The sequence below is a fragment of the Prauserella flavalba genome, from assembly GCF_003202235.1.
Lineage (GTDB): Bacteria > Actinomycetota > Actinomycetes > Mycobacteriales > Pseudonocardiaceae > Prauserella_A > Prauserella_A flavalba.
The window spans coordinates 1680632-1738302 of the sequence record NZ_MASU01000005.1; the positions used below are offsets into that span (position 1 = coordinate 1680632).

Below are 57671 nucleotides of genomic sequence, written 5' to 3' on the forward strand. Positions count from 1 at the left end.
CCTCCTTGATCGCCGTCGCGACCTGTTGCGGAGCCGTTTGGACCTTCTTGAACAGCCGAGCGTCCACCTTGCCCACGAGCACTCCCGACTGGTTCACCGCTGTGTGCGCTTCAGCGGGAGTATAGGGCCCTTACCCGAGGACCCGGCGCAGCTCGTCGAGCAGTGCGCGCGCCCGGTCCAGGTCCGCGCCCGCAGGAGTGGCCGTGGGCGTGGGCGTGTCCATGCGCACCGTCTCGGTGGCCGTCTCGGTGACGTCGATGTCGAACACCACCCGGTCAGCCCGGTGCCAGGCGGCGAACCACTCCAGCGGGCGTTCGTGCTGATCGGTCGTCTCTCCCTCGAGCAGCAGCAACGGGTCGCCGGGGCCGATCTGCAGCGTGCCGGCGAGCGCGTCGTCCGCGGCGACCGCGCGCACCTGCCTGCGGCCCCGCACCGGCCGCAGCCCGTACACGTCGGTGAGCAGCCGGTGCAGGGACGCGTCGGTGAGCTGCTCCGCCCTCAGCCCCGGCACCCGCTCGGCGGGCAGCCACGTGCGGACGTAGGACAGCACCTCACCGTCCACGAGCCGGACGCGTTCCAGGCGGAGCGACTCGCTCGTGCGCAGGAACGCCCGCGCGGCCGGAGGCGGCTCGTCGGCACGCAGGCCGAGCACGGTGGTGCGCAGGTCCTGCCCCCGGCCCGCGAACTGGTCGAACAGGCCGGTCGCGCGCTGCACCAGCCTGCGGTACTCGGCGGGCTGGGCCACCAGGGTCGGCCTGCCCTGGCTGCGGATCACGAGGCCGTCGGTGGCGAGCGCGGCCATCGCCTGACGCACCACGCTGCGCGCGACCCCGAACCGCGCGCTCAGCTCCGCCTCGCTGGGCAGGGGCGCGCCAGGGGGCAGGTCGTGGTCCAGGATCTGCGTGCGCAGCGCCTGGGCCACCTGCTGATGCAGGGGCCGCGAGTCGGAACGGTCGACGAGCACGATCCTGGATTCTACGAACCGGCCGTCGCGCGTGCGGCCTCCCACACCTGACCCCAGCCCGGTGCGAGCTCCGCCGCGCGACGTGTGGCGAGCACCAGGCTCGCCTCCCTGGCCACGCCCTTGCCCGCGATGTCGAACGCGGTGCCGTGGTCCACGGACACGCGCACCACGGGCAGCCCGGCGGTGATGTTGACGCCGTCGTCGCCGTAGACGGCCTTGAACGGGGCGTGCCCCTGGTCGTGGTAGCAGACGACGACCAGCTGCCACTTTCCGCGCACGGCCGCGGGGATGAGCGCATCCGCGGGCAGCGGGCCGACGGCGTTGACGCCAGCGGCCTTCGCCCGCTCGATCGCGGGCGCGAGCACGTCGGCGTCCTCGTCACCGAACAAGCGGTTCTCCCCCGCGTGCGGGTTCAGTCCCGCGACGCCGACGGGGGTGTCCGGCCTGCCGAGCGCGTCGGCGAAGGACCCGACGAGGCGCAGGACCTCGTCGACCCTGCCGGGGGTGATGCCCTCGATGGCGTTGCGCAGCGAGACGTGGGTCGTGAGGTGGAAGAGGTACAGCTCGCCCGCCGAGAGGACGAGGCTGAAGTTGCGCACGCCGAACTCGTGGGCGAGCAGCTCGGTGTGCCCTGGCCAGTTGTGCCCGCCCGCGTGCATGGCCGCCTTGTTGAGCGGGGCGGTGACGATGCCGTCGATGAGCCCGTCCCTGGCCAGCGCGCACGCGGCGATCACGAAGCGGGCCGCCGCGTCGCCGGCCACGGCACTGAGCTCGCCGTAGGGCACGGGCTCCAGCTCGGGCCCCACCTGGATCAGCTCGATCGTGCCCGGCTCGTTCGTGGCCTCGGCCGGTGAGCCGATCACCCGCACCGCGCCGGGGTCGGCACCGACGAGCTCGGCGGCCCGGCGCACGGCCCCGGCGTCACCGAGCACGACGGGCCTGCACACCTCGCGCAGGTCGTCGTGGAACAGCAGGGTGCGGGCCGTGATCTCGGGCCCGATCCCCGCCACGTCGCCCACGGTCAGCGCGAGGGTGGGTACTCGCGGTTGGTTCACCGCATGCTCCTTCTCTCTCGGACCGCCTCCGCGGCCTTGATCAACACGTCGGGGGCGCCGAACCCGCCCGCCTTGGTGGAGATGGGCAGCCCGGCGGCCCAGCCTCCGACGACGCTGCCCAGCGGCACACCCGGCGCGACGTGGCCGTGCAGCCGGATGCCGGCTCCGTCGAGCCGGTCGAGCACGGCGCGCGCGCCGTCGCCGCCGGTCACCACCAGCCCGGCGACATCGCGTGTGCGCAGGACGCGGGAGGCCACGTCCGCGAGCCGGGCGCTGACCAGCGGGGCGGAGAGCCCGGCGGTGTCCGGCGCGGTGAGCAGGAGCACGGGCGGCCGGGCGGCGGCCGACTCCAGCACGGCCGCGGCGAAGGACTCCCAGGCCACGTCGTCGGTCAGCTCGCCCCCGGCGGGTTCGTGCCAGTCGGCGGAATGCTCCGCGAGCGCCCGCACCTGCTCCCGCGCGGTGTCGTGCTGGCTGGTCACCACGACGAGCACCGTGGTGGGCCTCGCCGTGGGCTGCCACAATCTGGCGAGCGGACCCGCCAGGCCCGCCGAGCCGACGGGCAGCGCATGCGGCCCGAGCTCGACGGCGGTGCGCGCGATCCGCACCAGGTCGTCGTCATCGGCGGCGTCGAGAACGACGACCGGCCCGGCCGTGCGGACCTGCTCCGCCCAGGTGGCGGGCGAGCCGTGCGGATCGAGCGGCACCAGTGGGGCGCCGAGCAGCGTGGGCACGTGGCTCTCGGTCACCGGCGTGACCGGGTCTCGCCCGGCGGAGGTCTCGGCGACGGGCCGCCCGTTCACCAGCAGCACGCCGTCCTCGACCGTACGGCCGAGTGCCGGGAACGCGGGGCAGACGAGGGCCGTGGTGCCGGGCGCGAGCGCGCCGAGCACGGCGTCGAGCTCGGCCCGGATCGGCCCGCGCAGGGTGGAGTCGACCTTCTTGAACAGGCGCGTCACGCCCGCGCCGAGCAGGTCCCCGACCGCGTCGCGCACCAGGGCCGCCGCCTGCTCCGGCGCGCAGGCGCGGGAGTCGGTGGTGACCGCGACCACCTGCGCGCTGCTGTGCCCCGGCCGCAGCCTCAGTTCGGCGGCCCAGCCCTCATCGCTGAACTGCACCGCCGTGTCGCCGGCCCCCGTGAGGTCGTCGGCGACGATCGCGATGTCGTGGCTCATGCGGGGGCCGCCGTGGAGTTCTCGGGTTTGAGCGCTCCGGCCCGTTTCAAAGCGAAGGAGGCCAGTAGCGGCGCCACGATCGCCGTCACGAGCACCGAGGCGGCGACCTGTGCGGTGGCCGTGCCGACGTACTGCTGGAAGCTGGGGTCGGCGGCGGCGACCACGGCGGGGGTGGCGATCGCGTTGCCCGCGGTGGTCCCGGCGGCGAAGCCGATGCCCGACATGGCCCCGCGGCGCAGGAGGAAGCGGTAGCCGAGGTAGACCAGCCCGCCGGTGATCGGCGCGATCAGGAGCCCGAGCACGAGGCCGGTGAGCCCGCCGGTGACGACGTCGCCGAGGTCGATGCCGGTGCCCAGCGCGAAGGCGAAGAACGGGATCACGATGTTGGGCACGGGCTCCACCACGCGGCGCCACTGTGCGTCGATGTTGCCGACCACGATGCCGAGCAGGAACGGCACGATCGCGGCGACGAGCGCGAGCAGCGGGATGTCGCCGAACCCGGAGGCGCCGAGGAACAGCAGCGTGAGGAACGGTCCGTCGTTCACGGCGCTCGCCACGTAGGCGCCCCGGTCGCGTTCGTCGCCGTACTGCCCGGTGAACGCCAGCCACAGGCCGCCGTTGCTGTTGTCGATCGCCGCGAGCAGGCCCAGCAGCGAGACACCGAGCAGCCCGTCGACGCCGACGAAGACGCCGAGCAGCACCACCAAGCCTGCCGGGATGAGGCTCTTGGTCAGCAGGACGGTGCCCGCGGTGGCCAGTACCTGGCCGCCGGTGCGGGCGGTGACCTGCGTGCCCGTGGCGAAGATGAGCAGGGCGATGAACGGCAGGGCGCTCTCCTGGAACAGCGCCGTGGTGAAGCTGCCGATCTCCAGCGCCCCGGGCGCGAACGTGCCGACGAGGGCACCGAGCACGAGGGGCACGAGCATGAGCCCGCCCGGGATGCGCTGCATGGTGGCGAACAGGGGAACTCGCGAGGCGTCCGGACTGCCCACACCGGCCTCCTTGTCAACTCTGACACTTATACGTACATGTTGTACGTACAAGATGGCACACGTGGAGCGAAGGCGAAAGCGTGACCTCGATCTCCGAATTCCGCCAGGGCGCGCACAGTTGCTCCATATGGTCTAATCCCCCGCATGCTCATCGCGGAGGGGTACCCGAGCCTGACCAAGACCGTGACCCGTCGTTGGCTGGTCGTCGCCGCGGTGAGCGTGCTGGTGGCCGTGGTCGTATATCTGCTCGCCGTGCACACCACGACCGGCCAGCTGCTGGAGAACGCGGCGCTGCGCGGCGCCGACCAGGCAGGAACCGGTGACCAGAACGCGGCCGACGAGGCGCTCGGCGAGATCACGGTGTACTCACTGGCCGTCGCGGTCGTGGCGGTCGCGGCGATCGGCCTGGCACGCCGCCGGGTCGACCTGGCGATCGCAGCCGCCGGGCTGATCGTCGCCGGGCAGCTGATCACCCAGGCGCTCAAGCGGTTCGTGCTGCCCCGGCCCTCGCTGGTTCCGGTGGACGGTCCGTACGTGGAGAACAGCCTGCCCAGCGGGCACACCACGATCGCGTTGACGGTGCTCTTCGCCGCGCTGCTCGTCGTGCCCTACCGCTGGCGCGGGGTGGCGATCTTCTTCGTGCTGTCGTGGGCGGTCGGCATCGGCGCGTACACGGTCACCGCCAAGTGGCACCGCCTCTCCGACACTCTGGCCGCCGACGCGATCTCACTCGCCGTGGCCTGCGTCGCGTCGTGGTGGCTCGCGCGCCGGGGCATGGTGCGTCACCACGATGGGCCTCGCCGGATTCCGCGGGTGATCATCGTGGTGTTCACGGTCCTCGCCGGTCTGTCCTTCCTCGCGCTGGGCGTGGTCCTCAGCGGTGCGCCGCTCGCCCAGCAGGGACTGGAGGCGACGGTGCGCGACGACGCCTACGTGATCTACCTTGCCGCGGGCTCGTTCGCGTCGTTCGGGTCGATCGCGACGGCACTGGTGTTCCTGGCGACGTGGCGAAGGCTGGAGATCGCGTGAGGCCGTGGCTGATCCCGTTCGCCGTCGCCGCGCTGTTCGTCGTGGTGTTCCTGATCAGCTTCCTGCGCGACCGGCGCAAGCTGCGCAACGGGTTCTACCTGTTCTTCGCGTTGTTCTTCTTCGCGCTGGGGACGCTGTTCCTGGTGGCCTCGATCTCCGAGCGCGCGGCCACCGTGCTGCTGTCCGCCGTGGTCGTCCTCGTGCCGCTGTCCGTGCTGGCGCTCGGGGTGTTCCTGATCGGCAACGGCGTCACCATGCTCCGCCGCGAAGGACGGCGGCCCGCGAATTTGTTGTCGCTGCTGGCCGGAACCGGCATCGTCGCGTTCGTCCCGGTGCACGCACTGATCGGGCAGCTCGACTGGACGCCGTTGACGGTGGCGGCGAGCACCGTCAACGGTGTGCTCGGCTACGCGTCGTTCCTGTTCGTCTGCTTCCTGCTGTACGCGGTCGTCTACGGCCGTATCCGCAGCCGCCGCGGCGTCGACTTCGTGTTGGTGCTCGGCGCCGGGCTGCTGGACGGCCACCGGGTCCCGCCGCTGCTGGCCGGCAGGCTGGACCGCGCGCATCGCGTGTTCCAGGCCGAGCGCGCTGGCGGCGGCGATCCGGTGCTCGTCACCTCGGGCGGGCGGGGGCCGGACGAGGACCTGCCCGAAGCACGGGCCATGGCCGAACACCTGGTGGCCCAGGGCATGCCCGCCGACCGGATCCTGCTGGAGGACAGGTCGCGTACGACGTGGGAGAACCTGACGTTCAGCGACGCGCTCATGCGGGAACGCCGGGCGGGCTACCGGTGCGTGATCGTCACCAACAACTTCCACGTCCTGCGTGCCGCGCTGCTCGCCCGCAAGGCGAAGGTCAACGGACAGGTCGTCGGCGCGCCCACGGCGTGGTACTTCTGGCCGAGCGCCACGATCCGCGAGTTCGTCGCGGTGTTCCTGGCACACCGCGGTCTCAACTTCACGTTATGCGGGCTGATCGCCGCCTCGCAGGTCTCGCAGGCGCTGTGACCGGAGCGGCCGCTCAGCGGGACCGCAGCAGCCGCAGACCGAAACCGGTGACCGCCGACATCGCGGCGGCCATCAGCAGCCCGCTGCCCAGTCCTATCGCGACGATCAGCGCTGTCGGCTGCCCTGGCTGCCACAGCGGGGTCGCGACCGCGAGGAACACGGCGAGCCCCGCCAGCCAGGCGAGGGCGGTCACGCCGATCCACCGGCCGGCCCGCGGGACGTGCCCGCGCAGCACCAGCCACTGCGCGGTGCCGATCGAGGCGAGCACCCCGGATCCCAGCAACACCAGGACCGGGATCGGCGCGTCCTCCGCCCACGTGAACGGACCCAGCGCGAGTACGTACGCCACCACCGCGGCGAGGGCCGTGGCCACGGTCCAGCGGGCCCGCGAGAGAGCGAGCAACGCCCGCCGCAACACGGTCGCCTGACCGAGACCCAGCAACGTTCCCTCGATCGCACCCGCGGCCAGCAGAAGCGGCAGCGCAACGGTGCTCGCGCTGTCCGCGGTGAGCGCACCGGCCAGCACGGGCGGTCCGAAGCCCACGAACTCGCAGCCGGTCACCACGACGAACCACGGCCACGCGAGCGCGCGCAGAGCGGGCGGTGCCGACCAGCCCGGCGGCAGCTCCAGCCCCAGGACCGGGAGCTCCGGTCGCACCTCGGTCCGAGGGAAGACGGCGACGTAGGCGGCCAGCGCGGCTTCGCGGTCCGTCCCCGACAGCACGCGCCCGCGACCACCGGACCAGCGCCCGCGCAGCCGCACGTCCACGGGCCGGGGGCTCGTGAAATGCCGCCACCACCGTTTGCGCCACGGCTGTCCGGCCACGACCACGAGCCGGTCATCGTCCCGCGCGTACTGCACGGGCAGCAGGACGGCGCGGTCGTCCCGGGCGTGGTACCGGAGTGCGCAGAGCGTTCCGTCGGCGAGCAGCCCCAGCGGGGATGTCAGCCACCACAGCAGGAACCGGTTGTACCACGGCACCCGATGTGCGGCGCTGGGGATACCGGTCTCGGTCGCGCGCATGGGCCCGCCCCTGATCACGCGTAGATGACCCGGGTGGTTCCGGTGGCGGCGGTCCAGATGATCGCACCGCCCTGGAAGTCGCTCCGCCGGCCGCCGCTGACCGCGTACTCGTCAGAGACCGGGTAGCCCAGCCTGCTGCGCTCCCAGCCCAGTGACGCCCACCTGGTCAGGATCGCGCCATGCACCTCGTGCGCGCCCGTGGACGGGCTCCAGTAGGCCGAGCCGCCCTGGAACTGGCCGTACCGGCCGATGCCGTCGGGGCACCGGCGCTCGTCGGTGCGAGGGAATCCGAGGAAGCCGTTCACCGTGCCCAGCCCGGCGTACTTGCTCATGATCGCCCCGTGCACCTCCCGGGCGCCGATGGCGCTGTTCCAGTAGATCCGGCCGTGCTGGAACCACTGCACCGCACCGGCACCGCCCGCCGTTGCCGAGGTCTCCCCCGTCCTCGGCGCGCCGAGCACCGAGTTGCGGGCTCCGAGCGCGGCGTATTTGGCACCGATCGCCCCGCGCGTCACCGAGCGATACGGGCTGGTGAAACCGTAGCCCATGCCGCGCAGCGTGGAGATGATCTGCGGCAGCGCGGCCGTGTCGGTCGACTCGTTGCTCAGGTGCATGACGATCGTCGCACCGGGCACCGTGTACTGGCGCACGCGGGACAGGATCGTCGCCGTACTCGCGCCCTGGTAGCCGGTCGTGTCGAACGTCCAGTCGTAGCTGAGGTAGTAGCCGCGCAGGGCCAGGTCCCGGTTCACGCCGGCGTTCAGGTAGCCGTCCCGGTAGGGCGCGCGGAACCACCCTGCCGACGTGTACCCGATGCGGTTGTACACCGCCTCGGCCCTGTCGAGCTGCGACCAGCGCTGCGCCTGCGTCAGATCGGTGAAATACGGGTGGTCGTAACTGTGGTTGATCAGCTTGTGGCCCGCGGCCAGCAGTTGCCGGGCCCGGTCGGGATACCGGTCTACGTACCGGCCGGTCAGCCCGAACCCCGCAGTGATCCCGTTGTCCCGCAGGATCCGCAACACCGTCGCCGGGTCACCCGGGCTCCACCAGTCCGCGTCGAAGGTCAGCGTCACCACTTTCGTGCTGGTGTCGTAGGCCCGCGTGAACACCCTCGCCGACGCGGGTGCCACGTCGTTGGCCGCCGCGCCGGGAGCCAGAGTGCCGACGAGCAACGCCACTGCCGCGAGCACACCGCCGGCTCCCCAGATCCGCTGTCGCGCCATGGCCGTCCACCTTCCCGTTTCCCCGTAGCAGGACAACCAAGCCTCCGCTCGCGACGCGGGCGGTCGGCAGGGCCGTTAGGCCCGAACGGCGCGGGCCTTCGGCACCTGCCCGTCGTTCCACCGGTAGCCGAGCCGGTTGCGGACCTCCACCACCCCAGGGATCCGCCCGGTCAGGCTCACGGCCAGCTCGACGTCGCTCTTGCGGTCGAGCTGCCCGAGCAGCAGCACCACCCCGTGCTCGACGGCGACGCCGACCGACGTTCGCGGCACGCCCAGTGCCGCGCCGAACACCTCGGAGACCACCTCCCGGTGGATGTCCCTGTCCGGGCGGAGGTAGCCCAGAATCAGGTCCCGCCGGGACAGGACGCCCACCAGCTTGCCACCGTCCACAACGCACAGCCGGCGGACACCGGACCGGCCCAGCATGCGCGCCGCCGCGGCCAGCGACGTGTCCGCGTCGACGGACAGGACGGGTGCGCTCATCAGCTCGCGCGCCTTCGGGGCCGCCGCCGAATGGTGATCCGCAGGCTGCCGGCGACGCAGCCGGAGTCCGCGTCCGTGCCCCGCGTGGGGATGCAGGCGGGCGCTGATGAGGTCGGCCTCGGTCACTACACCCAGTACCGCGTCGCGGTCGTCCACCACCGGTACGCCGCTGATGCCCTGTTCGGTCAGCAACGCGGCGATGTCGGCGAGCTCGGTCCCGGGCCCCACCGTGTACGGCCGCGGCGTCATGACCGAGCGGACGGTCCGCTGGTCAGGTGTGCGTACCTCCACCCCGGCGGTGCTGTCCATGGGCGCCTCCTCCGGCTCTGCCACAACAGTGCAGGACCGGACGCGGAGAGACCAGGGACCTTGGGCCTCGACCGCGGTGACCACACGCCCTGCCGGGGGGGACGGTCGTCCGCGCGTTAGTGATCCGTGGAAAGGCGCTCGAAGGGGTCTGTTTCGCGCATGCGGTCGCAGTACGCCTCGGCGGCCCGGTAGAAGCGGTCCCGCACGATCGGCATGGTCGCCTCCGCGTTCATCGCCGCGTTGTCGTACTTCACGACCTCGGCGTCCGTGATGGCGCCCCTGGCCACCAACTCCTCGGCTCGGCGCTCTGGAACTGCACGCAGACGACGGCGGCCTTGCGGTACTCGCTTGCCGTGTCGCTGTGTCCCAGTGCCGCGACCGCCGCGGCCAGGATGGTCGCGGCCAGGCTGACGCCCGCGGCGATCCACTTCCACACGCTGCCCACCTCGCCGACGTTCAGGCTGGTGAAGATCGCGCTGGAGACGAGGGCGCTCAGGCTGGCCGTGACGACGGTCAGGATCCGGTGGGTACCGTTGATCACGGACGCACCATGGTCGTACGCGCGGGCCTTCGTGTGGTAGCTGTGGCGGCGGGTGCGCAGGACGTCATCGTTGGTCACGTGCGCCGACAGGTCGGTTGTCATGACGAACCTCCAGTAGGCCGGACGCCGAGACGGACCGGCGCTGTCCACCGGTTTACCTCCGTCGCCGGCCAGCAGACCATGGCCGGAGGTCACCGTTCGCCACGGTCCTTGTACTCCCGCACGCGAAGACCTCACGATGTTCCACAGTGGACCTCCGAGTTCGGCGGTCCAGGGACTCAGCCGCCGAGCGCCTGGCTGATCTTGTGCGCTGCCGCCTGCGCCTCGGGCAGGATGCGGTCCATCTCCGGCTCACTCATCCGGGCGCTCGGTCCGGACACGGACAGCGCCGCCGCGATCCGGGACGTCGCGTCGCGCACCGGGACGGCGATCGCACTGACGCCGTTGATCGTCTCGTCGAACGCGCGATCGTGCCCCGCGCGGCGGATCTCGGCGAGCCGCTCGAGGAAGGCATCGCGATCGGCCAGTCCGATCGCCCGCCAGGGCCGCTCCCCCGCGTCCCGCAGTGCGGCGTCGGTGTCCGCGGAAGGCAGGTGCGCCAGGAGCACCCTCCCCGGCGCGCCCGTCCACAGTGGATACGGGTAGCCGAGCTCGGAGTGCGCCCGCAGTTCCGACTGGCTCTGCACCTCCTCGATGAACATGCGTTCCGCGCCGACCACCACGGACAGCCCGATCGTCTCGTCGGTGGCGTCCCGCAGCGTCCGCATGTGGGGCAGTGCCGTGTTGCGCAGGTCCAGCCGCTCGCGGTAGGCCATGCCGAGCGTCAGCGTCCTCGGGCCGAGCCGGTACTTGCGGCTCGCCGGATCCTGCACCGTCATCTGCGACTCCTCCAGCGACTGCAACAGCCGCTGCGCGGTGCTCTTCGGCACGTCGAGCCGGGCGGCGAGCTCGCGAGCGCTGAGGTCGTCCGTGCTCTCCCTGAGCGCATCGAGAATCAACATCGCCTTGCGCAGCGCCTCGCTCACACCGACCCCTTCCACACCGTGGCCTTGACGACCACCACACCGATGAGAGACAGTACCACTGTCCCGCCAGATGGTCCACTGTCCCATTTTTGGACTCCGATGTCAGAAGGGTGTCCGATGAGGTACTCCCTCTCCCCAGGCGAACCCGCCTCGATCAAGCAGGTCACCACCGCGAGCGTGATCGGCGCCGTCATCGAGTGGTACGACTTCTTCCTCTACGCCACGATGGCCGCGCTGGTCTTCAACTCCGAGTTCTTCCCCAGCTTCGACGCGCTCACCGGCACACTGGTGGCCTTCGGCACGTTCGCCGCGGGATTCGTCACCCGGCCCATCGGCGGGGTGATCTTCGGCCACTACGGCGACCGGCTGGGCCGCAAGAAGATGCTCGTGATCACCATGATGATCATGGGCGGGTCGACCTTCGCGATGGGCCTGCTGCCCACCTACGAGACCATCGGGATCTGGGCGCCGATCCTCCTGCTCGTGCTGCGCATGCTGCAGGGCATCGGCCTCGGCGGCGAATGGGGCGGCGCCGCGATCCTCACGTTCGAGCACGCGCCGAAGCACCGCCGGGGCCTGTTCAGCAGCTGGCCGCAGACCGGTGTCCCCATTGGACTTTTGCTGTCGACGCTCGCGGTCAACGGCGCGGGCGCGTTCGGCGACGACGCGCTCGTGTCGTGGGCCTGGCGGCTGCCCTTCCTGTTCAGCATCGTGCTCGTCGCCGTCGGGTTCTTCGTTCGTCTCAAGGTGTCCGAGCCGCCGGCGTTCGAGCGGGTGGTGGAGTCTGGCGAGCGGGCCAAGGTTCCGTTCGTCGAGGTGTTCCGCACCTACCCCAAGCTGACGGTTCTCGCGATGGGCACCCGGTTCTGCGAGAGCCTCGTCTTCAACATCTACAACGCGTTCATCCTGACCTACACCACGATCGTGCTGGGCCTGCCCAAGAGCGTCGCGCTCAACGGCCTGCTCATCGCCGCCGTCGTCGGCTTTCTCGTCATCCCGCTCACCGGCGGGCTCTCCGACCGCATCGGCCGCAGGCCCGTGCTCGCCATCGGCGCGCTGATCTCGGGAGTGTCCGCGTTCCCCGTGTTCGCCATGATCGACACCGGGAACACGCCACTCATCTGGGCCGGGATCATCATCGGCTGGGCGTTCGGCGCGTGCACCATGTTCGGCCCCGAGGCCGCGTTCTTCGCCGAGCTGTACCCGGCCAGGGTCCGCTACACCGGCATGTCGATCGTCTACCAGCTCGGCGTGCTGCCCTCCGGCGCGATCGGCCCCGCCGTGGCGACCGCACTGGTGGATCGTTCGGGCGGTGACTCCTGGCCCGTGGCGACCTACCTCGTGCTGTTCGCCGTGCTCGCACTCGTCGCGCTCGCGTTCACCCCGGAGACCTCCCGGCTCAACCGTGACGACGCACCGCTCACCGACACCGCCGTCGGCAAGTGAACAACCCTGCCCATCCTGGAAAAGCTGGAGAAACACTGTGCCCCGTAAGCCTGACATCGTCCTCGTGCTCGCCGACGACATGGGCTTCTCCGACATCGGCTGCTACGGCGGCGAGGTGCGGACCCCCAACCTCGACCGCCTCGCCGCGTCCGGCGCGCGGCTGACGCAGTTCTACAACACCGCGCGCTGCAGCCCCTCCCGCGCGTCGCTGCTGACGGGCCTGCACCCGCACCAGACCGGCATCGGCATCCTCAACTACGACGACTCACCCGACGGCTACTCGGGCACGCTCAACGACTCCTGCGTGACCCTCGCTGAGGTGCTGCGGCCCGCCGGCTACGGCACGTACCTGTCCGGCAAATGGCACATGTCGAACGACCTGCGCAACCCCAGCGACGCGTGGCCGACCCGCAGGGGCTTCGACCACTTCTACGGCACGCTCGCCGGGGCGGGCAGCTACTTCCAGCCCGCCACCCTCACGCGCGGCGAGGAGAACATCGAGCACGAGGCGCTCGAGGACGGCTTCTACTACACCGACGCGATCTCCGACAACGCGGTGTCGTTCGTGCGGAGGCACCACGACGAACGCGCGGACGACCCGATGTTCCTCTACGTCGCCTACACCGCCCCGCACTGGCCGCTGCACGCGCTGGAGGAGGACGTCGCGAAGTACGCGGGCCGCTTCTCCGCCGGCTGGGACGAGCTCCGCCGGGAGCGGCTGCGGCGGCTCGTCGAGATGGGCATCATCGACGAGAACTGGGACCTGACCGACCGCGACCCGGACGTCCCCGCGTGGGAGGACGCCGGCAACAAGGAGTGGGAGGCGTTGCGGATGGCGGTCTACGCGGCGCAGATCGACCGCATGGACCAGGGCATCGGCCGGATCCTGGACGAGCTGGAGGCCACCGGCAGGCTGGCGGACACGCTGTTCGTCTTCCTCTCCGACAACGGAGGCTGCGCGGAGGAGATGCCACCCGACACCGCGAAGGACTTCGTCACGGCGTTCGTCGACTTCGCACCGACCACACGGGACGGTCGCGAGGTCGTTCCCGGCAACGTGCCGGACCTCGCGCCCGGCCCGGAGAGCACGTATGCCACGTACGGAACCGCGTGGGCGAACCTGTCGAACACGCCGTTCCGGGAGTACAAGCACTGGATCCACGAGGGCGGGATCTCGACGCCGTTCATCGTGCACTGGCCGCAGGGCCTCGGCACCACTCCGGCGGTGCGGACCACCCCACACCAGCTGACCGACGTCATGGCCACCGTGCTCGACGTGTCCGGCGCGGACTATCCCGAGCGGTTCGAGGGCCGGGCCGTCCTGCCGCTGGAGGGCCACAGCATGCTGCCCACGTTGCGCGGCGAACCGGGCGACCCCGCGCGGACGCTGTTCTGGGAGCACGAGGGCAACGCCGGTGCACGCCGCGGCGACTGGAAGCTCGTCCGCAAGTACGGCCTGGACTGGGAGCTCTACGACATGGGGCGCGACCGCACCGAGCTGCACGACCTCGCCGCCGAGCACCCCGACATCGTCGCCGAGCTCGCCGGGGCCTACGAGGCGTGGGCGACGCGGTGCGGGGTCCTGCCCCGCGAGCAGGTGCTCAAGCTGTACGCCGAGCGCGGCCACGGGCTGCCGACGTGAGCGGACCGGTCTTGAACCCCGCGACGCAGGAGCGGGCCTGGGAGGAGCTGTCCTCGGCGTCGTTCGACGTGCTCGTCGTCGGCGGCGGGGTCACCGGCGCCGGTGCGGCGCTGGACGCGGCGACCCGCGGCCTGCGCACCGCGGTGGTGGAGCAACGGGACTGGGCGGCGGGCACGTCGTCGCGGTCGAGCAAGCTGTTCCACGGCGGCCTGCGGTACCTGGAGCAGCTGAACTTCTCGCTGGTGCGGGAGGCGCTGCGGGAACGCGAGCTGATGCTCACCAGGCTCGCGCCGCACCTCGTGCGCCCGGTGTCGTTCCTGTACCCGCTGCGTCATCGCGGCTGGGAACGGCCCTACGTCGGCGCCGGGATGCTGCTCTACGACAACCTCGGCGGTGCGCGCTCCGTGCCCGGCCACCGGCACTACACGCGGCGCGGCGCGCTCGGGCTCGCGCCGGGCCTCGACCCTGCCGCGCTCACCGGGGCGCTGCGGTACTACGACGCCGAGGTGGACGACGCGAGGCACACCCTCGGCCTCGTGCGGACGGCCGCCCGGCACGGCGCCGTGGCCCGCTCGTCCACCGAGGTCGTGGGCCTCACGCGCGACGGCGACCGCGTCACGGGCGCGCGGCTGCGGGACGTCGAGACCGGCCGCACCACGTCCGTGCGTGCGCGCGTGGTGCTGAACTGCACGGGCGTGTGGTCGGACCGGCTGCACGACCTGGCGGGCGGGGACAGCCCCTTCACCGTCCGGGCCTCCAAGGGTGTGCACATCACCGTGCCGAGGGAACGGTTCCGCAGCGAGACGGGACTCATCCTGCGCGCGGGGAAGTCGGTGCTGTTCTTCATCCCGTGGGGCACCCGCTGGATCATCGGCACCACCGACACCGGCTGGGACCTCGACGTGGCGCACCCCGCGGCCACGAGCGCCGACCTCGGCCACATCCTGCGGCACGCCAACTCGGTGCTGGCCGAGCCGTTGACCACCCGCGACATCCTGGGCGTGTACGCGGGGCTGCGGCCGCTGCTGGCGAAGGGCACCGGTGCCGGCGGCACGACGGCGCTGTCGCGGGAGCACGCGGTGGCGAGGCCGAGGCCGGGGCTCGTGTCGGTGGCGGGCGGCAAGTACACCACCTACCGCGTCATGGCCGCCGACGCGGTCGACGCCGCCGCGCCGGACCTGCCCGGGCTCGTCCCCTCGGTCACGGCCGAGGTGCCGCTGCTCGGCGCCGACGGCTACCGGGCACTGTGCAACCGCGTGGGCGCGCTGGCCGCCGGGCACGGCGTCACGGAGCGCCGGATGCGGTCGCTGCTGGACCGGTACGGTTCGCTGACCGGCGAGGTGCTCGCCCCGGCCCGGGACGAGACCTCGCTCCTGGAGCCGGTCGACGGCGCCGAGGAGCACCTGCGCGCCGAGATCCGGTACGCGGTGACCCACGAGGGCGCCCTGCACCTCGACGACGTGCTCACCCGCCGCACCCGGATCTCCTTCGAACGCGCCGACCGAGGTACCGACGCGGCCGAGGCCGTTGCCGGGATCATGGGTGAGGTGCTCGGCTGGGACGCCCGCACCAGGGCGTCCGAAGTGGACAACTACCTCGGCAGGGTGGAGGCCGAGCGGGCCGCGCAGCGGTTGCCGGACGACGCGTCGGCCGCCGCCGCGCGGTCGCGGGTGCCGGACTCGCGGACAGTGAGCTGAGAAGGGCGGGACACGACGATGACCTTTGTGGCGGCCATCGACCAGGGCACCACCAGCACGCGCTGCATCCTGTTCGACGACTCGGGCACTCCGGTGGCCAGTGCGCAGCGGGAACACGCGCAGTTGCTGCCGCGGCCGGGGTGGGTCGAGCACGATCCGCGGGAGATCTGGGCGAACACCCGGGAGGTCGTCGGCGAGGCGCTGGCGCGCGCCGGCGTCTCGTCCACGGACATCGCGGCCGTGGGCATCACCAACCAGCGCGAGACCACCGTCGTGTGGGACCGTCGCACCGGCGAGCCGGTGTACAACGCGATCGTCTGGCAGGACACCCGCACTGACCGGCTCGTGCGGGAGCTGGGCGGGCGCGGCGGTGGGGCCGACCGCTACCGCGACGTCACCGGGCTGCCGCTGGCGACCTACTTCTCCGGGCCGAAGGCCGCGTGGATCCTGGACAACGTCGACGGTGCGAGGGCTCGGGCCGAGCGCGGAGACCTGCTGCTGGGCACCATCGACTCGTGGTTGCTGTGGAACCTGACCGGCGGGCCCGAGGGCGGGGTGCACCTGACCGACGTCACCAACGCCTCCCGCACGATGCTCATGGACCTGCACAGCCTCTCGTGGGATCCCGCGATCGCCGGGGACCTGGGCATTCCCCTGGCCATGCTGCCGGAGATCCGCTCCAGTTCCGAGGTCTACGGCACGGTGCGGACCCTCGGAGAACTGTCCGGGGTGCCGATCACCGCCGCGCTCGGTGACCAGCAGGCCGCCACGTTCGGCCAGGTGTGCTTCGAGCCCGGCATGGCCAAGAACACCTACGGCACGGGCAACTTCGTGCTGCTCAACACCGGGGAGAAGGCGGCGGGCTCGGCGAACGGCCTGCTCACCACCGTGGCCTACCAGCTCGGCGGGCAGCGGCCCGCCTACGCGCTGGAGGGCTCCATCGCGGTCACCGGGTCACTGGTGCAGTGGCTGCGCGACAATCTCGGCCTGATCGAAACGGCGCCCGAGATCGAGACGCTCGCCCGCACGGTCGAGGACAACGGCGGCGCGTACTTCGTGCCCGCCTTCTCCGGGCTGTTCGCGCCGCACTGGCGGTCCGACGCCCGTGGCGCGCTCGTCGGGCTCACGCGCTACGTCGGCAAGGGCCATCTCGCCAGGGCGGTGCTGGAGGCGACGGCGTTCCAGGTGCGTGAGGTGGTGGACGCGATGAACGCCGACGCCGGGCTCGCCCTGACCGAACTGCGCGCCGACGGCGGCATGGTGGGCAACGAACTGCTGATGCAGTTCCAGGCCGACCTGCTCGACGTGCCGGTGCTGCGCCCGCGGGTCACCGAGACCACGGCACTCGGCGCGGCCTACGCCGCGGGGCTCGCCGTCGGGTTCTGGGCAGGCCAGGACGAGCTGGCCGCGCTCTGGGCCGAGGACAAGCGCTGGCTGCCCGGGATGGCACCCGACGTGCGCGAGCGCGAGCTGCGGCAGTGGAGCAAGGCCGTGCGGCGGACCCTGGAGTGGGTGGATGGCGAGTGACACGCCGGGCAGGGTCAGTGTCCTCGGGCGATCCACTCCTCCAGGTGCGGTGCTTCGGCGCCGATGGTGGTGTGGTCGCCGTGGCCGGTGTGCACGCGCGTGTCCTCGGGCAGCGCGAACAGGCGGTCCCGGATCGAGCCGATGATCGTCGGGAAGTCGGAGAACGAGCGCCCGGTGGCACCGGGCCCGCCCGAGAACAGCGTGTCGCCGGAGAAGAGGGCCCCGGCCTCGGGCAGGTGCAGGCAGATCGACCCGGGTGAGTGCCCCGGCGTGTGGATCACCTCCAGTTCCGTTCCCGCCACCGCGATCCGCTCGCCGTCGCCCGTCCGCCAGAACGTCTCGCCGGGGTGGGTCAGCTCCCACAGTTCCCGGTCGCCGGGGTGCAGCAGCACCGGCGCGTAGAGCTCCTTGCCCAGCTGCGGGGCGAAGGTGACGTGGTCGTTGTGCCCGTGCGTGCAGACCACGGCCACGACGTTGCGCCCCGCCACGGCCTCGGTGATCGCCGTGTCGTCATGGGCGGCGTCCACGATCACGACCTCGCGGTCGTCGCCGATCAGCCAGACGTTGTTGTCCACCTCCCATGTGCCGCCGTCCAATGCGAAGACGCCGGAGGTGACGACCCGCTCGATCCGCAGGCTCACAGGATCACCACCGAGCGCAGCACCTCGCCGGCGTGCATCGTGTGGAAGGCCTTCTCCACGTCCTCGAGCGCGATCCGCTCGGTGACGAACCTCTCCAGCGGCAGCCTGCCCTGCAGGTACAGGTCCACCAGCATCGGGAAGTCCCGCTCCGGCAGGCAGTCGCCGTACCAGGAGGACTTGAGTGCGCCGCCGCGGGAGAAGAAGTCGAGCAGCGGCATCTCCAGGCGCATGTCCGGCGTGGGCACCCCGACGAGCACGACCGTGCCCGCCAGATCGCGGGCGTAGAACGCCTGCTTCCACGTCTCCGGGCGGCCGACGGCGTCGATCACGACGTCGGCGCCGAATCCGCCGGTCAGGCCCTGGATCGCCTCGACGGCGTCGGCCTCGGTCGCGTCGACGGTGTGCGTCGCGCCCAGCTCGACCGCCCAGCCGAGCTTCCTCGCGTCGCGGTCCACGGCGATGATCGTGGACGCACCCGCCAGCCGGGCACCGACGATCGCCGCGTCGCCCACGCCGCCGCAGCCGATCACGGCGACGGAGTCACCCCGGCCCACCGCGCCGGTGTTCACCGCCGCACCGAGCCCGGCCATCACGCCACAGCCGAGCAGCCCGGCGACCGCGGGATCGGCGGCCGGGTCGACCTTCGTGCACTGCCCGGCGTGCACGAGCGTCTTGTCCGCGAACGCGCCGATGCCCAGCGCGGGGGTCAGCTCGGTGCCGTCCGTGAGCGTCATCTTCTGGTTCGCGTTGAACGTGTCGAAGCAGTACTGCGGCCGCCCCCGTTTGCAGGCCCGGCACTGCCCGCACACGGCCCGCCAGTTCAGGACCACGAAGTCGCCGGGCCGGACCGAGTCCACGCCCTCGCCGACGCTCTCGACGGTGCCCGCGGCCTCGTGCCCGAGCAGGAACGGGAACTCGTCGTTGATCCCGCCCTCCCGGTAGGTCAGGTCGGTGTGGCAGACGCCGCACGCGGCGATCGCGACCACGACCTCACCGGGCCCCGGGTCGGGCACCACGATGTCCGTCAGCTCCACCGGAGCCTGCTTCGACCGGGCGATCACACCGCGCACCTGCTGTGGCATCTCGACTGCTTCCTTCACCGCTCGACGAAAAGGCATGCGCGACAGCGCATATCCTGGGCGACACTAGCCCCGGCCTGCCGCGCCCGCGACCTGATCGTCAGGCCAGGAAAACCTCGACTTCCGGCCAGGTTGCCGTGCGGCTACGCTGACCCGGATGCCCGAGCACCCGACACCACCCGCGCAGGACTGCCTCCTCGCGCTGCGGGATGTGATCGACGGCCCGCTGCACGAGATCGCGGGCCGGTTCTCCCGGTTCCTGTCCGACCGGTGGCCGCACACCGCGCTGGTCGTCTTCACCAGGGAGTGCACCGGCCGTCCGCGCAAGGTCGCCGGGGACACCGAGACGATCAACAAGGTCACGATCGGCGAGCTCGAACAGCTCAAGGCTCTCGTCGAGCCCGGGCACGCACTCGGCATCACGGCGACCATCGCCGGCGCACCCCGGACCGTGTGGGCCGTGCAGGACCCGATCGGCACGCTGCTCGTCCTCATCCCCCGCGCGTCACGGAAACGCCTTCCCGAGCCCGCCGCGCTCGCCGACCTCTTCGGCATCGTCGCCACCTCGATCCGGCAGCAGGTCGCCCAGGCGAGTCCCGACTACCTCGCCGAGTCCAGGGCGGCCTCCACCGAGCGCGCCCGCACCATCGCGGAAATGGCCGCCGCACAGGAGACCGCGCTCGTCGCCATCCTCACGACGCTGCGCTCCACCCGGCTCGACGACCACCGCGCCCGGGTCGCCGCCACCGAGTCGGCCTCCGCGGCACTCGTGGCGCTGCGCTCGGCGCAGAAGACCGACCTGGCACTGTCGGAGGAGCCCGCCTCGGCGGCGTTCACCAAGCTGCGCAAGAAGATCCGGCAGACGCTGCGCCACCACGACGCGCAGCTCGACCTCGTGCCCCCCGCCCCGGCAGCGCGACCGCTGCCGGGCGACATCGCCCACGCCGCCCGTGCCATGACCCTGACCGCCGTGCTGGCCTTCACCGCCCAAAAAGGACTCGGACGGCTGAGGGTCGCGTGGGAGTCCGACGACACCTCACTCCGGATCGACGTGCGGGACCAGGAGTCCGGCAGCCTCGACGTCAACGACCTGCGCCACCAGCTCGACGGCCGCGCCAGGACGCTCGGCGCCACGGTCGAGCTCGAAGCGGTGCCCGGCTGGGGCAGCCGGATGACCATCCACCTGCCGTTCGAACCCACCCACGACCACGCGGGCGAAACCCGGCTGGAGAGCCTCAACCGACGGGAGCTGGAGGTGCTGCGGTCGCTCACCCAGGGCAAACGCAACAAGGCCATCGCCGCGGAACTCGGGGTCACCGAGAGCACCGTCAAGTTCCACGTCGCCGGGGTCCTCAAGAAACTGGAGGTCTCCTCGCGCGGCGAGGCGGCCGCGCTGGCGATCAACGCCGGGTTCGCGCCCCACCCGCTCTGACCTCACCCGGTGGCCAGGTCCCCCCGTTCCCGTTCTCGCTGCTCGAGTTCCGCGATGGCGGTGGCGGTGAGGCTGCGTTCGATGTGGGCGCGCATCAGCTCGCTCGCCGCGGTGGCGTCACCGGCCTCGATGAGACCGACGAGCTCGTGGTGCTCGCGGTGGTCCCGGGTGCGCGGTTCGTCCCCGGGCGGGAGCTCGAGCCCGAGCCTGCGGTAGCGGTCCGACTTGTCCCACAGGTCGTCGAGCATCCTGATGAGCACGTCGTTGCGCGAGGCCACGTACAGCGCACGGTGGAAGGCCCGGTGCGCGGTGAGCGCCTCCTCCCCCCACGCCCTCGTGACGGGCAGGAGCCGGGCGGCGGCACCGCGCAGCGCGACGACGTCGGCGTCCGTGCGGCGCTGGGCGGCCAGCATCGCGGCGGTCGGGTCGAGCGACAGCCGCACCTCGAAGAGCTGGCGGGCCTCGGTCGCGTTGATGGCCGCGACCCGGGCGTCGCGCTGGGTGTCGAGGTCGATCAGCCCCTCGCTGCTGAGGCGCCGGATCGCCTCGCGCAGCGGGGTGAGACTCATGCCGAGTGCCTGGGCGAGGTCGCGCTGAGCGAGCTTCGACCCGGGCGGCAGCTCTCCGCTGAGGATCCGGGTCCGTAGCTCCACGTAAGCCGCATCGCCCTTGCTCGAGAACACGTTCGCGCTCGTCACCCGTCACTCCCTCACGGAAACCGGTGCTTGTGCATCGGCCGGGCCTCACCGTACCATCCCGTTGCAATTTATAAATTACAACGAGAGTGAGACCGTGAAGATCGTCGATGTGTACGAGGGCGTCGTCCCCATCAGCTCCTCAATCCGCAATGCCTGGATCGACTTCAGCTCGATGGACTGCTCGATCGTGGCGGTCGTGTCGGACGTCGTGCGAGACGGGAAACCGGTGGTCGGCTACGGCTTCAACTCCAACGGGCGCTACAGCGCGGGTGAGATCCTGCGCCGCAGAGTGATCCCCCGCCTGCTCGACGCCGATCCCGGGTCGCTGCTCGCCGAGGACGGCCAGCTCGACCCCGCCCGCGCGTGGGACGCGGTGATGACTAACGAGAAGCCGGGCGGGCACGGCGAACGCTCGGTCGCGGTCGGCGTCGTCGACATGGCGCTGTTCGACCTCGCCGCCAAGCTGGCCGGGCAGCCGCTGTACCGCTGGCTGTCGGACCGCTATGGCGACGGCGCCCCCGACGACAAGGTCTTCGTCTATGCGGCGGGCGGCTACTACGCGCCCGGCAAGACGCTGCGCGACCTCCAGGACGAGATGAAGGGCTTCCTCGACCAGGGCTACCGCGTCGTCAAGATGAAGATCGGCGGCGCCGACCTGGCCGAGGACCTCAAGCGCATCGAGGCCGTACTGGAGGTGCTGGACGGCGACGGCTCCAGGCTCGCGGTCGACGTCAACGGCCGGTTCGACCTCGCGACCGCACTGGAGTACGGCCGGGCCATCGAGCCGTACGGGCTGTTCTGGTACGAAGAGATCGGCGACCCGCTCGACTACCGGCTCAACGCCGTCGTATCCGAGCACTACCACGGCCCGATCGCGACCGGCGAGAACCTGTTCTCCCTCCAGGACTCCCGCAACCTCATCCGCTACGGCGGCATGCGCTCCGACCGCGACTACATCCAGGTCGACCCCGCGCTGAGCTACGGACTGACGGAGTACCTGCGAATCCAGGACATGCTCGCCCGCCACGGCTGGTCGTCGCGCCGGTGCATCCCCCACGGCGGCCACCAGTTCTCCCTGCACATCGCCGCCGCACTCAAGCTGGGCGGCAACGAGTCGTACCCCGGCGAGTTCCAGCCCACCGGCGGGTTCGCCGACGGCGCCGTCGTCGAGGACAGCCACGTCGGCCTGACCGAGACGCCGGGCATCGGCTTCGAGGAGAAGGCCGAGTTCTACCGGGTTCTGCGCGCCCTGCACCCCTGACCGGCACGCCGCCAGGCGTGTCCGCATCGCCCTCCACACACCGTCGTGCCAAGGAGCAACAACGATGTCGTCCCTCTCCAGCCCCGCCCGCGCGCCGCGCTCCCGCTTCCGCAGGCTGCTCGGCGAGCTCTGGTTCCAGGTGATCGTCGCAGCCGTACTCGGAGTCGCCGTCGGACTGGCCCTCCCCGCCGTCGGATCGAGCCTGAAGCCGCTCAACGACTGGTTCATCGCGCTGGTCAAGATGATCGTCATCCCCGTGGTGTTCTGCGTCGTCACCACCGGTATCGCGTCGATGGACAACCTGCGCAAGGCAGGCCGGATCGGCGCGAAGGCGCTGGGCTATTTCCTGGTCCTGTCGCTGTTGTCAATGCTGATCGGCCTGCTCGTGGCCAACGCGTTCCAGCCCGGCGCTGGCATGAACGTCGATCCCGCGACGCTCGACGCGAGCGCCATCCCCGACGAGGCCACCCAGCAGCACGCCACCTTCACCGACTTCGTGTCCGGGCTGATCCCGGAGTCGCTGTTCGGCGCGCTCACCGGTGACGCCATCCTCGCCGCCCTGCTGGTCTCGATCGTGTTCGGCGTCGCGCTCAACATGGCGGGCCCAGCGGGCGCCCCGCTCACCCGGGGAATCTCAGCTCTGTCCACAGTGGTCTTCCGGATCGTCGGCTGGGTGATGCGGCTTGCCCCGATCGGCACGTTCGGCGCGCTCGCGACCGTCGTCGCCACATACGGCGCGAGCAGCCTCCAGCAGCTCGGCTACCTCATCCTGCTGTTCACCGGCACGTGCGTCGTCTACGTGGCGGTGATCCTCGGAGCGATCATGAAGACGTGCAAGCTGAGCCTGCTGGGCCTGATGCGCTTCCTCAAGGCAGAGCTGCTCGTGGCGCTGTCCACGTGCTCCAGCGAAGCAGTCCTCCCCCAGCTCGTGCGCAAGCTGGAAATCATGGGAATCGGCCGCCCGGTCGTCGGGATCGTCATCCCGTCGGGCTTCTCGTTCAACCTTGACGGCTCCGCGGTCTACCTCACGATGGCCTCGCTGTTCCTCGCTCAGGCACTGGGAATCGACCTGAGCTGGCAACAGCAGCTGGTGATGGTCGGCGTGATGATGCTGACCAGCAAGGGCACCGCCGGAATCGCGGGTGGCGCGTTCATCGTCCTGGCCAGCACCATCACCGCGGTGGGGCACATGCCGCTGGCCGCGCTCGCCCTGATCGTCGGCATCGACCGCATCCTCAACGAAGGCAGGGTGTTCATCAACGTCCTCGGCAACGCCGTGGCCGCGATCGTGATCGGCAAATGGGAGAAGGACTTCGACCACGACCGCGCCACCACGGTCCTGAACGCACGGGCCGCCGAACTGGACGCCATCGAAGCCGACTACGACGCCGCCCAGCACACGCGGGAGCACGATCCGGATGCCGCACTCGCACGGGACACCCGACGCTGAGCGTTATCGACTCTCTGACCGAACGGCCCGGCCTGGTTCGCTGACGTCGTGCCGCCTTCGGTCGGGGGCCGGCGGGACCTCCGCGAGCCGGTTGCCCACGAACTCCAGCTGGACCGCGCCGCTCGGCAGGTCCGTCGCCTCGATCGCCACGGTGCGGCGCTCGCTCACCCACACCGGCACCCGCCTGGTCTCCGCCAGCAGCGCGGTGTACGGGCCGGGCGCGGGCAACGCCGTGCCGCGCGCGACCATCAGCTCGCGGTCACGCAACACCCCGTCCACCCGGTGCGGGCGGCCGAGTGCCCGCGTGGCGGCCCGGACGTCGCCCCGGCGCAGGCAGTCGCGGATGTGCGTCGAGGAGAAGCGGACGTCGCCCTCCCGCAGCAGCACCGCGCTGAAGGTGGTGAAGCCGTGCCGGCGGCCCAGCCGGCGCAGCGTGTCGACGGTGCCGGCGCCCCGGTGGCCGAAGGTGAAGTTCTCGCCCACCACGACGGCATCGGCCCGCAGCTTCCGGGCGAGCACCGTGGCCGCGAACTTCTCCGGGGACAGCTGCGCGAACTCTCGGGTGAAGGGCAGGACGCAGATCGCGTCGACCCCGAGTGCCGCGGCCAGTTCCGCGCGGCGGCCCAGGCTGCACAACGCCGCCGTGTCCTTCCGCGCGCCGACCACGCTCGCCGGATGCGGGGTGAAGGTCACCAGCACGACAGGCAGCCCACGGGACTCGCCAAGCCGCACGGCTTCGCCGATGAGCCTGGCGTGCCCGCGGTGCACACCGTCGAACACGCCCAGGGTGAGTACGCAACGCCCGTGCCCGGCGGGCACTTCCTCCAGGCCGTGCCATACCGGCACGCGACTCGGGACGACCGCTGCGGGGTCCGCGATGGCCACGGCGCTCACCTCGTTCCCCGTGGACTGATCGACATCTTTGTCACCTCCACTGTACGCTTTGCGTACATCTTGACCGCATTGCGTTCAGCTGATGCTCCCCCACGTCCCGCCGCACGTCAAGAGGAGGCGCTCGCCGCGCACCGGCAGAGCCGCCCGCGGCCGACACCCGAGGAGCCAGCCAGCGATAATCGCGGGCGTGGACACGACTGAGGGGCTGACCGCCGCGGCGACCGGCCCGGCCGGGGGAGCAAAAAAACGGCGGTCCAACGCCGAGCGGAGCGCCACCACCCGGTCGGCCGTACTGGACGCGACCATCACGGCGATCGTCCGGTACGGCTACCGCGGCGCCACGTCCGAGCGGATCGCGGAGCTCTCGGGACTGACCAGGGGAGCACAGAAGCACCACTGGTCCAACAAGGCCGAGATGGTCGCCGAGGCCCTGCTCCACCTGCACGACAAGCTGATGGCCGTGACCATCGCCGAACTTGAGCGGGCCGCGGACCAAGGTGTCGGCCCCGCGCTCGAGGCGCTCTGGCGGTCCTTCAAGTCCGACCTGTTCACGGCCGCCGACGAGCTGCACATCGCGGCACGCAGCGACGAGGAACTGCGCACGCTGCTGATCGACGTCGAGCGGGAGATCGGCCGCCGGATCCGCGACATCACGATGTCCATGCTCGACGACGGACGCCAGTCCCGGCAGCGGCTCGCCGACATCGGGGCCCACGCCATCAACGTCATGCGCGGCATGGCCTTCCAGTCCGCACTGCTGCCCAGCCCCGAACGCGAGCGCCGCCAGCTCGCGGTGCTCGAGGAGTCCGTGCGCGACCTCCTGCGCCCCGGCTCCGACTGACCCTCGCTGACCACCCGACCGGGTACAGTTCGCTCGATTGACATCCAGCCCGGGATGTTTGTATGTTTGCCCGCATCGGCCGACGACGAGCGGACGGCCTTGGTCACGAGCACCCGGCCGTTGCCGGACGGGGCTTCCATTCACGGCACCACGACGTAAAGAAAAGCGAGGCGTTCGCCATGACGACGACGAGTCCCGTCCAGTTGCTCGCGAGCGGTGGTCACTACTTCGAGGGTGCCCGCTGGCACGACGGCCGGTGGTGGGTGTCGGACATCTACGCCCAGACGGTCTGCACCTATGACACCGCCGGCAACCGCACCGATGTCATGCACGTCCCGAACAACCCGTCCGGACTCGGCTGGCTGCCCGACGGTTCGCTGCTGGTGGTGTCGATGCACGACCGCAAGCTGCTGCGCCGCTCCCCCGGCGGCGAGGTGAGCGTGCACTCCGACCTCTCCCACCTGTGCGCTCACGAGCTCAACGACATGGTCGTCACCGCGAGCGGGCACGCCTACGTGGGCACGATCGGCTTCGCCATCGCCGAGGGTGACGAGCTGCGCCCCGGCGCCGTGTACCGCGTGGACCCCGACGGGACTCCGAGCGTGGCCGCCGACGACCTCATCTGTCCGAACGGGATGGTGATCACCAACGACGGGCGCACCCTGATCGTCGCGGAGTCGTTCTCCTCCCGGCTCACGGCCTTCACGATCGGCGACGATGGCACGCTCTCCGGCCAGCGGGTCTGGGCGCAGGTCGGTGAGGACCCCGGCCTGGTCCCGTTGCCGGAGGCGATGGCCAAGGCCGAGCTATGGCCCGACGGGTGTGCCATCGACGCGGAGGACCACGTGTGGGTGGCGGACGCGGGACACAAGCGCGTCGTGCGCATCGACCCCTCGGGTGCCATCGTCGACGAGATCCGCGACGGCGACGAGCTGGGCATCTACGCGTGCGCGCTCGGCGGCGAGGACGGGCGGACACTGCTGCTGTGCTCCGTGCCCGACTTCTTCGCCGCGGCGACGGGTGCCGACACCGACAAGGCCGTGCTCAAGACCACCACGGTCAGTGTGCCGCACGGCGGCAGGCCGTAGCGATCATGTCCACAATGGATCCGGCGAACCTGCTGCGCAAAAGCGCCCGTCTGTTCGGGACCAACCTCGCCGTCGTCTGCGAGGGACGTCGGCAGACCTATGGTGAGCTGTTCGACCGCGCGATCCGGCTCGCGAACGCGTTGCGGGACGCGGGTGTCCGGCCGGGCGAGCGCGTCGCGATGCTGGGCGACAACGCGTTCGAAAGCCTCGAGCAGATCGCGGGACTGGCCGTGGGCGGGTACGTGCGGTGCGCGCTCTACGCGCACGACTCACCGGAGCGGCACCACTACCTGCTCGACCTCGTGGGCGCGCGGGCGCTGATCGTGCAGGACAGGTACTACGACGCGGTGGCGCCGCTACTGGCCGAACTCCCCGGGCTGAACACGGTCCTGGTGCTCGGGAAGAGCCCGGCGGGAGCGCGCTCCTACGCCGACGCGCTGGCGGCCGCGTCGCCGGACGACCCCGGGGTACCGGTGGCCGAGGACGACCCGCACATCATCCGGTTCTCGGCAGGCACCACGGGTAAGCCGAAGGGCATCCTGCACACGGTGGGCGGCTGGATGGACATGGGCAACGAGATCGCGCTCGTCGTCCCGAGGTTCACCGAGCGGGACCGGTACCTGGTCCCGGCTCCCCTCGGCCACGCCGCGGGCATGTTCGTCTGGCCGCTGCTCGCCGCCGGCGCGGCGTGCGTGGTGATGCCCGCCTACGACACCGCGCGCTTCCTGGAGCTGATCGAGACCGAACAGGCGACCCTCGCGCTGGTCGTGCCGACGATCATGCGGATGGTCATCGACCACCCCGACGCGCGGACGCGCGATCTCCGCAGCCTGCGCGCGGTGCTCTACGGGACGGCCCCGGCTCCCGCGGCGACGCTCACGGAGGCGATCGCCTTGTGGGGCAACATCATGTACCAGGTCTACGGGCAGAGTGAAGGGCTGCCCATGACCGTGCTGGCCCCCGAGCACCACGTGGTGGACGGCACCGAGCAGCAGCGCCGCCGGCTGCGCTCGGCGGGGCGGCCGACACCGAACTCCGACATCGTCATCCTCGACGACGACGGCAACCGCCTGCCGCCGGGCGAGATCGGCGAGATCGCGGGCCTCACGCCCGGCCGCATGCGCGAGCTGTGGGGCAGCCCCGAGGCCACCGCGGAGCGGTTCACGCCCGACGGGTACCTGCGCACCAGGGACATGGGTTTCCTGTCCGAGGACGGGTTCCTCTTCCTGAGTGACCGCAAGGAGGACACCATCATCTCCGGCGGTTACAACATCTGGCCCACGGAGCTGGAGGACGCACTCACCGGACATCCCGCGGTGTCCGAGGCGGCCGTGGTCGGGGTCCCGCACGACAAATGGGGCGAGACACCGCACGCCGTGGTGGTCCTGCGCGACGGCGCGCACGCGTCCGAGGACGAACTCGTCGCCTGGACGCGGGAAAGGCTCGGCGCGGTGAAGAAGGTGACGGCGGTGCACTTCGCGCAGTCCCTGCCGCGCTCGCCGATCGGCAAGATCCTGCGCCGGGTGCTGCGCGAGCAGCTCGCATCCGAAACCGGCACGAAGACTGAAGGGTAGCGATGTTCCCCCGACTCAGAGACAAGGTCGCGATCGTGACCGGTGCCGCCCACGGTATCGGCGAGGCGGCCGCCCGCCGGTTCGTCGCCGAGGGGGCGAAGGTGGTGCTGGCCGATGTCTCGGAACGGGGGCTTCGCGCACTGAGCGCCGAACTCGGCGACGCCGCGCTGGCCGTCCGGTGCGACGTGGCGGACGAGGCGGACGTCTCCGCGGCCGTCCTCCGCGCCGTCGGTGAGTTCGGCGGCCTCGACATCCTGTTCAACAACGCGGCCATCGGCTCCCGTGGGCACATCGTCGAACTGGACCTGGCCGACTGGGACCGGGTGTTCGCGGTGAACGTCGGCGGGGTGCTGCACGGCATCCGTGCCGCGGTGCCCGCGATGCGCGAGCGCGGAGGCGGCGCGATCCTCAACACGTCCTCGCTCGTCGGCCGCCGAGGGGGTCCGGGGATCGCCGCCTACGCGGCGTCGAAGGCCGCCGTCGAGTCCGTCACCAGGTCGGCGGCACTGGAGCTGCGGCCGGACGGTATCCGCGTCAACGCGCTCGTGCCCGCGATGATCAGGACCCGCGCCGCCGACGCGAGCGCCCCGTTTCTCGGTGAGGCGCTCGGCACCGACGTCGCGGGCTACCTCGAGCAGCGGCAGGGCCGGTGGGGCGAGCCTGCGGAGGTCGCCGCCGTCGCCGCCCACCTCGTCAGCGACGAGGCCTCCTTCGTCACCGGTCAGGCCTACGTGCTCGACAACGGCGCGACCGCGCACGCCTGAGCCGGACCGGCCGGCGAGGGCTCAGGCCGGACGGCGTCCTTCGTCCTGCGCAGCACGACCATGCCGGCCACCGCGAAGACCACGACCACGGTGGCGCCGATGACCGCGACGGTGGCCAGGCCGCTGGTGAAGGCGTCCCGCGCCGAGGCCAGGAGCGTCCCGGCGGCCTGGTGGTCGAGCGTGCCCGCCGCGTTGACCGCGCCAGCCAGGCTCTCGGAGGCCTCGGCGGCCGCGCCGGCCGGGACATGGCCGGGAACGCTCACATCGTGCCGGTAGACGGCCGTGCCCACGCTCCCGAACACCGCGATCCCCATCGCGATGCCGAACTCGGCGCTGGTCTCCGACATCGCCGAGGCGGCCCCGGCCTTGCGCGGCGGCACCGAGCCGACCACCATCTCGGTGCAGAGCACCCCCTGCGGCCCCATCCCGAAGCCGGCCACCGACAGGCCGAGCACCACCAGCACGACGCCGTTGCCGCCGCCGGCCTGGGTGAACAGCAGGATCCCCGCCGCGGCCACGAGCATCCCGAAGCCGAGCACGAACTCCGGGCGGATCCGCTTGGCCAGCCGCGGCGCGACGAGCGACCCGATCACCACGGCGATCGCCTGCGGCACCAGCGCGACACCGGCCTGCGCCGCCGACAGGCCCTCGACCAGCTGAAGGTACTGACTGACCAGCAGGAAGACGCCACCCATCGTGATCGCCCCGACGAGCATGATGCTCAGTGCGGCCGTGAACGTCCGGTTGCGGAACAGGCCGAGATCCAGCATCGGGTCGGCGAGCCGCCGCTGACGCCGCGCGAACAGCACGCCGAGGCCGAGCCCGGCCGCGAGCACGACCAGGCTGCGCGTGTCCGGCCCGCCCTTCGCGATCTCCTTCAGCGCGAACACCACGGGCAGGATCGCGCCGAGCGAGAGGAGCACGCTCGCGAGGTCGAGCCTGCCCGCGTGCTCGTCGCGGTACTCCGGCAACAACCTGGGCGCCGTGGCCAGCAGGAGCACCATGACCGGCACGGCGAGCAGGAAGACCGCGCCCCACCACGCGACCTCCAGCAGCAGGCCACCGACGAGCGGCCCGACCACCATGCCACCCATGAAGCAGCTCATCCACACGGCGATCGCGGTGCCGCGCTGCCTCGGGTCCGGGAACATGTTGCTGATCAACGCCAAGGTGGAGGGCATCAGCGTCGCTCCGGCGATGCCCAGCAGGGCCCTCGCCCCGATGAGCATCGCCGGGCTGACCGCGAACGCCGCCGCCACCGACGCCATCCCGAACGCGGCGCCACCGATCATGAGCAGCTTCCGGCGCCCGATCCGGTCGCCCAGCGTGCCCATCGTGACCAGGAACCCCGCGACCAGGAACCCGTAGCTGTCGATGATCCAGAGCAGCTCGGTGCTGCTGGGCCGCAGGTCGGCGGCCAGCTGTGGCACCGCGAGGTGCAGCACGCTCATGTCCAACGACAGCAGCAGGGTCGGCAGGGCCAGCACCGCCAGCCCCGTCCACTCGCGGCGCCCCGCCAGCGCGTTCGTCTGCACCGTCATCACCCGTCTCCGTGGTCTAGATCCTTACCTCTCACCACTACGTCGAACGGGTTCGCGCGATTTCGACAGCCACGGGCGACTGTTTCGACGGGTTATGGCCGCCTCATGCGTGATGCAGGGAGCGGTAGGCCGCCTCCGGGAACGCGGTCGTCGTGTCGCCGAGACACAGCGCACGGTAGGTCGCGATCGCCGCTTCCTCCAGATTCATGGCCCGCCGGAACGCCATGCCGACGTCCTCCCCCAGCGCCGAGCAGCCGTGGTTGCCCATGATCACGCAGTTGTGGACCCTGGCCTCCTCGGCCGCCGTGTCGGCCAGCTCGTCCGAGCCGTTGGGATAGTAGTCGGTGCGCCCCACCGACTTCACGTACACGGCATGGTCCAAAGTGAACAGCCGGACCGGATGACCGAGTGCGTCGACGAGCACCGCGTGCTGCGGGTGGATGTGGATCACGGAGTTCACGTCGTCACGAACCCGGTAGGTGCGCTGGTGCAGCTTCCATTCGCTCGACGGCGACGGGTGGCCGCCGACCACCTCGCCGTCGAGGTTCATCGTGCTGAAGTCCGCGGGTTCGAGCCGGTCGAGCCAGGTGCCCGACGCGGTGACCACGAACTCGGCCGTACCGGGCAGCCGGGCCGACAGGTTGCCTCCGCTGGCGAGCACGAGACCACGTTCGACCGCCATCCGGCCGACGTCGATCAGCTGCTCGACGAGCTCGCCGACGGTGGTTGCCTTCTTCATTACCCACTCTTTCTCTTGTCGGATGCCGCCTTGGTGAGAGCCTTCGCGGTGTCGACGTCGGTGACCACCATGTTCATCAGCCCAGTCCGCAGCGCGGTCTCGAGCGCGTGCACCTTGTGCGGGCCGAACGACACCGCGACGCGATGCGGAATCGCCGTCAGTTCCTCCAGGGAGAGCCCGACCACGCGCTCGTCCACCTCCCCGCCGACGCTGCGTCCGGTGGTGTCGAAGAACCGGGCGGAGATGTCGCCCACCGCGCCGTTCGCGACCAGCTGCCGCTGCTCGGACCGGCCGAGCACATCGATGAGGATGCCGGACCTGGGGTCCATGCCGCCGACGCCGGCGATCAACAGGTCGGCGCCCGCCGCCAGCTGCATGGTCTCCCGCACGCCGGGGTCGGCACGGAAGGCCGCGGCGGTCTCGGGCGTCGAGGCGAGGATCGGCGCGGGCAGGTGGTAGGTCCGTGCTCCGAACGCGGTGCCGAGCCGCAGCGCCAGCTCGTGCGGGTTCATGCCCCGGGAGATGCCACCCCAGCTGCCGGCCAGCGGCACGAACCCGAGGTCCGGCGTGGGTTCGGCGTGGACGTGCGGCACGATCGCGGCGACGCTGGACGACAGCCCCACCGCGACGGTGCCCGACGTGGGCACGAGCGCACGCAGGCACTGCGCCCCGGTCATGCCCACCGAATCGGCGGTGCGCCGCTCGTCGGCGAAGCTCGGCGCGATCCAGACCTGCTGCAGGCCGAACCGGCCGACCAGCGCGGCTTCCAGGTCGTCGAACGGGCTGGCCGAGCTGTGGATCCTGATCTCGACGATGCCGGAGCGGCGCGCGTCGGCGAGCAGCCGGGTCACCTTCACCCGGGAGAGCCCGAGCAGCTCGCCGATCTCCTGGTGGGTCATGCCGTGCTGGTAGTGCAGGCGCGCGACGCGGCCCTGCAGCTCTCGCGACTCCATGAGCTGAACATCCGTTCTTGTGACCGAGCGTAGGTTCACGCTCATCTTGCCTCGTCCGCGACGGCTCCGTCGACCGGCCCGGCCCTGGTGCCGGTCACCAGCACGTGAAGCCCCCGTCCACCAGCAGGTCGACCCCGGTGCAGTAGCGCGCGGCATCCGAGCAGAGGAACACCGCGGGGCCCATGAGATCGTCCACTGTGGCCATCCGGCCCAGCGGGATGTCGCGCGCCCACGCCTCGCGCAGCTCCGCCACCTCGGGCCGTGCGGTCAGCGGCGTGAGCGTGTATCCCGGCGAGATCGCGTTGACCCGCACTCCCCTGTCCGCCCACTCGACCGCCAGCGATTTCGTCAGGTGGGCGACACCGGCCTTCGAGGCGTTGTAGTTGGCCTGCAAGAGACCCCGGTTGGCGATGGTCGCCGACATCGAGGCCGTGTTCAGGATGGCGCCGCCGCCCTGCGCCAGCATGACCCTGGCCTCGGCCTGAGCGCACAGGAACACACCGGTCAGGTTGACGTCCACGACCCGGCGCCAGTGGCCGGGGTCGAGCCGCTCCGAGGGCACGTCGCCGATCGCGATCCCCGCGTTGTTGCACGCGACGGACAGGCCGCCGAGCTCGGCGACCGTCCGCTGGACGGCGGCCTCCACGGCGTCGGCGTCGGTGACGTCGGCGGCGATCGCGATCGCGCGGCGGCCGTGCCGGGTCACCGCTTCCGCGGTGCGCTCGGCGAGCGCACCGTCCTTGTCGACGCACGCGACGTCGGCTCCCGCCTCGGCGAAGGCGAGGGCGATCGCCTCGCCGATGCCCTGGCCCGAACCGGTGACGAGGGCCTGCCTGCCGGTCAGTGAGAAGTCGGGTTTCATCGGCTCGTCCTTTCCTGGTGCCGCCGTGGGGTGGTCGCCATGAACCGGGTGAGCGCGGCGCGGTCGGTGAGGCCCGCGTCGGAGCCGAGCCCGGTCGCGACGAGGCTGCCGCAGGCGAGTCCGAGCTCCAGTGCCGTCTCCTCGGACGCGCCCTCCACGAGCCCGGTGATGAACCCGGCCGCGAACGCGTCGCCGCAGCCCGTCGTGTCGACGACGTCGACGTCGTAGGCGGGCCTGCGCAATCCGCCGCCGCCCCGCGCGGTCAGCTCGGCGCCGTCGCCGCCCTTGGTGATGACGACGCAGCCCGCTCCCGCGTCGAGGAGGAACCTCGCCGCCTCGGCGCTGTCGCCGGTGCCCGCCAGCGACAGCGCGTCCTCGTGGCTGGGGAACACGTAGTCCACAAAGGGCAGTACGGGCAGCAGCGCGGCGAGGTCGGCGTCGGTGTCCCCGGTCGGGATCAGGTCCAGGGTGGTGATCAGGCCCCGGCGCTTGGCCCGCTCCAGCATCCGCGCGGCGGGATCACCGTCCAGCCGCGGCAGCAGGCACGTGCCGCCGAGGTGGAACACCGTGGTCTCCGCCAGGTCGGACCACGGCACGTGATCCGCCTCGAGCATCGCGTTGGCACCTACCACATGCAGGGCGGGGCGGCTGCCGTCCGGCCGGATCGGCAGCATCGTCGCCGAGGTCGGAACACCGGGATGCTCGGTGAGCCACGCGCACCCGACGCCCTCGCCGAGCATCTTCTGCCGCAGGAACCCGCCGAGTGAGTCGTCGCCGAGCGCGCCGACGCTCTCCACGCGCACCCCGAGCCGGGCGAGGTCGACGGACGTCGCGGCGGCCGTGCCGGCGACGGTGATCGCGATCTCGTCGATCCGGCGCATGCCCTGTCCTGGCGGGATCTCGGTGACCGGCCTGCCCAGCACGTCGACGATGTGCAGGCCGACGCTGACGACGTCGTTGGCGCTCACGACGCGGCCACCTCGTCGCGCCCGGGCTTTCCCTCGCCGACGCCCGCGCGGTCGCCGCGTTCCCGCAGCCCGAAGGTGAGCGCGATCCCGACGGCGTAGAGCGCGGCGAGCAGCCACATCATCCCGCCGACGCCGAACGGGCCGAGGAAGGCGCGGGCCAGCAGCGGGCCGGTCGCGTTGCTGAGCCCGGCACCGAGGTTCAGGATCGCGACCGCGGCGGCCTTCTGCCGCGGCGCCAGCAGCGGCACGATCGCGCTCAGGGGCACGTAGGCCGCCATGGCCAGGCCGAGCAGGATCGCCACCGCGATGCTCGCGGCGAAGTTCGGGCCGAACCACTCGGGCACGTAGTACATCCCGAGGACGGTGATCACGCAGCCGAGCCCGCCGAACCAGGCGACCACGTTGATGCGCCCGATCTTGTCGCCGAGATAGCCGGCGAGGACGTTGCCGATGATGTTGGCGAAGAGCATCGTGCCCCAGATCGTCTGCCACTGCGGCAACGAGAACCCGACCTCGTTGACCATGTGCGAGGCGAGGAACACCGGGAAGGCGTAGAAGCACAACGTGTTGATGATGCGGACGACACCGCCGATGCCGACCTTGGGGTGTTCCCGCACGACCGTCAGCCCGCGCACGACCCCGCGCAGGTTCGTCCACGCGCCCGCCGTGGCCTCGTGGCGGCGCCCGCGCACGAGGAAAAGCACGATGACGCCGCCGGCCACGACGAAGGCCAGCGACACCCACATGGTCGCCAGCTCGCCGATGACGGGGATGACCGCACCGGCGAAGTAGGAGCTGAGCACGCCGAGCCCGGCCGTGGAGGCGAACCAGTACCACCCGACCGCCCTGCCGATCACGGCCTTGGGCGTGTCCATCGTGACCCAGACCAGGAACCCGTAGGCGAAGAACGGGTAGCCGAGACCGCGGATTCCGTAGGACACCAGCATGATCTCGTAGTTGCCCGCCGTCACGCCGAAGCCGAGGAAGATCACTTCGAAGAGGGCCCACACCACGAATCCGATGAGCATGACGCGCCGGGGGCCCCACGCCTCCGCGAGGGCTCCGGCAAGCCAGGCGGCGACCGCCACGACGACGCCGTAGACGCTGATGAGCGTGGCCACGCCCGCCGTGTCGAACCCCTGGGATTCCAGGTACGGACCCAGGAAGCCGAGCTCGATCCCGTCACCGACCATGAAGAGCAGCACCGCGAGATAGCCCCACGCCAGCGAGCGGACGATTCCCTGTCTCGCGAGCCAGCCCGCGAAGCCGGTGCGTGGTTCCTCGATCGCCTCTGCCATGCCGAACTCTCCTTTGAGCCCCAGTCCCGATTGAACAATTGTTCAGTATGATGCACGTCCGGTCGGAGGGTGACCCGCCGGGCCGCTCCTTGTCAAGCCCGGCCGGGGGCGGTTGACCGCGCGACGGCAGGGCCGTACGTTGTGAACCGTAGAACAAAGCTATGAACTATTGTTCAATGGAGAGCAGATGAGTCAGCCCCCGCACGCCGTGCTCGGCATCGACGCGGGCACCACGGCCGTCAAGGCGACCGTGCTCACCACCGAGGGCAGAGAGCTCGCGACGGCGCGGACGTCGGTGCACGTCGAACGGCCCGGCCCCGGCCGCGCCGAGCAGTCCATGCACGACGTCTGGAACGCCGTGACCGACACCGTGCGCCGGGCTCTGGACGCCGCGGGCGACGTCGAGGTCGTCGCCGCCGGTGTCACCGGGCAGGGCGACGGCGCGTGGCTCCTCGACGAGAACCACGAACCGGCGGGACCCGCGGTCCTCTGGCTGGACGGCAGGGCCACCGACCGGGTACGCGCCTGGGAGCGCGACGGCCGGGCGGCCGCGATCCGGCGCGTCACCGGTTCGACGCTGTTCCCCGGGGCGCTGCCCGTGCTGCTGGAGGAACTGGAGGCCACGCGACCGGAACTGCTCGCCAAGGCGCGCCACCAGGCCAACTGCAAGGACTGGATCCGCCTGCGCCTGACGGGAGTGCTCACCACCGACGCCTCCGAGGCGTCCCGGACCTATGTGGACACCGCCACCGGCACCTACTCGGCGGAGCTGATCGACACGCTGGGACACCAGCGGTTCACGGCGCTGCTGCCGCCCATCGTCCCCGCGGGCGAGCACCGGCCACTCACGACCTCCGCCGCGGCCGCGCTGGGCCTGCCCGCCGGGATCCCCGTGGTGACGGGCCTCGTCGACACCGCGGCCGGCGGCGTCGGGCTCGGCGTCGGCACACCGGGCCAGGCCTACGCCATCATCGGCACCACCGCGTTCCTCGGCACCCTGCACGCCACGGCGGCCGACGTGCGCACCGATGTCGGCATCACCCTGTCCACGGGGCAGGACGGCCGAGTGCTCGAATGCCTGTGCCCCATGTCCGGAACGCCGAACCTCGACTGGGTACGGGACCTGCTCGGCAGGCGTTCGCGGAGCTGGGAGGCGATCGAGGCCGAGGCACGCACCGTGCCGCCGGGCGCGGGCGGAGTGCTGTACCTGCCGTACGGGGCGGAGGCGGGCGAGCGCGCCCCGTTCACCGACCCGCACGCGTCGGCGGGCTGGCTCGGGCTGTCCACCGAGACGACACCCGCCCAGCTGCTGCGGGCCGTGTACGAGGGGCTGGCGCTCAGCCTGCGCGAATGCCGGGAAGCGCTGGGCGTCACCGGAACCCTGCGCCTGTGCGGCGGTGCGGCCACCAGCGGGCTGCTGTGCCAGATCCTCGCCGACGTCACCGGCTGCACCGTCGAGCGCGCCTCCGCCGGAGAGCTCGGCGCGCGCGGCGTCGCCGCCCACGCGCTCGCCGCGGTCTCGGGACTCGACGTGCCCACGGCCGCCGAGCGGCTGCTCGGCGAGCTCGACGTGTTCCGTCCCGACCCCGGCGTGCGCGACGTCTGCGACGCCCAGTTCGCGACGTTCGTGGCCGTCCGCGACGCCCTCCGTCCACAGTGGCCCGGCCTCCGCGCCCTGCGCACGGCGGGTGGCGGCCCATCCCCGTCCGACAACCACAAGGAGCTCACCTGATGACCACACCGCGCGTACTCGTGACCGCCGCCTTCGACCGGCACGTCGCCGAGGAGCTCGCGGCCGAGTTCGACGTCACCGTGGCCCCGCCCTCGGACACCGGGCGTTCGCTGGCCGACGCGGGGCTCGACGACGAGCTCGCCGCGGCCGACGCCGTCGTGTGCGAGCTGGACCTGCTCGACGAACGCTCGCTGGCGATCGCGGGCAACCTGCGGCTCGCGGTGTCCTGCCGCGCGGCACCGGTCAACATCGACCTGGACGCGTGCAGCCGGCGTGGTGTCCCGGTGGCCACCACTCCCGGTCGCAACGCCGACGTCACCGCCGATCTCACCTTCTCGCTGCTGCTGTCCGCGCTGCGCAACACGTCCCGCGCCGAGGCGTGGCTGCGCGCGGGCTCCTGGCACGGCGACGACGTGTTCGAGCCGTACCGGATCTTCCGAGGGCTCGGCCTGCGCGGCCGCACCCTCGGCATCCTCGGCGGCGGCGCCGTGGGCAGGCGCGTGCTCGCCAGGGCCCGCGCCTTCGGCATGAACGTGCTCGTCTACGACCCGTACCTGCCCGGGGACACGTTCGGGGACGAGGCCCGCCTCGTGCCACTGGAGGAACTGCTCGCCTGCTCCGACGTCGTGAGCGTCCACGTGCCGCTGATGGAGTCCACGATCGGGCTGATCGGGGCCGAGCAGCTCGCCACCATGCGCCAGGGCGCGTACCTGATCAACGCGGGCAGGGCCGCCGTCGTCGAGGAACAACCCCTGATCGACGCCCTGCGCGGCGGGCACCTCGCCGGTGCCGGGCTCGACGTGTTCTGGACCGAGCCGATCCCCGCGGACCATCCGCTGCTGTCGCTGCCCAACGTGACCCTCACCCCGCACATCGGCGGCGCTTCCGACGACGTGATCGCCGAGCACTCGCGGCTCGCCGCCGCGGCCCTGCGGGCGTGGCACGCCGGTGCGGAGATCCCCGCCGTGGCCAACGCGGCCGCCCTGCGCGCCAACGCCTGACCGGCCGCGGACACGGCGAGGAGTGGGACGGGGGGCGGGCGGTGCTACCGCCTGCGCAGCAGCACCGCCTGCCCCTGCCCGCCGCCACCGCAGATCGCCGCGATCCCGAACTCGGCATCGGCGCGAGGCAGTTGCGCGGCCAGCGTCTGCACGAGCCGGAATCCGGACGCGCCGAGGGGATGGCCCAGCGCGATGGCACCGCCGTGGACGTTCACCGTGTCGAGGTCCACGCCGAGCTTCCGGGTGCTGGCGAGCACGACACCGGCGAACGCCTCGTTGATCTCCCAGCGGCCGATGTCACCCACCGCGAGCCGGTTTCGTTCGAGCAGCACCTGGATCGCCTCGGCCGGCCTCAGGTGCAGGGCGGGGTCCGGGCCGGCCACCACCGCCCGGTCCACGATCTCGGCCAGCCCCGTGAGGCCACGTTCCCGTGCCGCACGCAAGGACATGAGCACACCGGCCGCGCCCGCGTCGGACATCTGGGACGCGTTGGCCGCGGTGATCGTGCCCTTCTCGGTGAACGCCGGGCGCAGCCGGGCGAGCGCTTCGGCCGAGCTGCCGGGCCGGACGCCCTCGTCGGTCTCGAGCGGTACACCGCCGACCGGCACGCACTCCCCGGCCAGGAGCCCCTCCTCGGTCGCCGCGGCGGCACGCAGGTGACTGTGTGCGGCGAACTCGTCCTGCGCGGCGCGGGTGATGCCGAGCCGCTCGTTCTCGGCGTCGGACAGTTCACCCATGCCCTGCTCCGCGAGGCCGCACCACAGGCCGTCGTGGACGAGCAGGTCGACCATCGTCGCGTCGCCGACCTTGCCCGCTCCCCGGACCCGCATCGCGTGGGGTGCCCTCGACATCGAGTCGAAACCGCCCACGACGGCCGTGCCGATCTCCCCCGTGCGGATCTGCGCGGCCGCCCAGCCGACGGCGCTCATGCTGGCGAGGCAGACGTCGTTGAGCGTCATGGCCGGGACCGTGATCGGCACGCCGGCACGGGCCGCCGCGAGCCGGGCGGGGTTCTGCCCGTTGCCGGCCTGGACGACGTTGCCGAGCAGCACGTAGTCCGGTGTGGGCCCGCCTGCGCGGGCCAGGGCGCCCGCGACGGCGGTGGCACCGAGGTCGAGCGCGCCGATCCCGGCGAGCGCGCCGCCGAACCTGCCGATGGGAGTGCGCGCCGCGGCCGCGAGCACGGGCACCCGGTCGTCCCGCGTGGACACGGCGGTCACTGCCCCAGCGCCATCGTGTAGCAGACCGCGGTGCCGGACAGGGCGACCGTGCCGTCGTCGCGGGTGACGCTCACCTTCAGCTTGGTGATGGGCTTGTCCTCGCGGGCCTCGGTCACCTCGACGCGGCCGGTGATCGTGTCACCGGGCCGCACGGGCGCCGAGAAGTCGAACTGGGTGTTGAGGAACACCGTTCCGGGGCCGGGCAGCTTCTCGGCGACCACCGCGTTGAGGATGGCACTGGTGATCCCGCCCTGGACGACGATCTCGCCGAACCGCGACGCCGCGGCGGCCTCGGCGTCGTAGTGCAGCGGGTTGCGGTCGCCGCTGATCTCGGTGAACAGCTCGATGTCCCTGGCCGTGACGAGCCTGCTCAGCTCCGCGGTCTGTCCGGCCGACGGCGCTCCGTGGGGCCAGCACGAGGTCATGTCGTCTCTCCAATCGGTTGGTCGGGCCGGGAGGCGGGCGCCTCCCGGCCGCCGAGTGCCCGCATGGCGAGTGCCCCCAGGATGGGACCTGGCGCGAGCACGAGGAAGGCGTAGCGCCAGCCGGTGAGGTCGGCCAGCACGGGAACGAGATTGATGGTGACCACGGTCAGCAGGAAACCGATCGCCGTCTGCGCGGTCAGCGCGGTCCCGACATAGCGGGAGTCGGCGACCTCGCTGAGCGCGGTGGAGAACACCCCGGAATCGGCGATCACCGCCGCGCCCCACACCACCAGCAGCACGAGCAGCACCGGCAACGCCGACCCGTAGAACAGCGGCGAGAGCACGCAGCACACTCCGCTGACCACCAGCGCCGCGCCGGCCGCCCGGGCGCGGCCGTACCGGTCGGCGGCCCAGCCGCCGAGCAGGCAGCCCGCGAACCCGGCGACCCCGATCGCGGCGAACGCCACGAGCCCCGTGGTCGTGTCGGCGGCCACCGTGCCGGCCGCCACGAACGAGGGCAGCCATGTCCAGAGCGCGTACAGCTCCCACATATGCCCGAAATAGCCCAGGTTCGCCAGCAGCGGCCCGCGCTCGCGGAACATCTCCAGCGCGTACCTCGGGCGGTGCCGGGCCGCACCCCCGGACAGGTACGGTCCCGGACGGACGAGGGTCACCGCGAGCAGGGCCGCGACGGCGCCCAGCGCGGCCGCGGCGCCCAGCACGCCCTGCCACGGCAGCGTGCCCAGGCCCTTGAGCAGCTGCGGCAGCGCGGAACCGAGCGTGAGCGCCCCGACCAGCACACCCAGCGCCAGCCCCCGGCCCGTCGAACCGAACCACGACGCCATCAGCTTCATGCCCACCGGGTACACCCCGGCCAGGAAGAATCCCGTGCACAGGCGCAGCACCACGGCGACCCCGAAACCGTCCGCGAACACCGGCACCGCCGCGGTCACGAGCGCCGCGCCGAGCGCCGAGCACGCCGCCACCCGCTGCGGAGGGAAGCGGTCCGGTAGGTTCAGCGCCGCCGACGTGATCGCGCCCGCGACGAACCCGACCTGCACCGACGCGGTCAGCCACACCGCCTGCGCGTCGCTGATGTGCCACACCTCGCGCAACGTCGGCACCACGGCCGACGCGGAGAACCACACCGCGAGACCGAACACCTGCATCGCGGCGATCAGGCCGAGCTGCACGTACCGGTGGTCACGTGTCATCGGCGCTCCTGCTCTTCTCCCGTGGCTCGCGGCGGTCGCCGCGATGGGTCTCCGGGCCGAGTGCCAGTGCCACGATGCTGATCACCCCGACCACGATCATGTAGGCGGCGATGGGCCAGTGGTGGTTGCCCGCGACGCCGAGCAGGGCCACCGCGATGACGGGAGAGAACCCACCCGCGATCAACGAGGACAGCTGGTAGCCCAGCGAGGCGCCGCTGTAGCGCACCCTGGCGTCGAACAGTTCGCTGAAGTACGCCGCCTGCGGACCGTACATCATGTCGTGGCCGATCATGCCGATCACCATCGCGAGCCAGATGACCACCGCCGAGCGGGTGTCGAGCATCCAGAAGAACGGGAACGAGAACAGGACCGACACCACCGCGCCCGTGAGATAGACCCGTTTCCTGCCGTACCGGTCGGACAGCCAGCCGAAGAACAGCAGGCTGACCAGGCTCAGCCCGGAGCTGATCAGGACACCCGTGAGCGCGACGGACTGGCTCAGCCCCAGCACGGTCGTGGCGTAGGTCAGCACGAACACGGTGAAGATGTAGAAGATCGAGTTCTGGGACAGTTTGACCCCGGCCGCGAGCAGCACGGCCCGCCACTGCGTGCGCAGCAAGGTCACCAGCGGCCTGCGGTCGACCTCGCCGGAGTCGGCGACCTCGGTGAAGGCGGGTGACTCCTCGACCTGCAACCGGATGAACAGCCCGACGAGCACCAGCACCGCCGAGAGCAGGAACGGGATCCGCCACCCCCACTGCAGGAAGGCGTCCTCCCCGAGCGCGTTGGTCAGCGCCATGAACACACCGTTGGCCAGCAGTAGCCCTGCGGGCACGCCGACCTGCGGCCATGCGCCGAAGAAGCCACGGGAGCGCTTCGGGGCGTGTTCGACGGCCATCAGCACGGCGCCGCCCCACTCGCCGCCGACGCCGAAGCCCTGCACGATCCGCAACAGCACCAGCAGCACCGGCGCCCAGATCCCGGCGACGGCGTACGTGGGCAGCACGCCGATCAGGGCGGTGGCGATGCCCATCATCAGCAGCGACAGCACAAGCATGGACTTGCGGCCGATCCGGTCCCCGAAGTGGCCCATCACGATGCCGCCGAGCGGCCGGGCGACGAACCCCGCGGTGTAGGTGGACAGCGCCAGCAGCGTTCCGGCCAGTGGCGAGAACGACGGGAAGAACAGCTTGTTGAACACGAGTGCGGCGGCGGTACCGTACAGGTAGAAGTCGTACCACTCGATCGCGGTGCCGATGAAACTGGCCACCGCGACCCTGCGGGCGGACGTTCCCCGCGTGGTGGTCGCGGTCGTGACGGTTGAGCTCATGGTCATCACCTCGTTGTGAAGACGGGAAATCGTCAGGAGTACTCGGGTCCGAACTGGACGATCGTGCTGTCGCCGTGCTCGGTGAACCGCGCCACGACCGGAAGTCCGACGGTGACGTCGGCGGGGTCGAGGCCGACGACGTTGGTCAGCAGCCGGGGCCCCTCGTCGAGCTCCACGATGGCCAGCGCGTAGGGCACGTCGTCGCTCCATGCGGGATGGCCGGGCCGGTGCACGACCGTGAACGTCCACACGCGACCCTTTCCGGCCGAGGGCACCCAGTCCAGTTCGCGGCACCAGCACCGGGTGCACAGCATCCGGGGGTAGTGCTGGTGGTGGCCGCACGAGCGGCAGCGCTGGAGCAGCAGCTCGCCCCGGCGCGCGGCCGCCCAGAACGGCTCGGTGAGCGGAACCGGGGTGGGGCCGGGTTTGGCGATCGTCATGCGGCGGCCTCCAGCACCAGGGCGACCTCCTCGCTCATGGTGGCGCCGTTGCCGGTCACCAGCGCCAGCCCCGGGTCGCGCACCTGGCGCTCCCCCGCGGTGCCGCGCAGCTGCCGCACGGCCTCGACGACGTGCGCCATGCCGCCCGCCAGGTCGGCCTGCCCGCAGGCGAGCTGGCCGCCGTGCGGGTTGCAGGGCAGGTTGCCCGTGTGGGAGAAGTCCTGGTCGGCCAGCCACGGGCCGACCTCGCCCTTCTTGCACAGCCCCGCGTCCTCCAGCGTGACGGCGAGCATGATCGAGTAGCAGTCGTACAGCGAGAGCAGGTCCAGGTCGTCTGGCCCCGCCGAGGCCATCGCGTACGCGTCCCCGATCGCCGCGGCCAGCGGCGAGGTGGTGAGCTCGGGCGCCTGGCTCAACGCCCGGTGCGTCACCTTCTCCCCCGCGCCGCGCAGCCACACCGGCCGGTGCGGGGCGCGCCGCGCGCGGGCGGGCGAGGTGACGACCACCGCGGCCCCGCCGCCGCACGGCATGACGACCTCCAGCAGCCGCAGCGGTGACACCACCAGTGGTGACGCGAGCACGTCGTCGACGGTGATGGGCTTGCCGTGGAACACCGCGTCCGGGTTCAGCCGGGCGTTGTCCCGCTCGAACACCGGTACCAGCGCCAGCTGTTCGGGCGTCGTGCCGAACTCGGCGCAATGCCGGGTGGCGACCATCGCGTACGCCTGGTTGGCACCGCTGCCGCCGTAGGGCACATCGAACTCGCGAATCGGGTTGCGGTTGGACGAGCGCGGTACGACGTCGGTGCGCACGTTGCCGAGCACGCACAACGCGGTGTCGCACATGCCGGCGGCGATGGCGGCCGCCGCCCGCCACACCATGCCGGCGCCGGTGGCGCCACCGAGGTCGACCAGGTCCGCATACGTCGGCGCGAGCCCGAGGTACTCGGCGACGGTGGCGGGCACGTGCTGTGGCGTCTCTCCCACCTGCGGGCCGACGAGCAGGCCGTCGATCTCGGCGGGCTCCATCCCGGCGTCGGCGACGGCCAGCGCGGCGGTGCTCGCGATCATGTCCAAAGTGGTCATTCCGGGCGTGGTGCGGCGGGGCGGGGTCTCCGCCGCACCGACCACCGCGGCGGCGCCACGCAGGCTCATCGGACCTCCTTCACCACGTCGATCGACTCCGGGTTGTCCAGTGAGGACAGATCGCCCGGATGCTCCCCGAGATAGACGGCGCGGATCACCCGCCGCAGGATCTTGCCGCTGCGGGTGCGCGGCAGGCTCGGCACGGTGTGCACGGCGTGCGGGCGCAGGGCGGCGCCGAGCCGTTCGCGCACGAGTGCGCTCACCTCGTCGGCCAGCCCGTCCCGCGCCACCTGACCGGCGGGCACGACGAGCACCACCACGCGCTCCCCCTTCACGGGGTCGGGCGTGCCGAACGCGGCGGACTCGCTCACCCCTGGATGCTCACCGGCGATCTGCTCGATCTCGGCGGGCCCGAGCCGCTTGCCCGCGACGTTCATGGTGTCGTCACTGCGGCCGCGGATGAACCAGACGCCGTCGGCGTCGACCTCGGCGAAGTCCCCGTGCAGCCACGTGCCCGGCCAATGCGACCAGTAGGTCCGCTCGTAGCGGCCGGGCTGCCCCCAGAAACCCAGGGGCATGCCGGGTGAGGGACGGCGCAGCACGAGCTCGCCCACGGAGCCGGTGACCGGCTCACCGGCGGGCCCGGCCACCTCGGCCGCCATCCCCGGCACCGGGCCCGCGAACCCGCACGACACGATCGGCTGCAGCGTCGTGTTGGACAGGATCGCGCCGGACACCTCGGTGCCGCCCGAGTAGTTGATGATCGGGACGCGGCCCCGGCCGACGCGGTCGAACAGCCAGGAGAACGCGTCGGGCGTCCACGGCTCGCCGCTGGAGGCGAACACGCGGATGGTCGCGGGTTCGTCCGGCACCGCGTCCTCGCCGCCGCGGGCGAGCGTGCGCACGAGGGTCGGCGACACTCCCAGCATGGTCACTCCCGCGCCCTCGGCGAACCGCCACACGCGGCCGTGGTCCGGGTAGTCGACGCCACCGCCGTAGACCGCGACCGCGCTGCCCGCGACCAGCCCGCCGAACACGGTGATGGGGCTCATGATCCAGCCCGGGTCGGTGATCCACGCGCTGACGTCGCCCTCGCCGACATCGAAACACCACGCGGCGTCGGTGCCCGCCTTCACCGCGAACCCGGCGTGGCCCAGCGTGATGCCCTTCGGCGCGCCCGTCGTGCCCGACGTGTACGCGATCATCAGCGGATGGTTGCTCGGGCAGCGGGCGGCCTCGACGGTCCCGGTACGTCCCGCGCCCAGCGCGTCCCAGGGCACCTCGCCGGGCAGCCGCGGTCCGGGCACCTCGGTTCCGGCCAGGGAGACGACGACGCACGTGCGCAGGCTCGGGGTGCTCTCGGCGACCTTCGCGATCACCTCGCGCAGCGGCACTGTCTTGCCCCTGCGGGGGAATCCGTCGGCACAGACGAGCGCGACCGCCCCGGCGTCGCCGAGACGCTGCGCCACGGCCGCCTCACCGAAGCCGGAGAACAGCAGCACGGCGACGGCGCCGATCTTGGCGCACGCGAGCGAGGCGACGACGGCCTCTCGCACCATGGGCAGCTGGATGCCCACGCGGTCCCCGAAGCCCACGCCGTGGTCCAGCAGGCCGGCGGCCACGCGGTCCACCTCGTCGGCCAGCCCGGCGAAGGTCAGGCACCCGCGCTCGCCGTCCTCGGTCTCCCAGCGCAGCGCGGGCTCGGCACCCCGGCCACGGCGCACCCAGCGGTCGACCGCGTTGTCGGCGATGTTCAGCTCCCCGCCGGGAAACCAGCGCGCGCCGTGAGGCTCCTCCAGTCCGGCGACGACGGCGTCCGGCTCGCGCTGCCACTCCACGCCGAGCCAGCGGGCCGCCTCGCCCCAGAACCACGCGGGGTCCTCCCGGGCCCGGCGGTCCAGGCTCCGCGGGTCCGCGCATCCGGTCACGGCGAGGAACTCGCCCAGACGGCTCCGCGCCACCGTCTTCTCGTCGGGCACCCACACGGGCATCGCGGCCACGTACACCTCCGAAGGACGTCTTCGACCTGGGGTTCAACGGAGGTGACGCTAGGTCGGCGCCCCGAGGAGTGTCAGCGCGCTAATCCGCGAACTTGCACCCACGGCTGTTGTAGGAAACGCAAATCAGCCGGTCCAGCGGTCGCTCTTCATCCCGAGCAGCAGCAGGAGCAGCTGGTCGGGGTCGCTCGGGTCGTGCCCGGTCAGCTCGTGGATGCGGCGCAGCCGGTACACGACCGTGTTGGGCCGCACCTTGAGCCGGGCAGCGCTGCGCGCGAGGTTGAACCCGTGCTCGAAGTAGACCCGCAGCGTCCTCACCAGCTGCGCGTCCCTGGCCCGGTCGTAGGCGTGCAGCGGGGCGATCGTCTCGTGGTGCAGCGTGGTCAGGTGCGGGCTGCTCGAGAGCAGGTGGTCGAGCAGCACCTCGGAGAACGTGCTCGCCTTTCCGCCGCCGGTGGCCGCGCCCAGCCGCACGGCCTCCTCAGCCTCGGCGTAGCTGGCCGCGATGCCCTCGGTGCCGTGGTGCGCACGGCCGACGCCGACGGCGAAGCCGTCGAGCCCCGCCGCCCACTGCCCGGCCTGTTCGACGAGCGCCGCGTAGTCGCCGCGGCCGGCCACCGGATAGATGGTCACCACCTCGTCCTCCCGGATGCCCACGAGGATCGTCGAGGCCGTGGGACGCAACCGCTCCCTGGCCTCGCCCACGGCCGCGCGCAGGGCAGAGCGGTCGTCGCCCATCGGTTCGAGCGACCTCGCGAGCACGACGGCGTGCTCTCCCTCGGGGTCGAGCGCCGAAGCCCCCACCCGGTGACGCATGCGCTCACTGATCGGCCTGCCGGAGACGAGCGCCTCCAGCAGGTCCCTGCGCATGGCCTCGCGGTCGCCGAGCATGCCGGTCACTTCGTCCAGATAGGACTGTGCGACCACGACCGACACCTGGTCGACGTAGGCCATCACCCGGCCCGCGACCGCGAGCGCGGCCTCTCGCTCTCTCGGCGCTCGCGGGTCGGTGACGGCGAGGATCTCCTGCCACACCACCTGTCCCCACAGCCGGTAGGCGTGCAGCAGGGCCTGAAGCGGAATGCCCTGGTGAACCCGCCGCAACGCGCTGCGCCGCAGCGCGTCCAGCGACGAATCGGTCGGTGGGGAATCCTCGCGCAACGCGGTGAGCAGTTCCTCGACGTTGCGCTGAGCGGTGGGCAGCACGTCGCCACGCACCGTGTGCTCGTCGAGCGCGCGGTAGTCGACGATCTCGGCCTGGTAGCGCTCGACCAGCCGCGCTCCCACCGCGTCAAGCCGCTGCCCGACCCGCTCGATGGTGCGCAGGATGTCGTTCACCCTCGCTCACTCCCTTCCCTGCCGGTCCGGGTGAGTCTAGGAGCGTGCTGAACGACCCCGCCCGTAGCGAGCGGCGATCCAGGCGGCGGCCTCGCAAGGCGGAGGGAAGCCCTCGTACCGGGTCGTACTCGGGCTTTCCGACAACGCAGCGAGGCGCCGTCTGGGCGTCGCGCAGTAGGGCAGCGGTTGTTCAGCGCGCTCCTAGGTGCTTTCCGGCGCACCGTGTCGTCCCTTATGGACGAACAGCGGCGGCCAGGGAAGGACCTCGCCCGACGAGCTCTGCCGCCGATACGGCGGTCAGCCCCTCGCGCCTCGCGAACTCCCCGGCCTCGCGCGCGCCCGCCAGGCCGGTGGGGTCGCGTTCACCGACCAGATGCCCGTAGGCGGCGACCGGCTCGCCCCCGGCCGCACGGACGAGCGCGACGGCAGCGGCCGGCAGGGTCACGGGCGGCACGTCGGCGGTCAGGACCCGGACGGTGATCACGTGACCGGGGCGGGTGAAGTCGCCGGGTGCCGCGGCCGGATCGGCCAGCCGCCGGAAGGTCTCCGCCCTGGCCGCGGCCGAAATTCCCGTTCCGGTCCCCACGGCGTCCACGGAGATCCCGAACTCGACGTCCCAAGGGCGCAGGTCGCGAGCGGGACTGACGGGAATCCTGAGCCGGTCGGGCACCTGCGGAGGCATCGCCGCGCACAGGAAACCCGAGGTGTGACGCACCAGCAGGGCCACCGTCGAGGACTCGGCCGTCCCGGCGGCGAGCACCAGTGCCGCCAGGTCCGCTTCCGGGTCGATCAGCACGACCGGCTCCGACCGGCCGAGCGCGAGGACGGCGGCACCTGCCTGCGGCGCGAGGTCAATCACCGGTACCGCCCAGGTAACGGGCGAGGCGATCATGCAGTCCCGGCCGGGTCAGCGACGTGACCAGGGCCGCCAGGTCCGCCGCGTCGTCGGCGTCGGAGACCGCCGCCGTCCGGCTCAGAATCGCTGCGACCGAGGTCACGTCGACGGTGCCGGTCGCCGCCAGTATCCGCTCCGCCTCCTCCTGCTGCTGCTCGCGGGCGACCACGGCGGAGCCGAGGCCCAGCCGGACCGCTGTCGCGGCGTCGACCTCGGACGAGTGCAGCAGCAGGTCGCGGGCGGCGCGGGTGCCCACGAGCGCGGCGAGGTGCCGGGTGCCGAGCGCCACGCCGAACCGGAAGCCGGGGAACCGCAGCGTCGTCTGCGGGTCCAGCAGCCGATAAGCGCACGAGGCGACGATGTCGGCGCCTGCGCCGATGGCCTTGCCACCGACGCAGGCCACGGTGACGAAAGGCGCTCGGCGGAGCCGCTGGAGGAGCTGTTCGATGCGCACGAAGCGCCACAGCAGATCGCCGTCACTGCTGTCGAGGACACCGGCCATGTCGAAACCCGCGCAGAAGTGCCGGCCCGCTCCCTGGAGCACGAGGGCCCGGTGCCGTCGCCACCCGCGGTGTCGACCGCCGTGAGGAGACGTTCCACGGAGGCCGCGTCGAGGGCGTTCGCTCGCCGTGGCCGGTCGATCGTGACCGTGACGAGGTCGCCGGACCGTTCGACGCGCACCTCGCCGGTGCCCGGTGCCTCAGTGCTCGCCGTGCTCATCGAGCCACTCCTTCGCGACCTCGTCGTTGTGTTCCCCGAGCAGCGGAGGGGGACGCAGCGGCGCGACGTGCCCGGTGATCGGGACCGGGAACGTGACCGTGCTGGTCGTGACCCCGTTGGGCAGGTCGAGCGGCTTGACCAGCCCCATCGCCTCGACCTGTGGGTCGCCGAGGATCTCGGAGAACGTGTTGATCGGGGCGCACGGCACCCCGGCTTCCTCGAACGCGGCCAGCCAGGCCGCCGCGTCCCGCTCCAGGAACGGCGGGGCGAGCAGTTCGGTGAGCTCGTCCTGGTTGCGGGCGCGCAGCTCCTGCGTGCGGAACCGGGGATCGTCCGCGAGCCGGGGCAGGTCCACCACCGCGCAGAAGCGGCGCCACAGGTCGTCGTTGCCCGCGGCGACGACGAAGCTCTTGTCCGCCGCCCGGAAGGCCCGGTAGGGGGCGTTGCGCGGATGCGCCGAGCCGAGCCGCCGCGGGTCGCGGCCGGTGCCGAAGTACTCACTGGTCTGCAGGGCGGCGATGCCCAGCAGGGTGCCCAGCATCGAGCAGTCGATCCGCGCCCCGCGCCCGGTGCGCCGGGCCCGGTGCACGGCGGCCGTGATCGTGTACGCGGCGTAGAGCCCGGCGACGAAGTCGCCCACCGGTACGCCGCATTTGACGGGCTCTCCGTGCTCGTCGCCGGTGACGCTCATCAGCCCGGACACGGCCTGCACGGTGACGTCGAAGGCGCCGCGCTGTGCGTACGGGCCGGTATGGCCGTAGCCGGAGATCGAGCAGTAGACGATCCTCGGGTTGCCCTCGGCCACCGCGTCGTAGCCGAGGCCGAGGCGATCCAGTGTTCCCGCGCGGAAGTTCTCCACGACGACGTCGGCGGCGCGGGTGAGCTCGAGGACCCTGGTCTTGTCCTCAGTGGACTTCAGGTCGACGGCGATGCTGCGCTTGTTCCGGTTCACCGACGCGAAGTTCCCGCTGTACCGCGCCGGGGCGTCCGGTTCGCCCATCAGCGGCGGCCACTGCCGCATGCCGTCTCCGGCACCGGCCCGCTCCACCTTGACGACGTCGGCCCCCAGATCGGCGAGCAGTGATCCGGCGAACGGGCCTGCCGCGATCTGACCGAACTCGAGCACGCGCAGCCCCGCGAGCGGTGCGCCGTGCGAGCCGGTCATCGGCCGGCCGCCTTCCGCAGGCCCGCTTCGACCAGCAACGGCATCACCTGCTCCCCGAAGCGCCGCAGGTCGGGCAGGTAGTCGAAGAAGTTCACCTGCATGCCGTCGCAGCCGGCCTCGTGCAGCTTGCCGAACCACTCGACGATCTGCTCGGGCGTGCCGACCAGGTGCACGTTGCCACCGACCACCCACTGCTCACGGCTGTGCCCGCGCCAGGACTTGTTGTCACCGCCGGTGAAGCCCGCGACGAAGTTTTCCGCCGCGACCGTGTCCTCGTTGTCGAGGATCGCCTGATAGGCAGCCCACGCCTCCTTCTCGGTCTCCCTGCAGATGACGTGGGGGTTGATCACGGTCCGCACCTCACGGCCCCGGGCGCGAGCCAGGTCCTTGATCTTCTTGTTGTGCGCTGGCAGCGTTTCGACGGCCTTGTGCGGGTCCGCGCCGCCGGGGCTGGTGATGAAGATCAGATCGGAGTACTGCGCGGCGTACTCCAACCCCGCGGGCGAGGACGCGGCGTTCACCAGCACGGGCCGCCCGTGGACCGGCTTGGGCAGGATGTGCGCGTCCTGCATCGACCAGTACTTGCCGCGCGCCGTCACGTTGTCCTCGCTCGCCCACAACGTCCGCAACATCTCGGTGAACTCGGCGGCCATGTCGTAGCGCAGGTCGTGCTCGATCGGATCCAGCCCGAACATCCGGTACTCGCTGGGCTTGTAGCCCGTCACGACGTTGAGCCCCCAGCGGCCACCGGAGATGTGGTCGATGCACGCGCCGTACTTGGCGAGATGCACGGGGTGCCAGCCGTACAGCACGTGCACGGTGCTGATCAGCAGCAGCCGCGTCGTCTGTGCCGCGAGGGCCGCCGAGCTGATCAGCGGGTCGAGCTCGTGCTCGCGGAAGCGCGTCTCGCCGCCGTAGCCGCCCTTGCCGAGCCACTGGCCGAGCCCGAAGGCGAGGTCGAAGCCGTACTTCTCCGCCTCGAGCGCGCAGGTGGCGTTGTAGTCGTAGGTCCAGCTCGTTCCGCGGGGCGCAGACGAGGGGCTCCACGCGCCCTCCTGCAGCGGCAGGAACAGGCCGAGTATCAGGTCGTTCTCCAGCGCGGCCGCCAGCGGCGAGCTCGGCGCGAGATCGGCCGCCTGTACGGGATTCGTCGACATGTCGTCCGTCCTTTCTTGTGAACTGGTCAGGAAGGCACGTGCCGTGCGGGCGTTCCCGCCTGCGCCGGCTCGGCGTCGCGTCCGTCCACAGTGGGCATGAAGAGCAGGGACACGAAGGCGATGGCGCACATGCCCATCAGGTAGAGCGCGATCGGCACCGTCGAGTTGTAGTGAGCCATCAGCGCCGTGGCGATCAGTGCGGCCGGCCCACCGGAGGTGATGGACGAGAGCTGGTAGCCCAGGGAGGCACCGCTGTAGCGAACCTCCGCGGGGAAGCTCTCGGCGATGAAGGAGCTCTGCGGGCCGTACTGCATGTCGTGGACCACCAGCGACAACACGATCCCGACGACCATCAGGGAGGTGACACCCGAGTTCAGCAGCCCGAAGTACGGCAGCGCGAAGACGAACATCACCACGATGCCGATCTGCAGCATCCGCTTGCGGCCGATGCGGTCCGACAACGCTCCCCAGAACAGCGTGCTGGCCAGCGAGACGGCGGCGGCGAGCATCACGGCGAGCAGCATCGTCGAGCGCTCGTGCCCGAGTGAGGTGACGCCATAGCTGAGCACGAAGGTCGTGAAGAGGTAGAACGACGCGTGCTGGCCCGCGCGCATCAACGTGGTCTTCAGGACCATGCGCCAGTGGTGGCGCAACAGGTAGGCGACCGGCGCCTGCCGCACGGTCCCCGCCTGCTTCGCCTCGAGGAACGAGGACGTCTCCGCCACCCGCAGCCGCAGGTACAACGCGATCCCGGTGAGCACCAGGCTGAACAGGAACGGGATCCGCCAGCCGAAGGACTCATAGGCGGCGGGCGACATCAGGCGGCTGGCACCCTCGGTCACGGCCGTTGCCGTGATCAGCCCGAGCGGACTACCGAACTGCGGCAGGCTGCCCATGAAGCCGCGCCTGCCCTTGGCGGAGCTCCACTCGGTGGCCATGAGCACCGAGCCACCCCAGTCGCCACCGACGCCGATCCCTTGCAGGACACGGAGAACCACCAGCGCCCCCGCTCCCCACATTCCCGCCGTGGAGTACGTCGGCGCCAGCCCGACGAAGACGGTGCCGAAGCCCATCAGCAACGTCGTCATGATCAGGACCCTGCGGCGGCCGATGCGGTCACCGAAATGCCCGAAGATCATGGCACCGAGCGGACGCGCCACGAATCCCGCGAAGAACGTCGACAGCGCGAGCAGTGTCCCGGAGTACGGGCTGCTGTTGGGGAAGAAGAGCTGGTTGAAGATCAGGGCGGCGGACAGCCCGTAGACGTAGAAGTCGTACCACTCGATCGCGCTGCCCGCCGTCGAGGCGAGCAAACCACGTCGCGCCATTCGAGCGTCCGACAACTCGTTCGCACCGTTGCGTGACATCCGAGACCTCCTTGTTTCGGATCGCGTGGCGGTTGGGTCAGGCGGCGAGCCGCCGGTGGCGGCCCCGGAAGAAGAGCAGCGGCTCACCGTCGTCGTGCCCCGCGTCGACGACCCTGCCGACGAACAGGGTGTGATCCCCCGCTTCCTGAACGGTGTCGACAGCGCACTCGAACCAGCCCAGCGCGTTCCGCAGGATCGGTGCGCCGAGGACGCCACGACGATGCCGGGCCCGCGCGAACTTGTCCTGCACGCGGCTCGCGAACAACGAGCACAGTTCAGCGCCTTCCTCGCTGTCCGGGAGGATGTTGATCGCGAACGAGCCGGCCCGCGCGATGGCGGCGCGGGTGCGTGAGCCGTGGCCGAGCGAGATCAGCATCAGAGCGGGGTCGAGGCTCACACTGAGCACCGCGTTGGCGGCGCATCCATGCGCGTTGTCGCCTGTGGAGCAGGTGATGATCGTGATCCCCGTGGCGAAGGTGCCCGCGACGGCACGCACCAGTCCGGGTTCGATGTTGCGGCCGGAGGCAGGCACCTCGATGCTGTCCCGATGGTCGAGCGACATTGCCTTCTCCCCTGTTCGGTGAGTGACCATGCCGGCTCCCGTTCTCCCTGTCACAGCCGTGACCAGGCGGGATCCGTGTAACGTATGTTTCCGCCCGTCGCAGACGGTGTCATCGGAGACATCGCACGATTCGGAGGGTCGTAGTTGTGACGACGTCGCAACCGCAGCCGGAGGACTTCGGCCGGGTCGGCCGGTACGTCACCGACACGATCTGCGCCGCCAACCCCGACTACGCCAACCTCGATCCCGCCGTGCTCGCCGACGTCGTGCAGACGAACGTGCACAACGCGCGTATCTACCTCCAGGCCGTCGTGCACCAGCGGCGCCCGACCGGCGAGGAACTCGCCACGCTCGCCGAGGCCGCCCGCAGGAGAGTGCACCAGGGGATCGCGCTCGGGTCCATGTTGCGCGCGTACCGCATCGGCGCGAGGGCGATGTGGGAGAAGCTCAGTGAGAGCAGGCCCGACCTCGATCACCGGACGCTCACCGACTACACCCTTCGCTACATCGACTGGGTGAGCAGCGAGGCGGAGCGGGCCTATCTCGCCGAGCGTGACCGCCTGCTGGACTCCCGGCTCGAGGCCACCCGGCTGCTGCTGTCCCGCATCATGGAGGACGATTTCTCCACCGCCGAGGAACGTGACGCGGCGGTGCGTTCCCTCGGCCTGGATCCGCGGCAGCCGCACGCGACCGTCGTCATTGGACCGACCAGCCGCGCCAGCCACACGCTCGACGACGTCCTGCTCGAGGTCCTCCAGGAGATCCGCCGCCACGTTCCGGGCAGCATCTCGTCGCTGCTGCGCCGCGGGGCCGTCATCCTGGTGCCGACGGCCGCGACCAGCGGGATCGAGACCCTGCTGGAACGCGCGCTGCGTCAGTCGGGAGCGGAGGCCGGATACGTCACCGCGGGACTCGGCCGCCCCAGCCCCACGGCCGAGGGCCTCCCCGCCGCGGCACGCGAGGCCGAACGCGCCCGCGCGCTCGGTGAGATCCTTTTCCCCGACCGCCTGGTGCACACCTACGAGGCAACGGCATTCTTCGACCTTTTCCGGCAGGGAGAACCGGTCGACACGTTCGTCGCGACCGTGCTGGGCGAGTTCCTCGGCGGCGACCGCACGAGCCGGATCGATCTCGTGCGCACGCTGTACGTGTACTTCACCCTCGGCATGAACCGCCGCGCCGCCGCCACGCGGCTCGGCATCCATCCGAACACCCTCGACTACCGGCTTCGCCAGGCGGCCAAGACCTCCGGGGTGGAACTGACGTCTCCGGAGAACTCGTTCCGGTTCCAGCTCGCCGTCCGCCTGCTGCCGCTGTGCACGCACACGTCGTGGCTCGGCGACGAGGACGCGCTGGGTCAGATCCTGGCGACGTGACCCGAGCACGGATTTCGAATGGTCTTATCATTCGGATTCTGTCTGTGTTCTGCTGTCCGGAGCCAAGGGAGGGAGTGCCGATGGTCCGGCTGACCCGGGCACAGCAGCAGGAGCGCACACGCGCGTCCGTGCTCGCGGCGGCGAAGGAGGAGTTCACCGAGTACGGCTACGCACTGGCGAAGATCGACCGGATCGCCGAGCGCGCCGAGCTGACCCGCGGGGCCGTGTACTCGAACTTCCCCAGCAAGCGCGCCCTGTACCTGGCGGTGCTGATCGACCTGGTCGAGAACACCGCCACCGCCGCGCCCTCGGCGCCGCCGGCGTCGCCCGCCGACGCGCTGGGGCTGTTCGCCCGGACCTGGCTCGAGCGGCTGCCACTGGTGGACGACACGACCGGGGGCGGGCGGCTGCAACTGCGCTCGCTGGTCGGCGTCCTCGACGACGAGCGCGCGCGGACGACTTTGGCGCAGGTCACCCGGCTGGAGGCGTTGCTGCTCGGCACCGCGCTGGAATCGTGTGCACCGGAGTCACCACGCCGGGTACGGCTGGCCGCCCTGGCGCTGACGCTGCTGGACGGCTCGGGGCACCTGGCCGAGATCGCACCGGGGTCGGGTGACCCCTTCGACGTGGCGCGTGCGTGCACGCACCTGGCCGGGATCGAGCTCACCGACACGTGGGCACCGCCCCACCTGCCCTTCGTCGCCGCGGCGACACCGTGCGAGGACACCTGGACTCCCCCCTCCGGCCTCCCGGATCTGATCAGCGGGGACGGCGCCGACCTCGGCGCCGACGGGGTCATCGCGGTGCTCGGGGCGAACCGGCTCGCCGCCGCCGAGGAAGCCGTCCGCGCGGTCAGACCCGGCGAGCAGGTGACGGTGGCCGTCACCACGGGTGACCCCGCGGAGACCGGCAGGCTCATCCGGCTGAGGGTCGGCGACCTGGCCGGATGCCTGCGGCGCGTGTTCACCGCGGACGCGTTGCCGCCTCTGCGCCTGGTGCTCGACGACCACGCGGCGATCGTCTCCGCGCTCGGGCTGACCGAAGCCGGCGACGAGACCGAGGCGGCGGTGCGGGTCCAGAACGGCGCCATCGTCGCCCGGGCCCACGGCCGGGGCGCCGCCCATGCCGCGGCGACCGCGAACACCACCCCGCCGCGGAAGCCCGGACGAGGACACCCGCGAGCCGCTCCCTAACTTGAGCTGTTCAAGACAACGCCTTATGGTCGTGGTGTGTCTTCGGACTTCGAAGCGCAGTTGCGGGCGGTGTCATTGCGCGTGACACGGCCCCGGTTGGCGGTGCTCGCCGCACTGCGCGACCACCCGCACGTCGACACCGAGACGGTGATCGCGCTCGTCAGGGCCGAGCACCCCACGGTGTCCCACCAGGCGGTCTACGACGTGCTGCGGGCGCTCACCGACGCCGGCCTGGTGCGGCGCATCCAGCCAGCCGGAACGAACGCCCGCTACGAATCCCGGGTCGGGGACAACCACCACCACGTCGTGTGCCGCTCCTGCGGCGCGATCGCGGATGTCGACTGCGCCGTCGGCCACGCGCCCTGTCTCACCGCCTCGGACGACCACGGCTTCGTGATCGACCAGGCGGAGGTCGTCTTCTGGGGCATTTGTCCCGAATGCGCGGCCGGACCCACACCCGAACGATCAGTCAGCTCGGAAGGAAGCAGATGAGCGACACCCACGACAACGCCCCCTCCAGCGCGCAGGGCGTCGACCAGAAGGCCGCGGCGGGCTGCCCGGTCGCACCCGACTCCGTGACCGCGCACGGCAGCGAGAGCGAGAACCCCGCGATCGACTCGCCGACCGCGAAGACCGGCGGCCGTCCGCGCACCAACCAGGACTGGTGGCCCAACCAGCTCGACCTCTCGGTGTTGCACGCGCACTCGTCGAAGGGCAACCCGCTGCCGGAGGACTTCAGCTACGCCAAGGAGTTCGCCAAGCTCGACGTCGAGGCCCTCAAGCGGGACGTCATCGAGGTGCTCACCACCTCGCAGGACTGGTGGCCCGCCGACTTCGGCCACTACGGCGGCCTGATGATCCGCATGAGCTGGCACTCCGCGGGCACCTACCGCATCCACGACGGCCGCGGCGGCGCCGGGGACGGCGCCCAGCGCTTCGCGCCGCTCAACAGCTGGCCCGACAACGCCAACCTCGACAAGGCCCGCCGCCTGCTGTGGCCGGTCAAGCAGAAGTACGGCCAGAAGATCTCGTGGGCCGACCTGCTCGTGTTCGCGGGCAACGTCGCGCTGGAGTCGATGGGCTTCAAGACCTTCGGCTTCGGCTTCGGCCGCGAGGACACCTGGGAGCCCGAGGAGATCTACTGGGGTCCCGAGGACGACTGGCTGGGCGACGAGCGCTACGCCAGCGACACGGAGATGGTGCCCGAGCTCGGCGCCACCGAGATGGGCCTGATCTACGTCAACCCCGAGGGTCCCCGCGGCAGCGCGGACTTCCACGCCGCGGCCCATTTCATCCGCGAGACCTTCAGGCGGATGGCGATGAACGACGAGGAGACCGTCGCGCTGATCGCCGGTGGCCACACGTTCGGCAAGACCCACGGCGCGGGCAACGCCGACGACCACGTGGGCCCCGAGCCCGAGGCCGCCCCGCTGGAGGCGCAGGGCCTCGGCTGGCTGAGCACCCACGGCAGCGGCAAGGGCTCTGACACGATCACCAGCGGCCTCGAAGTGACGTGGACCGACCGGCCGACCGAGTGGAGCAACCGCTTCTTCGAGATCCTCTTCGGCTACGAATGGGAACTCACCACCAGCCCCGGCGGCGGCAAGCAGTACGTCGCCAAGGACGCGCCGGAGATCATCCCGGACCCGTTCGACCCGGACAAGAAGCACAAGCCGACCATGCTCACCACGGACCTGGCGCTGCGCTTCGACCCGGTCTACGGGCCGATCTCCCGCCGGTTCATGGAGAACCCGGACGAGTTCGCGCTGGCCTTCGCCAAGGCCTGGTACAAGCTGCTGCACCGCGACATGGGTCCGGTCAGCCGCTTCCTCGGGCCGTGGGTCCCCGAGCCCCAGCTGTGGCAGGACCCGGTGCCCGCCGTCGACCACGAGCTCGTGAGCGACGCCGACGTCGCCGCCCTGAAGGCGAAGGTCCTGGAGTCCGGCCTCACGACCGCCCAGCTGGTCACCACCGCGTGGGCCTCGGCCGCGAGCTTCCGCTCCACCGACAAACGCGGTGGCGCCAACGGTGCCCGGATCCGCCTGGAGCCGCAGCGCAGCTGGGAGGTCAACCAGCCGGAGCAGCTGGCACCGGTGCTGGAGAAGCTCGAGGACATCCGGCGCGAGTTCAACGAATCGGGCGGCGCGAAGATCTCGCTCGCCGACCTGATCGTGCTGGCGGGCTCGGCCGCGGTCGAGAAGGCGGCGCGCGACGCCGGTGTCGAGGTGACCG

Annotated in this window: 53 protein-coding genes and 1 pseudogene (2 of these 54 running past the window's edge); 19 read left to right on the forward strand and 35 right to left on the reverse strand. The window is 71.4% G+C overall.

Going from position 1 to position 57671, the window contains the following annotated elements:
* The 5 genes in view from BA062_RS15355 to BA062_RS15375 are tightly spaced (at most 54 nt apart) and all read right to left on the reverse strand, a layout consistent with a single transcriptional unit that may run on beyond the window.
* A protein-coding gene (locus BA062_RS15355; RefSeq protein WP_168213972.1) for a FadR/GntR family transcriptional regulator crosses the window boundary here: on the reverse strand, nt 1-76 show its 5' end (the start). Its footprint begins 662 nt before the window's first position; only the first 76 of its 738 coding nucleotides appear in the window; it begins with the start codon at nt 74-76; the stop codon falls past the left edge of the window.
* A gap of 54 nt (nt 77-130) precedes the next feature.
* A complete protein-coding gene (locus tag BA062_RS15360; protein ID WP_110337397.1) occupies nt 131-964 on the reverse strand; it encodes a GntR family transcriptional regulator in 834 nt (277 codons plus the stop codon).
* 11 nt (nt 965-975) lie between these two features.
* Nucleotides 976-2019 carry a 4-hydroxythreonine-4-phosphate dehydrogenase PdxA gene (gene pdxA, locus BA062_RS15365; RefSeq protein ID WP_110336818.1) on the reverse strand — a complete coding sequence of 348 codons (1044 nt, stop codon included), beginning with the start codon at nt 2017-2019 and terminating at the stop codon, nt 976-978.
* Nucleotides 2016-3194, reverse strand: coding sequence for a four-carbon acid sugar kinase family protein (locus BA062_RS15370; RefSeq protein ID WP_110336820.1), 1179 nt, complete (start codon nt 3192-3194; stop codon nt 2016-2018). The genes pdxA and BA062_RS15370 overlap by 4 nt, the downstream gene beginning before the upstream one ends.
* A complete protein-coding gene (locus BA062_RS15375) occupies nt 3191-4186 on the reverse strand; it encodes a 2-keto-3-deoxygluconate permease (RefSeq protein ID WP_168213973.1) in 996 nt (331 codons plus the stop codon). The genes BA062_RS15370 and BA062_RS15375 overlap by 4 nt, the downstream gene beginning before the upstream one ends.
* A gap of 144 nt (nt 4187-4330) precedes the next feature.
* Between BA062_RS15375 and BA062_RS15380 the strand changes: the two genes are divergently transcribed.
* Both BA062_RS15380 and BA062_RS15385 read left to right on the forward strand, forming a co-directional pair.
* Nucleotides 4331-5215 (forward strand): phosphatase PAP2 family protein, encoded by an 885-nt coding sequence (locus tag BA062_RS15380; protein ID WP_110336822.1) that lies wholly within the window; start codon nt 4331-4333, stop codon nt 5213-5215.
* On the forward strand, nt 5212-6222 hold the full coding sequence (locus tag BA062_RS15385; protein WP_210406852.1) for a YdcF family protein: 1011 nt from the start codon (nt 5212-5214) through the stop codon (nt 6220-6222). Before BA062_RS15380 ends, BA062_RS15385 begins: the two co-directional genes overlap by 4 nt.
* A 13-nt stretch (nt 6223-6235) precedes the next feature.
* Here the strand turns inward: BA062_RS15385 and BA062_RS40210 are convergent, their stop codons facing one another.
* The 6 genes from BA062_RS40210 to BA062_RS15410 form a co-directional block, all read right to left on the reverse strand.
* The gene (locus tag BA062_RS40210) at nt 6236-7246 is read right to left on the reverse strand and encodes a hypothetical protein (RefSeq protein ID WP_210406853.1); all 1011 of its coding nucleotides are present in this window, start codon (nt 7244-7246) and stop codon (nt 6236-6238) included.
* Between the two features lie 14 nt (nt 7247-7260).
* Nucleotides 7261-8469 (reverse strand): polysaccharide deacetylase family protein, encoded by a 1209-nt coding sequence (locus BA062_RS15395; protein WP_110336824.1) that lies wholly within the window; start codon nt 8467-8469, stop codon nt 7261-7263.
* Nucleotides 8470-8544: 75 nt separating this feature from the next.
* Nucleotides 8545-9261 (reverse strand): CBS domain-containing protein, encoded by a 717-nt coding sequence (locus BA062_RS15400; RefSeq protein WP_245959827.1) that lies wholly within the window; start codon nt 9259-9261, stop codon nt 8545-8547.
* A gap of 116 nt (nt 9262-9377) precedes the next feature.
* Nucleotides 9378-9548: a hypothetical protein gene (locus tag BA062_RS39855; protein ID WP_168213974.1), complete on the reverse strand. Its 171-nt coding sequence runs from the start codon at nt 9546-9548 to the stop codon at nt 9378-9380.
* Nucleotides 9512-9904, reverse strand: coding sequence for a hypothetical protein (locus BA062_RS15405; RefSeq protein ID WP_110336826.1), 393 nt, complete (start codon nt 9902-9904; stop codon nt 9512-9514). Before BA062_RS15405 ends, BA062_RS39855 begins: the two co-directional genes overlap by 37 nt.
* Before the next feature lie 176 nt (nt 9905-10080).
* On the reverse strand, nt 10081-10827 hold the full coding sequence (locus BA062_RS15410) for an IclR family transcriptional regulator (protein ID WP_168213975.1): 747 nt from the start codon (nt 10825-10827) through the stop codon (nt 10081-10083).
* Nucleotides 10828-10944: 117 nt separating this feature from the next.
* Here BA062_RS15410 and BA062_RS15415 point away from each other — a divergent pair, with 117 nt between their 5' ends.
* The 4 genes from BA062_RS15415 to glpK are packed head-to-tail and all read left to right on the forward strand — an operon-like array spanning nt 10945 to nt 17139.
* On the forward strand, nt 10945-12273 hold the full coding sequence (locus BA062_RS15415; protein WP_168213976.1) for an MFS transporter: 1329 nt from the start codon (nt 10945-10947) through the stop codon (nt 12271-12273).
* A 37-nt stretch (nt 12274-12310) separates the two neighbouring features.
* A complete protein-coding gene (locus BA062_RS40215) occupies nt 12311-13915 on the forward strand; it encodes an arylsulfatase (RefSeq protein ID WP_110336830.1) in 1605 nt (534 codons plus the stop codon).
* A complete protein-coding gene (locus BA062_RS40220; RefSeq protein ID WP_425452900.1) occupies nt 13912-15612 on the forward strand; it encodes a glycerol-3-phosphate dehydrogenase/oxidase in 1701 nt (566 codons plus the stop codon). Before BA062_RS40215 ends, BA062_RS40220 begins: the two co-directional genes overlap by 4 nt.
* 18 nt (nt 15613-15630) lie before the next feature.
* Entirely contained in the window at nt 15631-17139 is a 1509-nt protein-coding gene (glpK, locus tag BA062_RS15430) for a glycerol kinase GlpK (protein WP_110336834.1), read from the forward strand.
* A gap of 14 nt (nt 17140-17153) precedes the next feature.
* Here the strand turns inward: glpK and BA062_RS15435 are convergent, their stop codons facing one another.
* Nucleotides 17154-17780, reverse strand: a complete 627-nt coding sequence (locus BA062_RS15435) for an MBL fold metallo-hydrolase (RefSeq protein ID WP_110336836.1) — start codon at nt 17778-17780, stop codon at nt 17154-17156.
* Nucleotides 17777-18862: an S-(hydroxymethyl)mycothiol dehydrogenase gene (locus BA062_RS15440; protein WP_110336838.1), complete on the reverse strand. Its 1086-nt coding sequence runs from the start codon at nt 18860-18862 to the stop codon at nt 17777-17779. The genes BA062_RS15435 and BA062_RS15440 overlap by 4 nt, the downstream gene beginning before the upstream one ends.
* 154 nt (nt 18863-19016) lie before the next feature.
* On the opposite strand from BA062_RS15440, the gene BA062_RS15445 reads away from it, so the two are divergent.
* Nucleotides 19017-20291, forward strand: a complete 1275-nt coding sequence (locus tag BA062_RS15445) for a helix-turn-helix transcriptional regulator (RefSeq protein ID WP_110336840.1) — start codon at nt 19017-19019, stop codon at nt 20289-20291.
* Nucleotides 20292-20293: 2 nt separating this feature from the next.
* On the opposite strand, the gene BA062_RS15450 is transcribed toward BA062_RS15445, so the two are convergent.
* Nucleotides 20294-20989, reverse strand: a complete 696-nt coding sequence (locus tag BA062_RS15450; protein ID WP_110336842.1) for a GntR family transcriptional regulator — start codon at nt 20987-20989, stop codon at nt 20294-20296.
* Nucleotides 20990-21083: 94 nt separating this feature from the next.
* On the opposite strand from BA062_RS15450, the gene BA062_RS15455 reads away from it, so the two are divergent.
* Both BA062_RS15455 and BA062_RS15460 read left to right on the forward strand, forming a co-directional pair.
* A complete protein-coding gene (locus tag BA062_RS15455; RefSeq protein WP_110336844.1) occupies nt 21084-22250 on the forward strand; it encodes a mandelate racemase/muconate lactonizing enzyme family protein in 1167 nt (388 codons plus the stop codon).
* 64 nt (nt 22251-22314) lie between these two features.
* Complete coding sequence (locus tag BA062_RS15460; protein ID WP_110336846.1) at nt 22315-23700, forward strand: cation:dicarboxylate symporter family transporter; 1386 nt, start codon at nt 22315-22317, stop codon at nt 23698-23700.
* 3 nt (nt 23701-23703) lie between these two features.
* On the opposite strand, the gene BA062_RS15465 is transcribed toward BA062_RS15460, so the two are convergent.
* Nucleotides 23704-24585, reverse strand: coding sequence for a cytidyltransferase (locus BA062_RS15465; protein WP_245959828.1), 882 nt, complete (start codon nt 24583-24585; stop codon nt 23704-23706).
* A 196-nt stretch (nt 24586-24781) separates the two neighbouring features.
* Between BA062_RS15465 and BA062_RS15470 the strand changes: the two genes are divergently transcribed.
* From BA062_RS15470 to BA062_RS15485, 4 genes are all read left to right on the forward strand, one after another.
* Nucleotides 24782-25435 (forward strand): TetR/AcrR family transcriptional regulator, encoded by a 654-nt coding sequence (locus tag BA062_RS15470; RefSeq protein WP_168213977.1) that lies wholly within the window; start codon nt 24782-24784, stop codon nt 25433-25435.
* A 179-nt stretch (nt 25436-25614) separates the two neighbouring features.
* A complete protein-coding gene (locus tag BA062_RS15475) occupies nt 25615-26523 on the forward strand; it encodes an SMP-30/gluconolactonase/LRE family protein (RefSeq protein ID WP_110336850.1) in 909 nt (302 codons plus the stop codon).
* A gap of 14 nt (nt 26524-26537) precedes the next feature.
* Nucleotides 26538-28097, forward strand: a complete 1560-nt coding sequence (locus BA062_RS15480; protein ID WP_168213978.1) for an AMP-binding protein — start codon at nt 26538-26540, stop codon at nt 28095-28097.
* Nucleotides 28098-28132: 35 nt separating this feature from the next.
* Nucleotides 28133-28861 carry an SDR family NAD(P)-dependent oxidoreductase gene (locus BA062_RS15485; protein WP_168213979.1) on the forward strand — a complete coding sequence of 243 codons (729 nt, stop codon included), beginning with the start codon at nt 28133-28135 and terminating at the stop codon, nt 28859-28861.
* Here the strand turns inward: BA062_RS15485 and BA062_RS15490 are convergent.
* The 6 genes from BA062_RS15490 to BA062_RS15515 all read right to left on the reverse strand — a co-directional run bounded on the left by BA062_RS15490 (nt 28825) and on the right by BA062_RS15515 (nt 35222).
* A complete protein-coding gene (locus tag BA062_RS15490; protein WP_110336856.1) occupies nt 28825-30402 on the reverse strand; it encodes an MFS transporter in 1578 nt (525 codons plus the stop codon). The genes BA062_RS15485 and BA062_RS15490 overlap by 37 nt on opposite strands.
* A gap of 103 nt (nt 30403-30505) precedes the next feature.
* Nucleotides 30506-31141: a class II aldolase/adducin family protein gene (locus BA062_RS15495; RefSeq protein ID WP_110336858.1), complete on the reverse strand. Its 636-nt coding sequence runs from the start codon at nt 31139-31141 to the stop codon at nt 30506-30508.
* The gene (locus tag BA062_RS15500; protein WP_168213980.1) at nt 31141-32094 is read right to left on the reverse strand and encodes a sugar-binding transcriptional regulator; all 954 of its coding nucleotides are present in this window, start codon (nt 32092-32094) and stop codon (nt 31141-31143) included. Before BA062_RS15500 ends, BA062_RS15495 begins: the two co-directional genes overlap by 1 nt.
* A gap of 94 nt (nt 32095-32188) precedes the next feature.
* The gene (locus BA062_RS15505; protein ID WP_110336862.1) at nt 32189-32956 is read right to left on the reverse strand and encodes a glucose 1-dehydrogenase; all 768 of its coding nucleotides are present in this window, start codon (nt 32954-32956) and stop codon (nt 32189-32191) included.
* Complete coding sequence (locus BA062_RS15510) at nt 32953-33924, reverse strand: carbohydrate kinase family protein (protein ID WP_110336864.1); 972 nt, start codon at nt 33922-33924, stop codon at nt 32953-32955. Before BA062_RS15510 ends, BA062_RS15505 begins: the two co-directional genes overlap by 4 nt.
* Nucleotides 33921-35222, reverse strand: coding sequence for an MFS transporter (locus BA062_RS15515; RefSeq protein ID WP_110336866.1), 1302 nt, complete (start codon nt 35220-35222; stop codon nt 33921-33923). The genes BA062_RS15510 and BA062_RS15515 overlap by 4 nt, the downstream gene beginning before the upstream one ends.
* 187 nt (nt 35223-35409) lie before the next feature.
* On the opposite strand from BA062_RS15515, the gene BA062_RS15520 reads away from it, so the two are divergent.
* Nucleotides 35410-36954 (forward strand): FGGY family carbohydrate kinase, encoded by a 1545-nt coding sequence (locus tag BA062_RS15520; protein WP_110336868.1) that lies wholly within the window; start codon nt 35410-35412, stop codon nt 36952-36954.
* Nucleotides 36954-37955 (forward strand): NAD(P)-dependent oxidoreductase, encoded by a 1002-nt coding sequence (locus tag BA062_RS15525; protein WP_110336870.1) that lies wholly within the window; start codon nt 36954-36956, stop codon nt 37953-37955. The genes BA062_RS15520 and BA062_RS15525 overlap by 1 nt, the downstream gene beginning before the upstream one ends.
* A gap of 44 nt (nt 37956-37999) precedes the next feature.
* Here the strand turns inward: BA062_RS15525 and BA062_RS15530 are convergent, their stop codons facing one another.
* The 14 genes and pseudogenes from BA062_RS15530 to BA062_RS15595 form a co-directional block, all read right to left on the reverse strand.
* Nucleotides 38000-39166, reverse strand: coding sequence for an acetyl-CoA C-acyltransferase (locus BA062_RS15530; RefSeq protein WP_245959829.1), 1167 nt, complete (start codon nt 39164-39166; stop codon nt 38000-38002).
* A gap of 5 nt (nt 39167-39171) precedes the next feature.
* Nucleotides 39172-39600: a MaoC family dehydratase gene (locus BA062_RS15535; RefSeq protein WP_110336872.1), complete on the reverse strand. Its 429-nt coding sequence runs from the start codon at nt 39598-39600 to the stop codon at nt 39172-39174.
* Nucleotides 39597-40814, reverse strand: a complete 1218-nt coding sequence (locus tag BA062_RS15540) for an MFS transporter (RefSeq protein WP_110336874.1) — start codon at nt 40812-40814, stop codon at nt 39597-39599. The genes BA062_RS15535 and BA062_RS15540 overlap by 4 nt, the downstream gene beginning before the upstream one ends.
* Nucleotides 40804-42144: an MFS transporter gene (locus tag BA062_RS15545; protein WP_110337411.1), complete on the reverse strand. Its 1341-nt coding sequence runs from the start codon at nt 42142-42144 to the stop codon at nt 40804-40806. Before BA062_RS15545 ends, BA062_RS15540 begins: the two co-directional genes overlap by 11 nt.
* Nucleotides 42145-42176: 32 nt before the next feature.
* Complete coding sequence (locus BA062_RS15550) at nt 42177-42584, reverse strand: Zn-ribbon domain-containing OB-fold protein (RefSeq protein ID WP_110336876.1); 408 nt, start codon at nt 42582-42584, stop codon at nt 42177-42179.
* Nucleotides 42581-43738 (reverse strand): thiolase family protein, encoded by a 1158-nt coding sequence (locus BA062_RS15555; RefSeq protein WP_110336878.1) that lies wholly within the window; start codon nt 43736-43738, stop codon nt 42581-42583. The genes BA062_RS15550 and BA062_RS15555 overlap by 4 nt, the downstream gene beginning before the upstream one ends.
* On the reverse strand, nt 43735-45660 hold the full coding sequence (locus BA062_RS15560) for an AMP-binding protein (RefSeq protein WP_110337413.1): 1926 nt from the start codon (nt 45658-45660) through the stop codon (nt 43735-43737). The genes BA062_RS15555 and BA062_RS15560 overlap by 4 nt, the downstream gene beginning before the upstream one ends.
* Nucleotides 45661-45792: 132 nt before the next feature.
* Nucleotides 45793-47004 carry a PucR family transcriptional regulator gene (locus BA062_RS15565; protein WP_110336880.1) on the reverse strand — a complete coding sequence of 404 codons (1212 nt, stop codon included), beginning with the start codon at nt 47002-47004 and terminating at the stop codon, nt 45793-45795.
* A 232-nt stretch (nt 47005-47236) separates the two neighbouring features.
* Nucleotides 47237-47863: a 3,4-dihydroxy-2-butanone-4-phosphate synthase gene (locus BA062_RS15570; RefSeq protein ID WP_168213981.1), complete on the reverse strand. Its 627-nt coding sequence runs from the start codon at nt 47861-47863 to the stop codon at nt 47237-47239.
* Nucleotides 47856-48446 (reverse strand): annotated as a pseudogene (locus BA062_RS15575) (enoyl-CoA hydratase/isomerase family protein); the annotation flags it as partial. The gene BA062_RS15570 and the pseudogene BA062_RS15575, both read right to left, overlap by 8 nt.
* A 153-nt stretch (nt 48447-48599) precedes the next feature.
* On the reverse strand, nt 48600-49784 hold the full coding sequence (locus tag BA062_RS15580; RefSeq protein WP_110336884.1) for a CaiB/BaiF CoA transferase family protein: 1185 nt from the start codon (nt 49782-49784) through the stop codon (nt 48600-48602).
* The gene (locus BA062_RS15585) at nt 49781-50941 is read right to left on the reverse strand and encodes an LLM class flavin-dependent oxidoreductase (protein ID WP_110336886.1); all 1161 of its coding nucleotides are present in this window, start codon (nt 50939-50941) and stop codon (nt 49781-49783) included. Before BA062_RS15585 ends, BA062_RS15580 begins: the two co-directional genes overlap by 4 nt.
* A gap of 26 nt (nt 50942-50967) precedes the next feature.
* On the reverse strand, nt 50968-52308 hold the full coding sequence (locus BA062_RS15590; RefSeq protein ID WP_245959831.1) for an MFS transporter: 1341 nt from the start codon (nt 52306-52308) through the stop codon (nt 50968-50970).
* A 37-nt stretch (nt 52309-52345) separates the two neighbouring features.
* Complete coding sequence (locus BA062_RS15595) at nt 52346-52870, reverse strand: flavin reductase family protein (RefSeq protein WP_168213982.1); 525 nt, start codon at nt 52868-52870, stop codon at nt 52346-52348.
* Nucleotides 52871-53016: 146 nt separating this feature from the next.
* Between BA062_RS15595 and BA062_RS15600 the strand changes: the two genes are divergently transcribed.
* The 4 genes from BA062_RS15600 to katG all read left to right on the forward strand — a co-directional run.
* The gene (locus BA062_RS15600; RefSeq protein ID WP_110336890.1) at nt 53017-54246 is read left to right on the forward strand and encodes a PucR family transcriptional regulator; all 1230 of its coding nucleotides are present in this window, start codon (nt 53017-53019) and stop codon (nt 54244-54246) included.
* An 80-nt stretch (nt 54247-54326) separates the two neighbouring features.
* On the forward strand, nt 54327-55439 hold the full coding sequence (locus tag BA062_RS15605; protein WP_110336892.1) for a TetR/AcrR family transcriptional regulator: 1113 nt from the start codon (nt 54327-54329) through the stop codon (nt 55437-55439).
* Between the two features lie 36 nt (nt 55440-55475).
* A complete protein-coding gene (locus BA062_RS15610) occupies nt 55476-55931 on the forward strand; it encodes a Fur family transcriptional regulator (protein ID WP_110336894.1) in 456 nt (151 codons plus the stop codon).
* On the forward strand, nt 55928-57671 hold the 5' portion of the coding sequence (gene katG, locus BA062_RS15615; protein WP_110336896.1) for a catalase/peroxidase HPI. The gene runs 533 nt beyond the window's last position; the window shows 1744 of its 2277 coding nt (coding positions 1-1744); it begins with the start codon at nt 55928-55930; the stop codon falls past the right edge of the window. The genes BA062_RS15610 and katG overlap by 4 nt, the downstream gene beginning before the upstream one ends.

Excerpts from the sequence above, each read along its gene's own strand:
- BA062_RS15370 (WP_110336820.1), bottom strand. The coding sequence starts at position 3,194 with ATGAGCCACGACATCGCGATCGTCGCCGACGACCTCACGGGGGCCGGC.
- BA062_RS15380 (WP_110336822.1), top strand. The coding sequence starts at position 4,331 with ATGCTCATCGCGGAGGGGTACCCGAGCCTGACCAAGACCGTGACCCGT.
- BA062_RS40210 (WP_210406853.1), bottom strand. The coding sequence starts at position 7,246 with ATGCGCGCGACCGAGACCGGTATCCCCAGCGCCGCACATCGGGTGCCG.
- BA062_RS15395 (WP_110336824.1), bottom strand. The coding sequence starts at position 8,469 with ATGGCGCGACAGCGGATCTGGGGAGCCGGCGGTGTGCTCGCGGCAGTG.
- BA062_RS15400 (WP_245959827.1), bottom strand. The coding sequence starts at position 9,261 with ATGGACAGCACCGCCGGGGTGGAGGTACGCACACCTGACCAGCGGACC.
- BA062_RS15405 (WP_110336826.1), bottom strand. The coding sequence starts at position 9,904 with ATGACAACCGACCTGTCGGCGCACGTGACCAACGATGACGTCCTGCGC.
- BA062_RS15415 (WP_168213976.1), top strand. The coding sequence starts at position 10,945 with ATGAGGTACTCCCTCTCCCCAGGCGAACCCGCCTCGATCAAGCAGGTC.
- glpK (WP_110336834.1), top strand. The coding sequence starts at position 15,631 with ATGACCTTTGTGGCGGCCATCGACCAGGGCACCACCAGCACGCGCTGC.
- BA062_RS15440 (WP_110336838.1), bottom strand. The coding sequence starts at position 18,862 with ATGCCACAGCAGGTGCGCGGTGTGATCGCCCGGTCGAAGCAGGCTCCG.
- BA062_RS15445 (WP_110336840.1), top strand. The coding sequence starts at position 19,017 with ATGCCCGAGCACCCGACACCACCCGCGCAGGACTGCCTCCTCGCGCTG.
- BA062_RS15460 (WP_110336846.1), top strand. The coding sequence starts at position 22,315 with ATGTCGTCCCTCTCCAGCCCCGCCCGCGCGCCGCGCTCCCGCTTCCGC.
- BA062_RS15475 (WP_110336850.1), top strand. The coding sequence starts at position 25,615 with ATGACGACGACGAGTCCCGTCCAGTTGCTCGCGAGCGGTGGTCACTAC.
- BA062_RS15480 (WP_168213978.1), top strand. The coding sequence starts at position 26,538 with ATGGATCCGGCGAACCTGCTGCGCAAAAGCGCCCGTCTGTTCGGGACC.
- BA062_RS15490 (WP_110336856.1), bottom strand. The coding sequence starts at position 30,402 with ATGACGGTGCAGACGAACGCGCTGGCGGGGCGCCGCGAGTGGACGGGG.
- BA062_RS15495 (WP_110336858.1), bottom strand. The coding sequence starts at position 31,141 with ATGAAGAAGGCAACCACCGTCGGCGAGCTCGTCGAGCAGCTGATCGAC.
- BA062_RS15500 (WP_168213980.1), bottom strand. The coding sequence starts at position 32,094 with ATGGAGTCGCGAGAGCTGCAGGGCCGCGTCGCGCGCCTGCACTACCAG.
- BA062_RS15505 (WP_110336862.1), bottom strand. The coding sequence starts at position 32,956 with ATGAAACCCGACTTCTCACTGACCGGCAGGCAGGCCCTCGTCACCGGT.
- BA062_RS15515 (WP_110336866.1), bottom strand. The coding sequence starts at position 35,222 with ATGGCAGAGGCGATCGAGGAACCACGCACCGGCTTCGCGGGCTGGCTC.
- BA062_RS15520 (WP_110336868.1), top strand. The coding sequence starts at position 35,410 with ATGAGTCAGCCCCCGCACGCCGTGCTCGGCATCGACGCGGGCACCACG.
- BA062_RS15525 (WP_110336870.1), top strand. The coding sequence starts at position 36,954 with ATGACCACACCGCGCGTACTCGTGACCGCCGCCTTCGACCGGCACGTC.
- BA062_RS15535 (WP_110336872.1), bottom strand. The coding sequence starts at position 39,600 with ATGACCTCGTGCTGGCCCCACGGAGCGCCGTCGGCCGGACAGACCGCG.
- BA062_RS15540 (WP_110336874.1), bottom strand. The coding sequence starts at position 40,814 with ATGACACGTGACCACCGGTACGTGCAGCTCGGCCTGATCGCCGCGATG.
- BA062_RS15545 (WP_110337411.1), bottom strand. The coding sequence starts at position 42,144 with ATGAGCTCAACCGTCACGACCGCGACCACCACGCGGGGAACGTCCGCC.
- BA062_RS15550 (WP_110336876.1), bottom strand. The coding sequence starts at position 42,584 with ATGACGATCGCCAAACCCGGCCCCACCCCGGTTCCGCTCACCGAGCCG.
- BA062_RS15555 (WP_110336878.1), bottom strand. The coding sequence starts at position 43,738 with ATGAGCCTGCGTGGCGCCGCCGCGGTGGTCGGTGCGGCGGAGACCCCG.
- BA062_RS15560 (WP_110337413.1), bottom strand. The coding sequence starts at position 45,660 with ATGCCCGTGTGGGTGCCCGACGAGAAGACGGTGGCGCGGAGCCGTCTG.
- BA062_RS15580 (WP_110336884.1), bottom strand. The coding sequence starts at position 49,784 with ATGACCGGCTCGCACGGCGCACCGCTCGCGGGGCTGCGCGTGCTCGAG.
- BA062_RS15585 (WP_110336886.1), bottom strand. The coding sequence starts at position 50,941 with ATGTCGACGAATCCCGTACAGGCGGCCGATCTCGCGCCGAGCTCGCCG.
- BA062_RS15590 (WP_245959831.1), bottom strand. The coding sequence starts at position 52,308 with ATGTCACGCAACGGTGCGAACGAGTTGTCGGACGCTCGAATGGCGCGA.
- BA062_RS15595 (WP_168213982.1), bottom strand. The coding sequence starts at position 52,870 with ATGTCGCTCGACCATCGGGACAGCATCGAGGTGCCTGCCTCCGGCCGC.
- BA062_RS15605 (WP_110336892.1), top strand. The coding sequence starts at position 54,327 with ATGGTCCGGCTGACCCGGGCACAGCAGCAGGAGCGCACACGCGCGTCC.